The following is a 41,177-nucleotide window of genomic DNA, read 5'->3' as shown; positions in this document are numbered from 1 at the left end:
CCAGCTACAACCTGTCCCTCATCGCCCTTCTGCACGGCCAGATGGAGCGCGGCTGGGAAGGCTATGAAACGCGCTTCACCGCCGGGCCGTCCAGCCGCAGCGGGGCGGCGCGAAGCCGCGCCGGCACGCGGACCAGGGCGATCCCGCCCGGCACGTCGCGCGCCATCACCGTCCCGTCCAGCGCCACGCCGCGGGACAAGGTGACGGCGACCACCGCGTCGAGCCCGGCGTCCAGCGTCAACAGGACGGACTGGCCGTCCAGTTCCCCCAGCACGATTCCCCTGCCCTTCCGCTCCTCCGGCCCGACGCCCACGGTGGCGGCGGCCACACGGGCGGCGGGATCGTCGGCGTAGCCCTGGAGCGGGTCGGCAATGCGCAGGATCAGCGTCGGGCGGCGGGTTTCCTCCAGGAACGGCGCGGTCCCGGCGGAAGCGCCGCCGGGGTCGACCGCGGCACTTGACACTCCTCCCGGCCCACTTGACACATGCGGGACTGCACTTGACACATATGGCGCCGCACTTGACGCTCCCACCGGGGCACTTGACACACCCGGAGCGGCACTTGACGCTACCGCCCCGCCCCGCGACACCACGGCGCGGAAGCCGGGGTCGGCGCCGAGAGCCTCCGCCGCCGTGCCGAACGCCTCCTCGATCAGCAGAACGTCGCCCTGCGGCACGCCGCTGTCCTTGCGGGCCACCCCGCTGGTGGTGACGCGGTGGACGAGCCGCCCGGTCACGGCGTCGTACACCGCCCAGTCCACCCGCAGGCTGCCGATGCCGGACACGCCCTCGCTCCGGCCCGTCAGCCAGCTCCGGCGGCGGCACAGGTCGCTGTTCACCGCGCGCAGGTCGCCCCGCACGACGTAACGGGCGCGTTTCCGGTCGAACTCCGCCTCGTACGCGCTCCCCTGGGTGCCCGCCACGTCGTAGCCGGCGTCGGCCAGCACCTCCCCGAAGCGTTCCTGGATGGTGGAATTCTCGTGCAGACTCCGCCCGCTGGTCCAATAGACGTCCTCGTAGGGCGGCCAGCACTCCAGCGCCCAGACATAGCGCCCGACCACCATGCCCCGCCGCATGGAGCCGAGCGCGAGGCCGTCGAAGCGCACCGGCTCCGTCGAACCGCGGGCGACGGGCGGCGCGGCGCGGGTCTGCGGCAAATCCCCGCCCATGCAGGCGGCCAGCGCCAGCAGGGCCGCAAGGGGCAGGAGAAGGCGTCCGGGCGGCGGCATGTCCGGTGACATATCCCTTTATGCGCGTCAGGCGTGTGCATGGTCATTCACATGCACGCATTATGCGGCAATGGGACCGCGGGTCATAGGCGTTTTCGGAGGCTGCGCCACTGGCGCGCCCGTGCGCTTCCTGATAAAACCCGGACTCATGGACCAGAGCCTTGCCAATGGCGTCCGCCGCGCCTCGATCGAGCGGAACACCACCGAAACCCGGATCCGGGTCGCCGTGAATCTGGACGGCACCGGCGTCTATGACGTCAAGACGGGCGTCGGCTTCCTTGACCACATGCTGGAACAGCTTTCGCGCCACAGCCTGATGGACCTGACGGTGGCGGCGGAGGGCGACCTGCACATCGACGCGCACCACACGACCGAGGACAGCGGCATCGCCATCGGCCAGGCGGTGGCGAAGGCGCTGGGCGACCGCAAGGGCATCCAGCGCTACGGCCATGCCTATGTCCCGATGGACGAGACGCTGACCCGCGTCGCGCTGGACTTTTCCAACCGTCCCTACCTGATCTGGAAGGTGTCCTTCAGCCGCGACAAGATCGGCGACATGGACACGGAGCTGTTCCGCGAGTGGTTCCAGGCCTTCGCCATGGCCGCGGGGGTGACGCTGCACGTCGAATGCCTCTATGGCGAGAACAACCACCACATCGTGGAAAGCTGCTACAAGGCGCTTGCCCGCGCGCTGCGGGCCGGGATCGAGATCGACCCGCGCAAGCGCGACGCCGTGCCCTCCACCAAGGGGACGCTGGGCGGCTCCCTCTAAAAGCCGGCCGCCACGACAGGCCGGGTCTCTGCTGAAGGCTCTCGTTTCATGGAAACCGTTGCGCTGATCGATTACGGCTCCGGCAACCTGCGTTCCGCCGCCAAGGCGCTGGAGCGGGCGGCGGCGGAGTCCCATGCCTCCTTCCGGGTCCTGGTGACCTCCGACGCCGACGCCGTGCGCAAGGCCGACCGCGTGGTCCTGCCGGGCGTCGGCGCCTTCGCCGACTGCAAGCGCGGCCTGTCGGAGGTTCCCGGCATGCTCGACGCGCTGGACGAGGTGGTGCACGGCAAGGGCCGCCCCTTCCTGGGCATCTGCGTCGGCATGCAGCTGATGGCGGAGCGCGGGCGCGAATACGGCGTGACCGAGGGGCTGGGCTGGATCAAGGGCGAGGTGGTGAAGCTGGAGCCCGCCGATCCCACCCTGAAAATCCCCCACATGGGCTGGAACGAGCTGGATCTGCGCCGGGAACACCCGGTGCTGGCCGGGCTGCCGGAGCGGGCGCACGCCTATTTCGTCCACTCCTACCGCTTCGCCGTGGAGCGGCCGGAGGACGTGATCGCCACCGCCGATTATGGCGGCCCCTTCGCCGCGGTGGTCGGGCGCGACAATCTGGTCGGCACCCAGTTCCACCCGGAGAAGAGCCAGGAAACCGGCCTCGCCCTGGTCGCCAATTTCCTGACCTGGCGGGTCTGACCATGGCCGACGTCACGGTCGAACGCATCGACACCCTGAAGACCGGCGACCTGCACGACCTGTGCGACGCCGCCGACGACGCCGTCAAGGCGGGCGGCGGCTTCGGCTGGGTGGCGCCGCCCGCCCGCGAGATCATGGAACGCTATTGGAAGGGCGTTCTGGTGGTGCCGGAGCGCATCCTGTTCGTGGGCCGGCTGGACGGCGTGATCGCCGGCTCCGCCCAGCTCGTGAAGCCCGCCCGCAACAACGAGGCGCAGGCCCACGCCGCCACCCTGACCACCAGCTTCGTCGCCCCCTGGGCGCGCGGCCACGGCCTCGCCCGCCGCCTGACCGTGGCGGTGGAGGAGGAGGCGCGGGCGTCCGGCTTCCGCGTTCTGAACCTGGACGTGCGCGAGACCCAGACCGCGGCCATCGCGCTCTACGAGGACCTGGGCTTCAAGCGCTGGGGCACGCATCCCTTCTATGCGCTGGTGGACGGCAAAAGGCTGGCCGGACACTTCTATGTGAAAGACCTCACCCCCGACACGCTATAGGACGAGACACCGCGATGATCATCTATCCCGCCATCGACCTGAAAGACGGTGCCTGCGTCCGGCTGCTGCGCGGCGAGATGAGCCAGGCGACCGTCTTCAACACCGAACCCGCCGCCCAGGCCCGCCTGTTCGAAAGCCAGGGCTTCGAATGGCTGCATCTGGTCGATCTGAACGGCGCCTTCGAGGGCAAGCCGGTCAACGGCCAGGCGGTCGAGAGCATCCTGGGCGCCGTGACCATCCCGGTGCAGCTCGGCGGCGGCATCCGCGACCTGAAGACCATCGCCCACTGGCTTGAGAAGGGCGTCAGCCGCGTCATCCTGGGCACCGTCGCCCTGCGCGAGCCGGAGCTGGTCCGCGAAGCCTGCAGGGAGTTCCCCGGCAAGGTCGCCGTGGGCATCGACGCCCGCGAAGGCTATGTCGCCGTCGCCGGCTGGGCCGAAACCTCGACCATCAAGGCGCTGGATCTGGCGCTGAAGTTCGAGGACAGCGGCGTCGCCGCGATCATCTACACCGACATCAACCGCGACGGCGCCATGGGCGGCGTGAATGTGGAGGCGACCTCCGACCTCGCCTTCCACCTGACCACGCCGGTGATCGCGTCGGGCGGCGTGTCGTCCATCGACGACCTCGTGGCTCTGAAGAAGGAGGAGCACACGGGCATCCAGGGCGTCATCTGCGGCCGCGCGCTCTACGACGGGCGCATCGAGCCGAAGGCGGCGCTGGACCTGCTCTCCTCCGCTCCCGTCGCTGGAAAGGCCGGCTGATGCTGAAGATGCGCGTCATCCCCTGCCTGGACGTCAAGGACGGGCGGGTCGTCAAGGGGGTCAACTTCGTCGATCTGATCGACGCCGGCGATCCCGTGGAGCAGGCCCGCGTCTATGACCGGGAAGGGGCGGACGAGCTGACCTTCCTGGACATCACGGCCAGCCACGAGAACCGCGACACCATCTACGACGTGGTGCGCCGCACCGCCGAGCAGGTGTTCATGCCGCTGACCGTCGGCGGCGGCGTGCGCACGGTGGACGACATCCGCAAGCTGCTGCTGGCCGGCGCCGACAAGGTGTCGATCAACACCGCGGCCATCCACCGTCCGGAATTCGTGCAGGAGGCGGCGGAAAAGTTCGGCGCCCAATGCATCGTCGTCGCCATCGACGCCAAGCAGGTGGAGCCGGGCCGCTGGGAGATATTCACCCACGGCGGGCGCAAGGCCACCGGCATCGACGCGGTGGAGTGGGCCAAGCGCATGGAGTCCTACGGCGCCGGCGAGATCCTGCTGACCTCCATGGACCGCGACGGCACCAAGAGCGGCTTCGACCTCGCTCTGACCCGCAAGGTGGCGGACGGGCTGCGCATCCCGGTCATCGCCTCGGGCGGCGTCGGCACGCTGGACCATCTGGTGGAAGGCATCCGCGAGGGCCACGCCACGGCGGTTCTGGCGGCCTCCATCTTCCATTTCGGCACCTACACCATCGGGCAGGCCAAGGCGGCGCTGGCCGCCGCCGGCATCCCGGTGCGCCCGGCCCGCGCCTCCGTGACTCCCGGGGCGGAGGCGGCGCATGTCTGAGGACAAGGCGCCGGTGAACGCCGAGGTTCTGGACCGGCTCTACGCCACCGTCCAGGCGCGCAAGGGCGCCGACCCGGAGACCTCCTACACCGCCAAGCTGTTCCACCGTGGCACTGCCAAGATCGCCCAGAAGGTGGGTGAGGAAGCGGTGGAAACCGTCATCGAGGCGGTGCGCGGCGACACGGCGGCCATGGCCTCGGAATCGGCGGACCTGCTCTACCACCTGATGGTGCTGTGGGCGGACGCCGGTCTGGAGCCCGCCGCGGTGTGGGAGAAGCTGGCCCAGCGCGAGGGCACCAGCGGCATCGCCGAGAAGAAGGCGCGCAAGGCTTAAAACGATCAAGGCGGAAGGGGAAACGACGCGATGGCCAAGACCTACGATCCGAACAACGTCTTCGCCCGCATCCTGCGCGGCGAGATCCCGTGCAAGAAGGTCCTGGAGACCGAGCACGCTCTGGCCTTCCACGACATCAACCCGCAGGCCCCGACGCACATCCTGGTGATCCCGAAGGGCGCCTATGTGGACATCGACGACTTCAGCGCCCGCGCGACGGAGACGGAGATCGCCGGCCTGTTCCGCGCGGTCGGCGAGGTCGCCCGCGGCGCCGGCGCGGCGGAACCCGGCTACCGCATCCTGTCCAACTGCGGCGAGGACGCGAACCAGGAGGTTCCGCACCTGCACATCCACGTCTTCGCCGGACGGCGCCTGGGTCCGATGATCGTCAAGGGGTGACAGACAGCGTCCAAAGGACGATCCACGTGAAACAACGAAGGCGCCGGGGGGACCTCCTCCGGCGCCTTTTCTTTTCCCCTCAGCTCGCCGGAGCGACGGTCTTCGGCAGCAGGATGTAATATTCCCCGGCGCTCTTCATCACGCCGGCCTTCTCCTCCGCGTCCGGACCGTGGCCCCAGAAGACGTCGCCGCGGACCGGGCCGCGGATGGCGCCGCCGGTGTCCTGGGCGATCAGCAGGCGGCGCAGCCGCGTCTGCGCGTCCAGAGGGTCTTCCGCGTCCAGCCAGACCGGCACGCCGTAGGGCAGGAACTTGGAGTCCACGGCGAGGCTGCGCCCCGGCGTCAGGGCGACGTTCTGGGCACCGTTCGGCCCCTCCCCCTTCAGCTCCTGGAAGAAGACGTAGGAGGGATTCCTGTTCATCAGGGCCGCCGCCTCGCCGGGGTTGGCCTTGAGCCAGGCGCGGATGGTCTGGAGCGACACTTCCTCCCGCTTCAGGGCGCCGCGGTCGATCAGCTCCCGCCCGATGGCGACGTATTTGTGGCCGTTCTGGGCGGCGTAGCCGACGCGCGTCTCCGTCCCGTCCGGGAAGCTGACGCGGCCCGACCCCTGGATGTGCAGGAAGAAGGTGGCGATGGGATCCTGAAGCCACACCAGCTCCAGCCCCTTCCCGCTCAGCGCCCCGGACTCGATGGCCGCGCGGTCCTCGAAGGGCTTCAGGCGGCCCGCGGTGACGCGCCCGGCGATGCGCTCGCCCCTCCAGCGGTCGGCGAACTCACCCAGATCGACCATCACCAGATCGGCGGGGCGCTTGTAGAGCGGCACCGGGAAGGCCGGGTCCGGCGTCCGGCTGCCCTTCAGCTCCACCTCGTAGTAGCCGGTGAAGAGGCCGCGCCGCTCGGCGTTGTTGGCCGCGGCGTAGGGGGTGAACCACGCCTCGAAATAGGCCCGCGCCGCCGCGTCGTCGCCCGGCGGCAGCTTGGCGAGGTCGGCGCAAGGCGCCTGCCAGTCCGCCGCCTTGCCCCCCACCCCGTCGGGACCGATGGACCGGTCGGCGGCCAGCGCCTTCACCTTCGCGCAGGAGCGCTGGAAAGCCGGCACCGCCTCCGCCACGCGGTCCGCGGACCAGCCGGGAAGTGCGGTGAAGGCGACGGGGGTGAGGACCAGCTTTTCGGGCGGAGGCGGCGGAGGCGGTGCCTTGGCCTCCTCCTCCTTCCGCTCGCAGCCAATGAGAAACGCCGCGGCAAGGACTGCCGCGGCGCTGAGACGAACCACCGGATGAGAGAGCATCAGAACCGATCGGTCATTGAGGGGTGCGGGTTTCGACGAGCGCCCAGTTGGGGTCGCTGGCGCGGGTGTTGCGTGCGAAGGTCCAGACGTCCACGGCCTCCACCACGGCGTTCGGGTCGCCGTCCACCACCGCGCCGGCGCTGTTGCGCACGACGTTCATCTGCTCCGACACGAACTTCACCGTGACCAGGGCGGTGCGCCCGTCCAGGCGGGCTTCCACCACGTCGGCGTCGGTGATGCGCTCGATGCGGGTCTCCAGCGTCTCGCCCGCCGACTGGCGCTCGCGCACGGCGCGGGCGAAGTTGTCGTAGACCTCGTCCGACAGCAGCGGGCGCAGCGCCGCCGTGTCGCCCTTGGCGAAGGCCTCCACGATCATCTGGAAGGCGCCGCGGGCGCCCTGGAGGAAATACTTCTCGTCGAAGCTGGGGTCGGCGGCCTTGATCTGGTCCAGCGCGGTGGCCAGCGACACCGGCTCGTCCGGCGACGGCGCGGCGCTCGGCACAGGCCGTTCGCGGTTCGGCATCGGGACCACGTTGTCGGGCTGGCTGCTGGGACGGGCCGTGAAGGGGTTGGGGCGCTGCCGTTCCTCACCGGTGCGGCGGCCGAGCACGCTGCGCAGCCGGTACACGAGAAACGCCGCGATCATCGCGAAGATCAGGATCTCGACGAACACAAACCCATCTCCCATCATCCATCCTTCCGGGTGACTGAAGGCCGGCCCCGAAATCACCGGCCCCGCATGATCCGCTACTGGACCCTCCGGCGGGTGAGCATTAAGTGTACCGGAACGACGCCGGGACCAGAACCCCGCTCGCCCTCTCCGCCGAGGATTCCACCCGATGACCCGTGCCGGAGCTGTTCTTCCAACCAAAGATCGGGTGACGTACCCTGGTGTAGATAGGCCCTTGGGGTTGAAAGAGCAAGGACGGCCATGAATCCACTGTTGCTGATGTTCCTTCTGCTGCCGATCGCGGAAATCGCGACCTTCATCGAGGTCGGCGACCGGATCGGGGCCGGTCCGACGGTGGGGCTGGTGATCCTGTCCGCCGTTCTCGGGTCCGTTCTGCTCCGCTGGCAGGGCCTGTCCGTGCTGAAGCGCGCGCAGGAGGCGGCGGAGCGGGGGGAAAGCCCGGTCGGCGCGGTGTTCGAGGGCTTCTGCATCGTCGTCGCCGGCCTGCTGCTGATCATCCCCGGCTTCCTGACCGACATCGTCGGGCTTCTGCTGTTCGTCCGTCCGGTGCGCAACGCGCTGGGCCGCTGGCTGTTCGAACGTCTGAAGGGTGCCGGCTCCTTCCAGATGCACGGCCGCATGGGCGGCCAGACCTGGAGCAGCGGCGACGATCCGAACGGCCCGCGCAACCGCCCGCCGCCCGGCGTCATCGACGTCGAATACCAGGAGGTCGATCCGGACGGCAGCCGGCCCGGAACCGCCGGTCCGGCGGACCGGGAGGCCGCGGACGGCACGCCGCGGCTGGGGGATTCCCGCTGGGCCCCGCCCGGTTCGCCCTACCGCAACGACCGCGGGTGAAACGCGCCGGTTTCACTTTGTGGAGCCAGCAGTTCCGTGCTAGCCAGCGGGTCTTGAAGCCCATTCCATCGTGATGCCGCCCCGCGGCCAGGAGTTGTTCATGTCCGATCAGCAGATCAACGGTCAAGATCAGGAAGCCGCCTCGTCGCTGCCGATGCATGTGCTGGCGCAGTATGTGAAGGACCTGTCCTTCGAGAACCCGAACGCCCCGCAGAGCCTGCTGCCCGGCCAGCCGCAGCCGCAGGTCAACATCGGCGTCGACGTCCAGGTTCAGCCGATGGGCGAGGACGTCTATGAGGTCGTGCTGAAGCTGCATTGCGAGGCCAAGCAGGCCGAGGCGACCGCCTTCCTGGTCGAGGTCGCCTACGGCGGTCTGTTCCAGCTTCCGGGCCTGCCGCAGGAGCATCACCGCCCGGTGCTGCTGATCGAGGCGCCGCGGATGCTGTTCCCCTTCGCCCGCGCCATCGTGGCCGGCTGCACCCAGGACGGCGGTTTCCCGCCGCTGATGATCAACCCGATCGACTTCGTGGACCTGTACCGCCGCCAGACCGCCGGCCAGCAGGCCGCGTCGGAAGAGGCGCCGCAGTCGCCCTTCTGATCCGGACAGCAGGTGCGGTAAAACAAAAGGCGGGAGGTTCCGATGGAGCCTCCCGCCTTTTTCATGTCTTTTCCCCGCCCGTTTCCCCGCCCTTGCACCGGGCGGGGAAACGGACCGCAGACTACTGATTCATGGACTCGAAGAATTCCGAGTTCGACTTGGTGTGCTTCAGCTTGTCGACCAGGAAGTCCACCGCGTCGGTCACCCCCATCGGCATCAGGATGCGGCGCAGGATCCACATCTTGGAGATGGTGCCCTTGTCCACCAGCAGCTCCTCCTTGCGGGTGCCCGACTTGGAGATGTCGATGGCCGGGAAGGTGCGCTTGTCGGAGAGCTTGCGGTCCAGCACGATCTCCGAGTTGCCGGTGCCCTTGAACTCTTCGAAGATCACCTCGTCCATGCGGCTGCCGGTGTCGATCAGCGCGGTCGCGATGATGGTCAGCGAACCGCCCTCCTCGATGTTGCGGGCCGCACCGAAGAAGCGCTTCGGGCGCTGCAGCGCGTTGGCGTCCACACCGCCGGTCAGCACCTTGCCCGAGGACGGAACGACGGTGTTGTAGGCGCGGGCCAGACGGGTGATGGAGTCCAGCAGGATCACCACGTCGCGCTTGTGCTCGACCAGCCGCTTGGCCTTCTCGATGACCATCTCGGCGACCTGGACGTGGCGGGTCGCCGGCTCGTCGAAGGTGGAGCTGATGACCTCGCCCCGCACGGAGCGGGCCATGTCGGTCACCTCTTCCGGACGCTCGTCGATCAGCAGGACGATCAGATAGGCTTCCGGGTGGTTGGTCGCGATGGAATGGGCGATGTTCTGCAGCATCACCGTCTTACCCGTGCGCGGCGGGGCGACGATCAGCCCGCGCTGGCCCTTGCCCAGCGGCGCCACGAGGTCGATGATGCGGCCCGTGAAGTTCTTCTTGGTCGGGTCGTCGACTTCCATGCGCAGCCGCTCTTCCGGATAGAGCGGGGTCAGGTTGTCGAAGTTGATGCGGTGGCGGACCTTGTCCGGCGCATCGAAATTGATGGTGTTGACCTTGAGGAGGGCGAAATAGCGCTCGCCGTCCTTGGGCGCGCGGATCTGGCCTTCCACCGTGTCGCCGGTGCGCAGGCCGAAGCGGCGCACCTGGCTGGGGCTGACGTAGATGTCGTCGGGGCCGGGGAGATAGTTGGCCTCCGGCGAGCGCAGGAACCCGAAGCCGTCCTGAAGCACTTCCAGCACGCCATCGCCGTAGATCGGAACGTCGTTTTCCGCCAGCTGCTTCAGGATGGCGAACATCATGTCCTGCTTGCGCAGCGTGCTGGCGTTCTCGATCTGCAGTTCCTCCGCGAACGCCAGCAGTTCGGCGGGGCTCTTGCACTTCAGCTCTTGGAGATGCATGGGGGTGCCTTAGGGAATCGTCATGCGAGGGGGGAGTGCCAGAGGTCCCGGGCCGGCGCAGGGTGCGTCGGTTGAGCGTCGGACGGCGCTGAAGGCGGGGAATGCCTGTCGGACGTCGCGCCCAGATCGTTGGGGAGGGACGGAACGGCGGATGTGGGCGGGGGTTCCCGCGAGGCTTGCCGCCCCGTGGTAAAAAAGATGGTTAGCGGAACGCCGGGCGCAAGTCAAATGAAAGCGAATTCTTGGGCACGGGCGGATTCTTGCGTCTCTCCGTCCGGGTCATGATGCCGCATCCCCTGTTATCCAGGCCAGCGCGGAACGACCTGGACGTTCAGGACAGAAACGGTTTGGTTGAAATCATGAGCCCGCATGACCGTTCCGGACCCGGAACCATCGTTGCTCCCGAAGCCTCCACCGATCCTCTTCCCTGGCACGCCCAACCGCCGGACCGGGCCCTGGCCGCTCTGGACAGCCCCGACGACGGGTTGACGCCCGACGAGGCGGCGGACCGCCTGCGCCGCTACGGACCCAACCGCCTGACCCCGCCGCCCCGGCGGTCGGCGCTGATGCGGTTTCTGGCGCAGTTCGACAACCTGCTGATCTACGTGCTGATCGCCGCCGGCGTCGTGACGGTCCTGCTGGGCGAGTTCGTGGACGCCGCGGTCATCGCGGGCGTGGTGCTGATCAACGCCGCCATCGGCTATGTCCAGGAGGGCAAGGCGGAGCAGGCGCTCGACGCCATCCGCAACATGCTGTCGCCGCACGCCGTGGTGCTGCGCGGCGGGCGGCAGGTGACCGTCCCGGCGGAGGAGCTGGTGCCCGGCGACCGGGTGCTTCTGGCCTCGGGCGACAAGGTGCCGGCGGACCTGCGGCTGGTCCGGGTCAAAGGGCTGCGCGTCCAGGAGGCGGCGCTGACCGGGGAATCCGTGCCGGTCGCCAAGAGCGCCGACGCGGTGGCCCCGGACGCTCCCCTGGCGGAGCGCGGCGGCATGGCCTATTCCGGCACGCTGGTCGCCCAGGGACAGGCCATGGGCGTCGTGGTGGCCACCGGCGACGCGACGGAGCTGGGCCGCATCGGCACGCTGCTGGCGGGGGTGGAGGAGCTGACCACGCCCCTGCTCGCCCAGATGGCCGTCTTCGGGCGCTGGCTGACCATCGGCATCCTCGGGCTGACGGCGCTGACCTTCCTCTACGGCTCTCTCGTGCAGGGGGAGCACTGGGCGGACATGGTGATGGCCGCGGTCGGTCTGGCGGTGGCGGCGATTCCGGAAGGGCTGCCGGCGGTGATGACGATCACGCTGGCCATCGGCGTCACCCGCATGGCCCGGCGCAACGCCATCATCCGCCGCCTGCCGGCGGTGGAGACGCTGGGCTCGGTCGGCATCATCTGTTCCGACAAGACCGGGACGCTGACCCGCAACGAGCTGGTCGTGCAGACCGTGGTCACGGCGGCGGGCGACTGCGCGGTGACCGGCACCGGCTACCGCCCGGAGGGCGAGTTCCGGCGCGGCGGCAAGGCCCTGGATCCCGGCGCCGATCCCGTGCTGACCGAGCTGGCCCACGCCGCCCTGCTGTGCAACGACGCCGAGCTTCAGCACGGCGAGGAGGATGGGGACGGGAGCGGCGGCTGGACCGTGGCCGGCGACCCGACCGACGGCGCGCTGCTGGCGCTGGCCATCAAGGCCGGGCTGGACGCGCGGGAGGAAGCCGCCCGCCGCCCGCGCACCGATGTGATCCCCTTCGAATCCGAACACAAGTTCATGGCGACCCTGCACCACGACCATGAGGGGCACGGCCTGCTGTACGTCAAGGGCGCGCCGGAGCGCGTTCTGTCGATGTGCGCGCACGTACGGGCCGCGGACGGCGGCAGCGGCCCGCTGGACGCCGCCCACTGGCTGACGCGGGTCGAGGAACTGGCGGCGCAGGGCCAGCGCGTCCTGGCGCTCGCCGCCCGCCCCGCCCTGCCCGGCCAGACCGTGCTGAACATGAGCGACGTGCAGGAGGGGCTGGTGCTGCTCGGCCTGTGCGGCTTCATCGACCCGGCGCGGGAAGAGGCGGTCGCGGCGGTCGCCCAGTGCCAGGCGGCGGGCATCCGGGTGAAGATGATCACCGGCGACCACGCCGGCACCGCCCAGGCCATCGGGCGGCAGTTCAACCTGTCGGGCGACGCGGTTTCCGGGAGCGACCTGGACCGGCTGGACGACGAGGCGCTGGTGGCGGTGGCGCGTGACGCCGACGTCTTCGCCCGCACCGCGCCGGAGCACAAGCTGCGCCTCGTCCGCGCGCTCCAAAAGGCCGGGCACACGGTCGCCATGACCGGCGACGGGGTGAACGACGCCCCCGCCCTGAAGCGCGCGGACGTCGGCGTCGCCATGGGCTGCAAGGGCACCGAGGCCGCCAAGGAGGCCGCCAGCATGGTGCTGGCCGACGACAACTTCGCCTCCATCGCCCACGCCGTCGAGGAAGGGCGGACCGTCTACGACAATCTGCGCAAGACGATCCTGTTCATGCTGCCGACCAACGGCGCCCAGGCGCTGGTGATCCTGGTGGCGGTGCTGGCCGGCTACACCCTGCCGATCACCCCGGTCCAGATTCTGTGGGTCAACATGGTGACGGCGGTGACCCTGGGCTTGGCGCTCGCCTTCGAGCCGCCGGAGGCCGCGGTGATGAAGCGCCCGCCCCGCCCCCAGGACGAGCCGATCCTGCCGGGCTTCCTGATCGGGCGCATGGTGCTGGTGATGGCGCTTCTGGTCTCCGCCAGCTTCGGATTCTTCCTGCTGCACGAGGGCCACGACGACCCCACGCCGGTCGCCCGCACCATGGCGGTCAACGCGCTGGTGATGGGCGAAATCTTCTTCCTGCTGAACGCGCGGGCGGTCACCGCCTCGGTGATGAACCGGCAGGGGCTGTTCGGCAGCCGCCCGGTGTGGATCTCCATCGGGCTGATGCTGGTCTTCCAGCTGGCCTTCACCTACGCCCCGCCCTTGCAGGCCCTGTTCGGCACCGCGTCGGTGGACTGGACCCAGTGGGTCGCCATGATGGCGGCGGGTCTGGTGATCTTCCTGGCGGTGGAGGCGGAGAAGGCGGTCACCCGCCGGCTGATCGCGCGGCGCGCTTGCTTCCGTCCACGGTGATCAACGGACAAGACATCAGTCCACTCCTTGGGCCCCCACCCAAACCCTGCCCCCGCTCTCGGCGGACCAAGGTCCGCCTGCCGCGTCAGCGCAAGCCAGGCTTGCGCGAGAGCGACGTGGGGGGAGGCCGGGAGGGGAGCCCAACGCGGCCACTCGGCGCGCAACGCCGGTGGAGAACTCAGAACGGCTTTACGATCACGAAGATCACGATGCCGATCATCAGCAGGGTCGGCGCCTCGTTCCACACGCGGAAGAAGCGCTGCGGGCGGGTGTTGCGGTCCGCCTCGAAGTCCTTGCGCCAGCGCGCCATCATCATGTGGGTGGCGGTCAGCCCCAGCACGAACAGCAGCTTGGCGTGCATCCAGCCCTGCTTCATCCAGGCCGGTTCCATGACGATCATCGCGATGCCGAACACATAGGCGGCGATCATCGCCGGATTCATGATCGCGCGCAGCAGGCGGCGCTCCATGACCTTGAACCGCTCCGAGGATTCGGAACCCGGCGCCGCCTCGCAGTGGTAGACGAACAGCCGCGGCAGATAGAGGAGCCCGGCCATCCAGGCGATGATGCTGATGACGTGCAGAGCCTTGACCCAGAGATAAAGCACTGGAATCCCCTTCCCTTCCCGTTGCGCGTCGCTGTGAGGACCGTCCCGGGCCTCAGCCCCGGTTCGGCCAGTCCTTGATGAGCCGGGCCAGTTCGGCCACATGCTCCGGCGGGGTGGTCTGGATCACGCCGTGGCCCAGGTTGAAGACGAAGGGCTTTCCGGCCAGCGCCTCCAGAATCTCCCAGGCCGCGCTGCGCAGGGCCTCGCCACCGGCGGCGAGCATGATCGGGTCGAGGTTGCCCTGCACCGGCAATCTGGATTGCAGATTCCCGGCCGCCCAAGCCACCGGGACGGTGGTGTCGAGCCCGACCGCATCCACCCCACTGCCCGCCACGTACGCCTCATAGGAGAGGCCCGCACCGCGCGGGAAACCGATGACCGGAATCGAGGGGTGCCGGGCCTTCACGAGATCCACGATGCGCCGCGTCGGCTCGATCACCCAGCGGCGGAATTCGCCCGCCGGCAGGACGCCCGCCCAGCTGTCGAACAGCTGCACCACCTCGGCGCCCGCCTCGATCTGGGTGCACAGGTAATCGGCGGTCACCTCGACCAGCAGATCCATCAGCGCGCCGAATCCCGCCGGGTCGCCGTAGGCCCAGCGCTTCACATGCGCGTACTCCTTGGACCCCGCCCCTTCCACCATGTAGCAGGCGATGGTCCAGGGAGCCCCCGCAAAGCCGATCAGCGTGGTGTGCGCGGGAATCGCGCGGGAGAGCCGCCGGACGGTCTCGTAGACCGGCTCCAGCCGCTCGTGGAAGCGGTCGCGCGACAGGCGCTTCAGGTCTTCCACGTTTCTCACAGGGTCGAGCTTCGGTCCCTCGCCTTCCTGGAAGGCCAGAGGCTGGCCCAGCGCGTGCGGCACCACCAGGATGTCGGAGAACAGAATCGCCGCGTCCATGTCGTAGCGGCGCAGCGGCTGGAGCGTCACCTCCACCGCGTGATCGGGGTTGTAGCACATGTCCAGGAAGCTGCCGGCCTTGGCGCGCAATTCCCGATATTCCGGCAGGTAGCGGCCGGCCTGCCGCATGAGCCAGAAGGGCGGGCGCTGACGCACCTCGCCGGCAAGGGCTGCGAGCATCGGCTTGGCAATTTCGGACACGGCCTCGGACACGGCGGATCGTTCCCCTGTAAGTGAATCGGGTCTGCGGGTTCTCACCCCTACTCAGTATTCTTTTTAAGAAGAGAAAGGAAGAAGGGGTGGTGGAAGCCTGTGGAAAACGGGAATCCCCGCTTTGCCCGGAATCGTCCACAGGGCCGGCGCCCAGCTGTGGACGAAAACGGGATTCTGTGGACGACTCCGGACGCTTCCGCCGGAAATGGCGGAAATGCTATACCGGGAAGCATGGGAATCCCGTGGATAACATGGTCCGCGCGAGTCATTGTTCCCATGTTCCGGACAGGGCGCGCGGATTGTCCCGAAGGGGGCGCCAGCGGGGGCGAGGAGTCCCGGCCCGGGGGACAGAATCCAGGGGATCCCCGTTGTCCACAGAATCGGACCGGGTTCTCCACAACGCATTGGGGACGGATGAGACAGTTCCACCTGCATCTTGTGTCGGACGCCACCGGTGAGACGATCAACAGCGTCGCCCGCGCCTGCGTGATCCAGTTCGACGACGTTCGCCCGGTCGAGCATTTCTGGAATCTCGTGCGGACCGAGCGTCAGCTCGACATGGTTCTGGAAGGCGTCCAGGAGAACCGCGGCCTCGTCATGTTCACTCTGGTGGACGAGAAGCTGCGCCGCCGCCTGCAGGACTTCTGCCGCGAGGTGCAGGTGCCCTGCATTCCGGTGCTCGACCCGCTGATCAACGCGCTGGCCGCCTTCCTGGGCGTGGAATCGCAGCGCCAGCCGGGCCGCCAGCACGCGCTGGACGCCGAGTATTTCGGGCGCATGGACGCGATGGACTTCGCGCTGGCCCACGACGACGGCCAGTCGAGCTGGGACCTGCATGAGGCCGACGTGATCCTGATGGGCGTGTCGCGCACGTCGAAGACGCCGACCTGCATCTATCTGGCCAACCGCGGCATCAAGGCGGCGAACATCCCGATCGTTCCCGGATGCCCGATGCCGCCGGAGATCGAGAAGCTGACCCGCCCCCTGGTCGTCGGCCTGACCAAGGACCCGGACCGGCTGGTGCAGATCCGCCGCAACCGGCTGAAGCTGCTGAACCAGAACGAGTCCTCCACCTACGTCGATCCCGAGGTGGTGCGGGCCGAGGTGACCGACGCGCGGCGCATGTTCACCCGGCGCGGCTGGCCGGTGATCGACGTGTCCCGCCGTTCCATCGAGGAGACGGCGGCGGAAATCATGATGCTGCTCGCCCGCCGGCAGAGCGGCGGCCTGCCCGGCGTCCCGCCCGAAGGCTCCCCCTCCCAAGGCCCGGCGACGTGAGCGGCGGGGTTCCCACGGTCGTCCTCGCCTCCGGTTCCCGCACGCGGGCGGAGATGCTGGAGCGCGCCGGCGTGCGCGTGACGCTCGCCCCCACGGCGGTGGACGAGGAGGAGATCAAGCTGGCCGCCCGCGCCGAGGGCGCCCCGGTCGAGGATGTGGCGGAGGCGCTGGCGGAGCTGAAGGCCCAGCGCGTCACCCGCAAGCATCCCGGCGCCCTGGTGATCGGCGCCGACCAGATGCTGGAGTGCGAGGGCCGCTGGTTCGACAAGCCGGCGGACCGGGCCGCGGCGCGGGCGCAGTTGCAGGAGCTGCGCGGCAGGACGCACCGGCTGGTGAGCTGCGCCGTGGTGATCCGCGACGGCGAACGGCTGTGGCACCATGTGGACCGCGCCCGTCTGACCATGCGCCCTTTCAGCGACGCCTTCCTGGATTCCTACCTCAACGCGGCGGGCGACGACGTGCTGGGGTCGGTCGGCGCCTATCATCTGGAAGGGTTGGGCGCGCAGCTCTTCCACCGGGTTGACGGCGATTTCTTCACGATCCTGGGGCTGCCGCTGCTGCCGCTGCTCGGGTTCCTGCGGGTGCATGGGGTGATTGCGGAATGACGATCAGCGGCAAGGCAAAGCTGGCCGGCGTGATGGGCTGGCCGATCGGGCATTCCCGCTCGCCCCGGCTGCACGGCTATTGGCTGAACCAGTACGGCATCGACGGCGCCTATGTGCCGCTGGCCGTGCCGCCCGACCGTGTCGAGCAGGCCATCCGCGCCCTGCCCGCGCTGGGCTTCCGCGGCTGCAACGTGACGGTGCCGCACAAGGAGGCGGCTTACCGCACGGTGGACCGGCTGGACGCCACGGCGAAGCGGATGGGGGCGGTGAACACCGTCGTGGTGGGCGAGGACGGATCGCTGGAGGGACGCAACACCGACGGCTTCGGCTTCGTCGAGAACCTGCGGAGCGGGGCGCCGGGCTGGAGCGCGGCGGACGGGCCGGCGCTGGTCATCGGGGCCGGCGGCGCGGCGCGGGCCGTCGTCGCCTCCCTCCTCGACGAGGGTGCGCCGCGGGTCTGGCTGGTCAACCGCACGCGGGCGCGGGCGGAGGAGCTGGCCGCGGATATCGGCAATGTTGACGGGGGCGGCGCCATCGAGGTGGCCGATTGGGTTTCACGTGAAACCCTCCTCGAAGGGGCGGCGCTGGTGGTGAACACGACGACCCAGGGCATGGCCGGCCAGCCGCCGCTGGACCTGGACCTGCGCGCCCTGCCCGGCTCCGCCGTCGTCACCGACATCGTCTACACGCCCCTGATGACACCGCTGCTGAGCGCGGCGCAGGCCCGCGGCAACCGTGTGGTGGACGGCATCGGCATGCTCCTCCACCAGGCCCGCCCCGGCTTCGCCGCTTGGTTCGGCCATGAGCCGGAGGTGACCGAGGGGCTGAAGGCCGCGGTTCTCCAGGGCTGAGGTCTCGTCATGATCGTGTTGGGACTGACCGGCTCCATCGGCATGGGCAAGAGCACCGCGGCGCGCATGCTGAAGCGCATGGGCGCTCCGGTCTGCGACAGCGACGCCGTGGTGCATGGGCTGCTGGGGCGCCACGGCGCCGCCGTGCCGGCCATCGCGGCGGCCTTCCCCGGCGTGGTGGTGGACGGGGCGGTGGACCGGCGGGCGCTGGGTGCGGCGGTGTTCGGCAACCCGGCGGCGCTGAAGCGGCTGGAGGCGATCCTCCACCCGGCGGTGCAGGCGGCGCAGCGGCGCTTTCTGAAGCAGGCGGCGCGGCGCGGCGTCCGCGTGGCGGTTCTGGACATCCCCCTGCTGTTCGAGACGGGCGGGGAGCGGCGGGTCGATCGCACGGTGGTGGTCACCGCGCCCTTTCTGGTTCAGAAGTCACGGGTGCTGGCGCGGCCGGGCATGACGGCGGAGAAGTTCGCCGCTATTCTGGCCCGGCAGATGCCCGACGCGGAAAAGCGGCGGCGCGCCGATCACGTCGTCAACACGGGCGACGGGCGGCGGGCCACCCGGCGGGCGCTGCGCAACATCCTCGCCGACGTGAAGCGGCGCCGCGGACGGCAATGGCCGCCGCGGGGATACCAGCCCGGACAGGTGGTTCATGCGTGAGATCGTCCTCGATACGGAAACGACCGGCTTCAAGCCCGAGGAAGGGCACCGGCTGATCGAAATCGGCTGCGTCGAGCTGCACAACCACGTCGCCACCGGCAAGACCTTCCATTGCTACGTCAACCCGGAGCGCGACGTGCCGCCGGACGCCGTGGCGGTGCACGGGCTGACGACCGAGTTCCTGTCCGACAAGCCGCTGTTCAACGACGTGGTGGCGGAGTTCGTGGCCTTCATCGGCGACGCGCCGCTGGTGATCCACAACGCGGCCTTCGACATGCACTTCCTGAACTGGGAATTGCGGATCGCCGGCTACCCGGTGATGCCGAAGGACCGGGCCATCGACACGCTGCTGATGGCGCGGCAGAAGTTCCCCGGCGCGCCGGCGACCCTGGACGCGCTCTGCAAGCGCTTCGGCGTGGACAATTCCAGCCGCACCTACCACGGCGCGCTTCTCGACGCCCAGCTTCTGGCCGAAGTGTATCTGGAGCTGCGCGGCGGGCGTCAGGCCGGTCTGGCGTTGGCCTCCGGCCCGGCGGCGGGTGGTCCCGCGGCGGTCCGCATCGACCGCCCCCACCGCGCCCCGCGCCCCCACGCCCCGAGCGAGGAGGAACTGGCGGCCCATGCGGAACTTCTCAAGAAGCTGAAGAACCCGCTCTGGGCCGCGGAGTAAATCCCCTCTCCTGGGACGGGAAAGGGCTTTCAACCTTACGGCAGCAGCACCGTGGACCCGGTCGTGGCGCGGGATTCCAGCGCCCGGTGGGCGTCCGCCGCGTCGCGCAGCGCGAAGGTCTGGCCGACGTTGATGGTCACACCGCCGGAATGCACCACCTCGAACAGGTCGGCGGCGCTGGCCATCAGGTCGTCGCGCTTGGCGACGTAGCTGAACAGCGTCGGGCGCGTGACGTAGAGCGAGCCCTTGGCCGCTAGAACCTGAAGATCCAGCGGCGGGACCGGGCCGGACGCCGCGCCGAACAGCACCATGAAGCCGCGGGGGCGCAGGCAGTCCAGGCTGTCCATGAAGGTCGTCTTGCCGACGCCGTCATAAACCACCGGCACGCCCTGCCCGTCCGTCAGGTCCTTCACACGGTTCACGAAATTCTCGCGCGTGTAGACGATGGGATGGTCGCAGCCGGCGGCGCGGGCCAGCTCCGCCTTCTCGTCGCTGCTGACCGTGCCGATCACGGTGGCGCCGAGATGCTTCGCCCACTGGCAGAGGATCTGACCCACACCGCCCGCGGCGGCCTGGACCAGGATGGTGTCGCCCGGCTGCACCGCGTAGGTGGAGCGCAGAAGGAACTGGGCGGTCATGCCCTGAAGCAGCATGGCGGCGGCCTGCCGGTCCTCGATCCAACTCGGCAGCGGGATCAGGCGGTCGGCGGGGGCGAGGCGGGATTCGGCGTAGGCGCCGATCAGCGGCGCGTAGCCCACCCGGTCGCCGGGCTTCAGGGTCGTCACGTCCGGCCCCACGGCCTCGACCACGCCGGCGCCCTCGGTGCCGATGATGGCGGGAAGCTGCGGCAGCTTGTAGGCGCCGGAACGGTGGTAGGTGTCGATGTAGTTCAGCCCGACGGCGGTCTGGCGCAGGCGCACCTGACCGGGGCCGGGTTCACCCACCTCGACCTCGTCCCAGCGCAACGCCTCGGGTCCGCCATATTCGTGGATGCGGATCGCGTGAACCATGGTGGTTGGTCCCTTCCCTTATTTATAGAAGCTGCAGCTCCAGCGTATCGCCCGCCTTCCCCGCTGTCACCCGCCCGTCCGCCGCCCGGTGCCGCCGCTCGTGACGGAGCAGCCAGTCCTTGGTCCGCAAGCCGCCCAGGCCGGAATAGCCGCCGGGCGACCCGCCGCCCCCGACGATGCGGTGGCACGGGATGATGACCGGGATCGGGTTGGCGCCGCAGGCCCCGCCCACGGCTCGCGGCGCGCTCTCCAGCATCCGCGCGACGTCGCCGTAGGTCAGGACTCCGCCATAGGGGATGGCCAGCATCGCCGCCCAGACCTTTTGCCGGAAAGCGGTCCCGCGGGGCGCCAGCGGCAGGTCGAAATCCAACCGCGTCCCGGCGAAATAATCGCGGAGCTGGCGCGCCGCCTCCTCCAGCACGGGGTCCGGCCTGTCCTCCCCCAGCCGGCCCCAGTCGAGCGCGACGATGGCGCCGCCCGCGCTGGTGACGGTCAGGAGGCCCAGCGGGCTGTCGATGGTCAGGCTGAAGGCGGTCAGTTTGAAGGTGGTCGGGCTGCCGGTCGGCGGTGCCATGGGGTCATCTCCGGTGCAGGGCGGCGGACAGCGCCTCGGGCGCGGTCACCGGGGGGGAGCAGGTCATGCCGGTGCAGACATAGGCGGTCGCCACCCCATTCTGCATGCCCTTCCCGTGCGCCGGGTGTCCGGCGGGCAGATCCGTTCCCGGCGGAACGATGCTGAGGATGCGGTTGGGAAGCGAGTGGTCCAGCACCGCCCGGCGCAGCGCCGCGGTGTCGGGCGCCCGCGGGTCGCCGGCGATGACGATCTGCTGGGCCTTCTCCAGAAGCTCCGCCGCGTTCAGATAGGTCGGCAGCGGGAAGAAGTTGCGGCTCAGCTCGCCGGAGAAGGCGGCGGCCAGCGCGTCCGCCCGGTCGCGGTAGGCGGTCTCCCCCGTGCGGTGGTGCAGGGTCGCCAGCACGGCCAGCATGGTGCCGTTGCCGCTTGGGGTCGCGGCGTCGCCGGCCGACTTGGTGCGGACGATCAGGTCGTCCGCGTCGTCCGCCGTGTAGAAATAGCCGCCGGCCTTCGCGTCCCAGAAGTGCGCATCGAGCACCCGCACCCAGGCCCGCGCCTGCTCCAGCGCCTCCGCGTCGCCGGTCGCCTCGTGCAGGGCGAGCGCGCCGCGCGCCATGTGGGCGTAGTCGTCCAGCGTCGCCCGGTGCTTGAGCTGCCCGGCCCGCCAGCTGTGCAGCAGACGCCCGTCCCGGGTCATGCGGTCGCGGACGAAGGCGTAGGCCCGCCGGGCGGCGTCGATCCATTCCGGCTCGTCGAAGACCATGCCGGCGTGGGCGAGTGCGGCGATCATCAGCCCGTTCCAGTCGGCCAGCACCTTGTCGTCCCAGCCGGGCTTGATCCGCTTCTCCCGCTCCCGCCAGAGGATCGCGCGCTGTTCGGCCAGCGTCGCCTCGGTCGCGGCGTCCAGCGCCTCGATGCGGTGCAACCGGTTGAGGATGGTTGCCCCCTCCCAGTTGCCCTGCGGCGTGACGGCGTAGGCGCGCTTGAAGACCTCCGCGCCGGGGCCGAGGAGGCGGTCGATCTCCTCCTCGTTCCAGACGTAGAAGAGGCCCTCCTCGCCTTCGCTGTCGGCGTCCTGGGTCGCGGCGAAGCCGCCGCCTTCGGCGATCATCTCGCGCAGCACCCAGCCCGCCGTTTCACGGATGCGGGCCTCGAACAGCGGCTCCCGCTCCTCCTGCCAGACCAGCGTCAGCAGGTCGAGAAGCTGGGCGTTGTCGTAGAGCATCTTCTCGAAATGCGGGACCAGCCACATCTCGTCCACCGAATAGCGGGCGAAGCCGCCGCCCAGATGGTCATAGATGCCGCCCTGGCTCATATGGGCCAGCGTGTTGGTGACCGCCGCGCGGAACGGCTCCTTCCCCGTGCGCTGCCACGCCCGCCACAGAAGCTCGAAGATCGGGACCTGGGGGAATTTCGGGGCGTGGCCGATGCCGCCGTGGAACGGGTCCACCTCCCGCACCAGCCGGTCGGCCACCTGGTCCAGCACGGCGAGGTCGATCTCCCCCGCCGCGTGGTTGTCGGCGAGTTGGGCCAGGGCGTCCTTCAGGGCGGTGACGTTGCGCGTCACGTTCTCCGGCTTGCTGCGGTAGGTCTCCGCGACGCCGCGCAGTACGTCGGGGAAGCCGGGCCGCCCATAGCGGGAGGCCGGCGGGAAATAGGTGCCGCCCCAGAAGGGTTCGGCGTCCGGCGTCAGGAACATGGTCAGCGGCCACCCGCCCTGCTGCCCCAGCATGGACAGGGCCGACTGGTAGATCTGGTCCACGTCGGGCCGCTCCTCCCGGTCCACCTTGATGTTGACGAACAGCTCGTTCATCAGCCCGGCGATCTCCGGGTTCTCGAAGCTCTCGTGCGCCATGACGTGGCACCAGTGACAGGCGGCGTAGCCGACCGACAGCAGCACCGGCTTGTTCTCGCTCTTGGCCCGTTCGAAGGCTTCGGGACCCCAGGCCATCCAATGGACGGGGTTGTCCTTGTGCTGAAGCAGGTAGGGGCTGGTCTCCCGGCCAAGCAGGTTCGCGGGCATAGGGGCGTTTCCGGTCGGTGGCGTGGTTTGGGAATAAACTGGCGCGGCGGTGCCGTTGCACCAGGGCTTCCTATCTGTATAGTGGGTCATGAGCCGAAGCGGCGCTCAACCCTTAATTTCCTGCGTACCGCGCGCTTTCCAAGGGGATGGGGCCATGAAGATCACCATCGACATCGACTGCACACCCGAAGAGGCGCGCCACTTCCTGGGCCTTCCCGACGTGAAGCCCATGCAGGACGCCATGATGCAGGACATCCAGGAACGGATGCGGGCCTCCCTGCTGGCCATGGATCCGGAAACGATGCTGAAGACGTGGCTGCCGGCGGGAATGCAGGGGATGGAGCAGCTTCAGAAAATGTTTTGGTCCCAGATGGCCGCCGCCATGGGACAGGATGGACGCAAGTGACCGATCCGAAGCCTTACTTCGAAGCCCATGTTTTCTCCTGCACCAACCGCCGCCCCGACGGACACAAGCGGGGCTCCTGCGCCGCCCGGGGTTCCGAAAAGCTCCGCGACTATATGAAGGCCCGCGCCCGCGAACTGGGGCTGGATGGCCGGGTGCGGGTCAACGCCGCCGGCTGCCTGGACCGCTGCGAGCTGGGGCCGGTGCTGGTCGTCTACCCGGAAGGCGTCTGGTACACCTACAACTCTCCCGCCGACGTGGACGCCATCCTGGAGACCCATCTGATTGGCGGAGGCCGTGTGGAGCGGCTCATGCTGACACCGGAACAAAAGGAATTGCTGCCGGAACAGGTCGTTTGATCGTTCCGGACCCGGCACGATGATCCCGACCATCTTCGCTCTCGCCACCGCCCCCGGCCGCGCCGGTGTGGCGGTGGTTCGCGTTTCGGGGCCAGCCTCCGGCGATGCCCTGGTGGCACTGACCGGCAAAGCCCTGCCCGCTCCCCGCATGGCCAAGCTCGTCCGGCTGCGCGATCCCACGTCCGGGGAGGCGCTGGACGACGCCCTGGTCCTGCGCTTCACCGCCCCCCGCAGCTTCACCGGAGAGGACGTGGTGGAGCTGCACCTTCATGGCGGGCGCGCCGTGGTGGCCGGCGTGGTCGAGGCCCTGTCCGCCCTGCCCGGCCTGCGCGTGGCCGAACCCGGCGAGTTCACCCGCCGCGCCTTCGAGAACGGCAAGCTCGACCTGACCGAGGCCGAGGCGGTGGCCGACCTCGTGGACGCGGAAACCTCCGCCCAGCGCCGTCAGGCCCTGCGCCAGATGGAAGGCGCGCTCGGCCAGCTCTACGACGGCTGGCGGGAGCGGCTGACCCGGTCGCTGGCCCACATCGAAGCCGACATCGACTTCCCCGACGAGGATCTGCCCTCCGGCGTGTCGGACGCCGCCCGCCCTGTGCTGTCTGCCCTGGCCACCGAGATCGACGCCCATCTGGACGACCGGGGCCGGGGAGAGCGGCTGCGCGAGGGTCTGCACATCGCCATTGTCGGTGCGCCCAACGCCGGCAAGTCGAGCCTGTTGAACGCCCTGGCCCGGCGGGAGGCCGCCATCGTCTCGGCCCGCGCCGGCACCACCCGAGACGTGATCGAGGTGCATCTGGACCTCGGCGGTTACCCGGTGGTTCTGGCCGACACCGCCGGCCTGCGCGAGGCCGCCGCGGACGAGGTTGAGGAGGAAGGCATCCGCCGCGCCCTCGATCGCGCCGCCCGTGCCGATGTGAAGGTTGCGGTGTTCGACGCCACTGCTCTGCCCGTGCTCGACCCGGCCACGGTCGCCCTGGTCGACAAGGACACGGTGGTCGTCCTGAACAAGACGGACCTTGCCGATGCTGCGGTTGCGAAGGTTGGAGAATGGGAAGCAGTCGCCGTCTCCGCCCGGACCGGCAGCGGCCTTCCCGCGCTGGAGCGGCGTTTGACGGCGTTTAGCGCCGACCGGCTGGCCGGCAGCGGCGCTCCTGCCCTGACCCGCGCCCGTCACCGCTCCGCCCTGGAGGAATGCCGCGACGCCCTGCGCCGTGCCCTGACCGCTCCGTTGCCGGAGTTGATGGCCGAGGATGTGCGGTTGGCGAGCCGTGCCCTTGGCCGCATCACCGGGCGGGTCGATGTGGAAGACCTGCTGGATGTGATCTTCCGGGATTTCTGCATCGGCAAGTGAGCTGGCGGCGGCGTGACAAACGCGCCGTGGAGCCCGTGTTTCACGTGAAACAGAGCTTTGCGGCGTCGCAGCGCTTGGCGTCCGGCGCTGACTCGGCTATGGTCCGGCCATGCGAACGTTCGACGTCATTGTTGTCGGCGGAGGCCACGCCGGTTGCGAGGCTGCCGCCGCCGCGGCGCGCATGGGGGCGCGCACCCTGCTCCTCACACACAGGCTGGACACCATCGGTGAGATGTCCTGCAACCCGGCCATCGGCGGGTTGGCGAAAGGGCATCTGGTGCGCGAGATCGACGCGCTGGACGGTGTCATGGCGCGCGCCATCGACCGTGGCGGCATCCAGTTCCGCATCCTGAACCGCAGCAAAGGTCCCGCCGTCCGCGGCCCGCGCGCCCAGGCCGACCGCAAGCTCTACCGGCAGGCGGTGCAGACGATCCTGGCGGAACAGCCGAACCTGTCCATCGAAGCCGGCGGCGCCGAGGATCTGACCATCGGCGACGATGGGCGCGTGACGGGCGTGGTGACCGGCTCCGGCGAAGCCATCGCCGCGGGCACCGTGGTGCTGACCACCGGCACCTTCCTGCGCGGGCTGATCCACATCGGCGAGGAAACCACCCCGGCGGGCCGGGTCGGGGAAGCGCCGTCCATCGGCCTGTCCGACACGCTGGCGCGGCTGGGCTTCCCGCTGGGTCGCCTGAAGACCGGCACACCGCCGCGGTTGGATGGCAAGACCATCGACTGGGACGCGCTGGAGAAGCAGCCCGGCGACACCCCGCCCCCGCCCTTTTCCTATCTGACGGACCGGATCGAGACGCCGCAGATCGACTGCGCGATCACCTGGACGACGCCGGAGATGCACGCGCTGATCCGCGGCAACCTCCACCGCGCGCCGATGTATTCCGGCCAGATCCAAAGCACCGGTCCGCGCTATTGCCCGTCCATCGAGGACAAGGTGGTCCGCTTCGCCGACAAGGAGCGTCACCAGATCTTCCTGGAGCCGGAGGGGCTGGACGACGCCACGGTCTATCCGAACGGCATCTCCACCTCCCTGCCCCGTGATGTCCAGCTCGGCTTCCTGAAGACGATGCCGGGGCTGGAGCGGGCGGTGATGATCCGTCCCGGCTATGCCATCGAATATGATTTCGTGGACCCGCGGGAGCTGAAGCCGACCCTGGAAACCCGCCGGGTGTCCGGCCTGTTCTTCGCCGGCCAGATCAACGGCACCACCGGATACGAAGAAGCGGCGGCGCAGGGCCTGATGGCCGGCATCAATGCCGCTCTGGTGGCCGGCGGCTCGGCGGAGGGCTTCGTGCTCGATCGCGCGGACGCCTACATCGGGGTGCTGGTCGATGACCTGATCACGCGCGGCACCAACGAGCCCTACCGGATGTTCACCTCGCGCGCCGAGTATCGGCTGATCCTGCGGGCGGACAACGCGGACCAGCGCCTGACTCCCAAGGGTCTTGCCATCGGCTGCGTCGGGTCGGCGCGGCGTGACGCCTTCACGGCGAAGGCGGAGGCGCTGACCGTCGGCCGGACCCTGGTGCGTGCCCTGCAAGCCACCCCGGCGGAGCTTCAGCGGCAGGGCATCGCGGTCAATCAGGACGGCGTGCGCCGCTCCGCCGCCGACCTGCTGCGCTATCCGGACCTCGACCTCGCGGCCCTCGCCCGGCTGTGGCCGGAGCTGTCGGCGATCCCGGCGGACGTCGCCGAGCAGTTGGAGATCGACGGTAAGTATGCCGGCTACCTCGACCGGCAGGAGGCCGACATCCGCGCCTTCCGCAAGGACGAGGCGCTGGAGCTTCCCGACGATCTCGACCCCGACGCCATCGGCAGCCTGTCGGCGGAAATCCGCCAGAAGCTGCGGCAGGCCCGCCCGGCGACCCTGGGCGCCGCCGCCCGCATTCCCGGCATGACCCCGGCGGCGCTGGTCGCCCTGCTCCGCCATGTGAAACGGCGCGACGTGAAGGTGGCCGTCTGATGAGCCTGTTCGATGCCGCGGCCTTCCAGGCGGAAACCGGTGTTTCACGTGAAACGCTGGACCGCCTCGCCGCCTATGAGGCCACGCTGCGCAAGTGGCAGCCGAAAATCAATCTGGTCGGCCCCTCCACCCTGCCCGACGCTTGGCGCCGGCACTTCCTCGATTCGGCGCAGCTTCACCCGCTCCTGCCGGAAGGCGCGCGGGTGCTGGTCGATCTGGGCAGCGGCGCCGGCTTCCCCGGCCTCGTCCTCGCCATCATGGGCGTGCCGGAGGTGCATTTGGTGGAGAGCGACTCCCGCAAATGCGCCTTCCTGCGCGAGGCCGCCCGCGCCGCCGGGACGCAGGTCACGGTGCACAACAAGCGGATCGAGGCGGTGGCCCCCATCGCCGCTGATGTGGTGACCGCCCGTGCCCTGGCGCCCCTGAACGATCTGCTGGGCTGGGCCTATCCCTTCATCCAAGAACGTGGTGCGGCGCTCTTCCCCAAAGGTCAAAATGTGGCGGAAGAATTGACCGATACCACCAAATGTTGGAAGATGCGGACCGAGCGCTTCGACAGCCGCACCGACCCCACCGGAACCATCCTGCGTGTGAGTGGTATCGCCCGTGTCTAAGACCGCGACCTTGATGCATTCCCGCTCCGAGGCTTCCCGAGAGGCTGCCATGCCCTCCGCTCCCCCTTCCGCCCGCGTCATCGCGATTGCCAATCAGAAAGGCGGCGTGGGCAAGACCACGACCACCATCAATCTGGCAACCGCCCTGGCCGCCATCGGCAAGCGCGTTCTGGTGATCGACCTCGATCCCCAGGGCAACGCCTCAACCGGCCTCGGCATCCCGCGTGCCGACCGGCGCGTCGGCATCTACGACGTGCTGTTCGACGGCATGCCGCTGGAGGACGCCGCAACGGTGTCGACGGTGCCGAACCTGTCGATCATCACCTCCTCCGTCGATCTGTCGGGCGCGGAGGTCGAACTCGTCACCTCCGACCGGCGCGAGTTCCGGCTGCGCGAGGCGGTGGACAAAAGCGCGCTGGAATACGACTACGTCCTGATCGACTGCCCGCCGGCGCTCGGCCTGCTGACGCTGAACGCGCTGGTCGCCTCCCACGCCGTGATGGTGCCGTTGCAGTGCGAGTTCTACGCGCTGGAGGGTCTCAGCCATCTCGTGCGCACCATCGAGCGGGTGAAGCGCGCCTTCAACCCCGACCTCGACATCCACGGCGTCGTGCTGACGATGTTCGACAAGCGCAACAACCTGTCCGACATGGTGGCCGCCGATGTCCGCGGTTTCTTCGGGGAGAAGGTCTATGACACCGTCATCCCGCGGAACGTGAAGGTGTCGGAGGCGCCGTCCCACGGCAAACCGGTGCTGATCTACGACATGCGCTGCCCCGGGTCGCAGGCATACATCCATCTGGCCGGCGAAGTGCTGCGCCGTGAGAAGAGGCTGAGCGCATGATGGAGGATACCAAACGTTCGGACGGCGGTGCCCGCCGCGCCAGCCTGGGCCGCGGCCTGTCCGCCCTGTTCGGCGAGGCGGCGGAGGATTATTCCGCCCTGGACAAGGTGCGCCAGTCCAAGCAGGTGCCCATCGAGTTCATCCATCCCGGCAAGTACCAGCCGCGGCGGACCTTCGACGACGAGGCGCTTCAAGGGCTGGTCGAATCGATCCGCGACAAGGGCATCCTCCAGCCCCTGCTCGTCCGCCGGGATTCCGAGACGACGAACTCCTACGAGCTGATCGCCGGCGAGCGCCGCTGGCGGGCCGCGCAGATTGCCGGCCTGCACGAGGTGCCGGTCGTCATCCGCGAGCTGTCGGACCGCGAAGCGCTGGAAATCGCGCTGATCGAGAACATTCAGCGCCAGGACCTGACGCCGCTCGAAGAGGCGGAAGGCTACAAGCGCCTGATGGAAGAGTTCGAGCACACGCAGGAGGATCTGGCGCGCTCGGTCGGCAAGAGCCGCAGCCACGTCGCCAACATGATGCGCCTGCTCGCCCTGCCCGACCCGGTCAAGGGCATGGTGCAGGACGGGGCGCTCAGCGCCGGCCACGCCCGCGCTCTGCTCACCTCCTCCGATCCGGTGTCGGTGGCGCGCGAGGTGGTCAAGCGGGGGTTGAACGTCCGCCAGACCGAAGACCTGATGCGCGGCGGTGCCCCGACCAAGCCGAAAAAGGCGGCGGGCGGACGCGGCGGCGGCGCCACCGATCCGACACTGAAGGACGTCGATCTGGTGAACCTGGAGGAGGAGATCTCCGCCCGCATCGGGTTGAAGGTCGCCATCACGCCCCAGGGCAAGGGGGGGTCCATCACCATCCATTATCAGACGCTGGATCAGCTCGACGACGTGCTGCGGCGCCTTGGTGGTGAATAGGCTGTCGCGGAACCAAACTGTCACTTTAGTGTAACGGCACCACCATGAACTCCCCCTAAACAGGGTCGTCCGGCCGCATCGGCGTGGCCGGAGCCGACACAGAGGGGGAGACTCATGAAGCCCATTCACGGCCTGTGCCTGGCCGGACTGACCGCGGCCCTGCTGGCCGGTCCGGCTCTCGCGGACCAGAAATTCCCGGCGGAGCTGGCCGGGCACGGGATCATCGACGCCGCGACCTTCATCGCGCCGCCGGCGGACGCGCCGGACCTGTTCCGCACCTCCGGCAAGTTCACCGCCGCCGACCGCAAGCGCGTTGACCAGCCCCGCAGCCTCGACGGCACCTCCTTCCTGTCGGCGTCCGGCGCGCCGCGCGGCACCGGCATGGCGCTGCCCTTCGACGGCCAACCGGTCCAGGGCTTCTCCGGGATCAAGGCGCTGGGCGACGGGACCTTCATGGTGCTGACCGACAACGGTTTCGGCAGCAAGGGCAACTCCGCCGACGCCATGCTGACGGTGCACAGGCTGGCCATCGACTGGAAGACCGGCAAGGCCGCGGTGTCCGAAACGCTGTTCCTGCGCGATCCCGACCGCAAGGTGCCCTTCCCCATCGTCACCGAGGCGACCAGGGAACGCTACCTGACCGGCGCCGACTTCGATGTGGAAAGCCTGCAGATCGTCGGCGACCGGATGTATTTCGGCGACGAGTTCGGCCCCTACATCCTGGTCACCGATCGGACCGGCAAGGTGCTGGCGATGCACGAGAGTACGGTGGACGGCAAGCCGGTGCGCTCCCCCGACCATTACGCGCTGTCCACCCCGGCGGTGCCCGGCGCGGTCGGCTTCGAGGTGCGCCGGTCGCGCGGCTTCGAGGGGATGGCCGCGTCGAAGGACGGCAAGTTCCTCTACCCGTTGTTCGAAGGACCGCTCTGGACGGGGGGTGCCTGGGAAACCAAAGACGGGCGCGAGTATCTGCGCATCGCCGAGTTCGACGTCGCCAAGGGCGCGTTCACGGGCCGCAGCTTCAAGTACCTTCTTGAGGCGAACGGCAACAACATCGGCGACTTCAACATGATCGACGCCACCAGCGGCCTGATCATCGAGCGCGACAACGGCGAGGGCAACCCGGCCAAGGGCTGCACCGGCCAGCCCACCCCGGACTGCTTCAACATCCCGGCCCGGTTCAAGCGCGTCTACAAGATCGACTTCGCCCAGGCCGACGCGGAAGGCTTCGTGAAGAAGGTCGGGTACATCGACCTGATGGACATCGACGACCCGAAGGGCGTCGCCCGCATCGGCGGCGACAAGGGCACGTTCACCTTTCCCTTCGTCACCATCGAGAATGTGGACGTGGTGGACGCCGAGCACATCGTCGTCGGCAACGACAACAACCTCCCCTACTCGTCGGGCCGCGAACTGGGCAAACAGGACCACAACGAGCTGATCCTGCTGCGCGTGCCGCAGTTCCTGTCGGCGAAGTAAGGAGAAAAGGTCAGCGCCGCGCCAGCGAGGCGAGCTGGAAGAGAACGCGGGCGCACAGCGTCTGGTCGGGCATGTTGGTGCGCTTGCAGTCCGCCTCGGCCTCGACCAGACGCTCCAGCGCCTGCCGCACCAGCGGCGCCGGCCAGCGGCGGGCCTGGCCGGTCAGCCGCGGCTTCATCTTGAAGAACACCGGCGGGCGCAGCGCTTCCACCGCGGCGTCCGCCGACTTGCCCACCGCCACCTGCCCGGCCACCAGCTGCAGGCGCTGGAAATGGCGCTGGGCGGCGCGCAGGATCGCCACCGGGGCCATCCCCTCCGCGAACAGGCGGGCCAGCGAGCGGTCGAGCGTGGCGAAATCGCCCTCCGCCGCCGCCCAGATCGGTTCGTCAAGCGACAGGGCCGCGCTGTCGCCCACGCAGGCCTGGGCGTCTTCCAGCCGGACGCGGGTCTCCGTTCCCATGTAGAGCGCCAGCTTTTCCATCTCGCCGCGCGCCACCATGCGGTCGCCGACGAGGTTGCCGGCGAGGAAGGACAGGGCGTCGGGATCGGCGGTCAGGCCATGGCCGTGCAGGATGTCGGCGATGACCCGGCCAAGCGCCGCCTCCTCCTCCACATAGCAGGGAATGGCGACGGCACCGACCGCCCCTTCGAACAGGGTTCGCAGCTTCGACCGGTTGCCGAGGTCGCCCGCTTCCACGATGACCAGGCTGTCACCCGGCGGCATGTCGGCCAGGAAGGCGGTGAAGGCGGCGGTGACGTTGTCCTCCGCCTCGCGCACGCGGATCAGGCGGCGGCCCCCGGTGAAGGACAGGGCGGCAGCCTCGTCGGCCAGACGCGCCGGGTCGTCGGCGACGGCGCGGCCCAGCATCTCCGTCACCCGGAAGGGATCGGACAGGTCGGCGACCACGGTGCGGCCCAGCCCCATGGCGCGGTCGCGCACCAGACCGGTGTCCGGACCGTAGAGCAGGACCGCGCGGATCTTGGGATCGGGGCTGCGCAGGAAGCCGTCGATCGCCCGGGCTTGCAGCTTCACGAAGACACCGTCGGTGGCTGGGGACCGCAGCCCCCGCTATGCTGTGCGGATCAGGGCTTGCGGCCGAGCTGGGCGGACACCCGGGTGGTGATCTCGTTGGCGATTTCCAGCAGCGCGCGGTCGTAGGCGTTCTCGACCGTGGCGAGGGCGCCGTACTGCTGTTCGAGGACGTTGTAGCTGATGAAGGAGCGCGCGTTGGCCTGGAACAGGATCGCGCCCGTCGCCGCGTCGGTGAGCTGGTAGGGGGCGTTCACGACGAGCTGGGCGCGGGTGGCGGTCGCGTCCTTCTGCAGCGCCAGCTTCTGCTCCGACGCGGTCAACGTCGTCTCCAGCCGGTAGCGGGGAGCGGAAGGCCGGCCGTCGGCGTAGAAGCGGTCGATCAGGTGGTTGCGCAGCTTCTGGCCATAGCGGTTCTTGATGACCCCGATGTCCACCTGCTGGAGCTCGGCGGCGCCGATGCTGTTCGCCCCAAGGTTTCCATACATGGGCTGGAAACCGCAGGCCGACGTGGCGAGCACCGCCGGGCCCAGCAGGGCGAGGGCCAGAAGCCCCCGCCGCCGGACGCCGGCCTTGCCGTGATGGCGGTCAGACGACGACATTGATCACCCGGTTCGGGACGACGATGACCTTGCGCACGGGCTTGCCCTCCAGGGCGCGCTGGACGTTCGCGTCGGCCAGTGCGGCCTGCTCCGCGGCGTCCTTCGCCATGTCGCGCGGCAGCTCCAGCGTGGCGCGCAGCTTGCCGTTGACCTGCACCGCCATGGTGACCGAATCCTCGACCACCAGGGCCGCGTCGGCCTGCGGCCAGGGCTGGTCCACGAGCAAGGTGGCGTGGCCGAGCTGCGCCCACAGCTCCTCGGCCAGATGGGGCATCATCGGAGCGATCAGGCGGGCCGTGGCCTCGAACCCTTCGCGCAGGACCCAGCCTTCGCCCTCGCCCTTCCCGTCCAGCTCGGCCAGGGCGTTGGACAGTTCGCGCACGCGGGCCACGGCCTTGTTGAAGCGGAACTTCTCCAGATCCTCCGAGATGCCGGCGATGGCCTTGTGGACCAGACGGCGGGTCGCCTCGGCCTTGGCGCCGAGGGCGTCCGGCTTCGGCGCCCCGGGGGGCGGCAGCTCCACCGGCGATTCCGTCACCATGCGCCACAGGCGGTTGATGTAGCGCCAAGCGCCGTCGATGCCGGCCTCCGTCCATTCCAGATCGCGCTCCGGCGGGCTGTCGGACAGCATGAACAGGCGGGCGGCGTCGGCGCCGTAGGTGCCGATGATGTGCGCCGGGTCCACCACGTTCTTCTTGGACTTCGACATCTTCTCGACGCGGCCGACCGTCACCGGGCCGTCGTTGTCGTTGCGGATGTAGTCGCCGAGATCGTTCTTGCGGATGTCGGTGGGGGCCAGCCAGGCGCCGGTGCCGGCGTCCTTGTAGGTTTCGTGGTTCACCATGCCCTGGGTGAAGAGGCCGGCGAAGGGCTCCTCCACGTTCAGGTAGCCGCACTGCTTCATCGCCCGCGTCCAGAAGCGGGAATAGAGCAGGTGCAGCACGGCATGCTCGATACCGCCGATGTACTGGTCCACGGCCAGCCAGTAGTCCACCGCCTCGCGCGTGAAGGCGACATCCTCGGCCTTGGGCGAGCAGAAGCGGGCGAAATACCAGCTCGACTCGATGAAGGTGTCGAAGGTGTCCGTCTCGCGCACCGCCGCCTTGCCGCAGGCCGGGCAGTTCGTGTGCTTCCAGGTCGGGTGGTGGTCCAGCGGGTTGCCGGGCTTGTCGAAGGTCACGTCCTCCGGCAGAACGACCGGCAGATCCTGTTCCGGAACCGGAACGATGCCGCAGCTTTCGCAATGGATGACCGGGATCGGGCAGCCCCAGTAACGCTGGCGGGAGACGCCCCAGTCGCGCAGGCGGTACTGGGTGGTGCGTTCGCCCTGCCCCTTGTCCTCCAGCCGCTTGCCCACTTCCTGCTTGGCGGCCTCGACCTCCAGCCCGTCGAGGAAGGTGGAATTGCGCAGCAGGCCGGGGCCGGTGTAAGCCTCGTCCCCCACCGCGAAGCTGGCGGGGTCGGCGTCCGCCGGCACGACCACCGGATTGACCGGCAGGCCGTACTTGCGGGCGAAATCCAGGTCGCGCTGGTCATGGGCCGGGCAGCCGAAAATGGCGCCCGTGCCGTATTCCATCAGCACGAAGTTGGCGACATAGACCGGCAGTTCCCAGGACGGGTCGAAGGGATGCACGACCTTCAGGCCGGTGTCGAAGCCCCGCTTCTCGGCGGTCTCGATCGCCTCCTCGCTGGTGCCCATGCGGTTGCACTCGGCGATGAAGTCGGCCAGCGCGGGATTTCCGGCGGCCAGCTCGGCGGCGAGCGGATGGTTGGCGGAGATCGCGGCGAAGGAGGCGCCGAACAGCGTGTCGGGCCGGGTCGTGAAGACCTCCAGCCGATCCGCGCGCCCGACGATGTCGAAGCGGAAGCGCACGCCGGTGGACTTGCCGATCCAGTTCTCCTGCATCAGGCGCACGCGTTCCGGCCAGCGGTCCAGCGTGTCCAGCCCCTTCAGCAGCTCGTCGGCGTAGGCGGTGATCTTCAGGAACCACTGGGACAGCTTGCGCTTCTCGACCAGCGCGCCGGTGCGCCAGCCGCGGCCGTCGATCACCTGCTCGTTGGCGAGGACCGTGTTGTCCACCGGGTCCCAGTTGACCCAGGACTCCTTGCGGTAGGCCAGACCTTCCTTCAGGAAATCCAGGAACATCTTCTGCTCGTGGCGGTAATACTCCACGTCGCAGGTGGCGATCTCGCGGTCCCAGTCGATGGACAGGCCCATCGTCTTCAACTGGGCGCGCATGGCCGCGATGTTCTCGCGCGTCCATTTGGCCGGATGGGTCTTCTTCTCCAGCGCGGCGTTCTCCGCCGGCAGGCCGAAGGCGTCCCAGCCCATCGGGTGCAGCACGTTGAAGCCGCGCGCCCGCTTGTAGCGCGCGATCACGTCGCCGATGGTGTAGTTGCGGACATGCCCCATGTGGATGCGCCCCGACGGGTAGGGGAACATCTCCAGCACGTAATATTTCTCGCGGGAAGCGTCCTCGCGGGCGGTGAAGCAGCCGTGCCGCTCCCACTCGCCCTGCCACTTCGCTTCGGTTTCCTTGACATTGTAACGCGACATGACCGCAGACGCCGTTTGGTGGATTTCGAGGGTCTTATAAGTAAGGCGCCGCCGGCGGAACGACAGGCGGCGGAGCGACGCTCCCGCCCTGTCCCGCCCGGACGGCGCCCGCGCTCAGCGCGCCGCGGCCTGCTGGGCCACGCGGAGCTGGCGGGCGCGGGTGAGCACCGCGTCCTCCAGCGTCGTCGACGTCTCCGGTCCGACCGTGCTGTCGCGCCAGTCCGCCCCGGCGCGCTGCTGCTTGAACACCGACACCCGCACGCCGTCGGCGCGGAGCTGGCGGTCCATGATGTACAGGTTGACCTTGAAGCGCTCGTTCGGCGCGTCGGGCGGCGAATACCAGTCGGTCAGGATCACGCCGCCGAACGGGTCGGCGGACACGATCGGCATGAAGGACAGCGTGTCCAGCGAGGCGCGCCACAGGAAGCTGTTGACGCCGATGCCGTTGGGGTCGCCCTGGTCGGCGCCGTTGCGCTTGTTCTTGCCGAACAGGTTGAAACCGCCGTCGGTGCCGAGAAGGCTGCCGAACTTGTATTCCTTCTTGATCTGCTCATCGACGGTTTCCGTCTGGCCGCCCCAGCTGGAGCAACCGGCCACGGCGAGCGACGCCGCGAGCACGACGGGGGCAAGGCGAACGACACGGGAACGGCGCATGATCGGAACCTGGATCAATAAATTCGGGGTACCGCACACGAGTCCGCGGCGGATGCGGGTGAAAAGACCATAAAAGCACGCCCGCGGCAACAGGCGATGCGGGGCGCGGACTGTGCCTTTGCTGTGTCCGGCGGTGGCGCGCCGGCCCTTCGGAGGGGGCCGCCCGCACCGCGGAATCGCGCCGGCGGCCCGCGATCCGGGTGTGCTCCGTCGGACACACTGTTCCTTCATTGCTGCAACTTTGCGATTTCCGGCTTGCTGGCGTCCGCCCATCTGCGTAGGACATTCACAGCCAGGACGTTAAACCGGGCTGAAAATTCTGCTGCCAGGATGGAGGCAACAATCATGAACCGTTATCTGCTCGCGGGCTGCGCCGCTGCCGCTCTGGCTCTGGGTGCCGGCGCTGCCAACGCTCAGGCCAAGTTTGAAGTGAAGGTCGGCGGCGACGCCTACTTCGAAGGCGGCTACGTCTCCGAGGACCGCGATCAGGGCGCCCGTTCGGTTGACTTCCGCAACCGCTTCCGCGTGATCGTCACCCCGACTGCCAAGGCCGACAACGGTCTGGAGTACGGCGGCCGCATCCGTATGCGTGCCAACTCCGGCGCCGGCAACACCCGCACGATGGACGCCGACCGCGGCTACATCTTCGCGCAGGGCGCCTTCGGTCAGGTCCAGATGGGCGTGACCAACTCCTTCAACGACGCCACCTACATCACCGCGCCGCAGGATTACCTGCAGCTCGGCATCTATGACGGCGTCACCGCCTGGATCGGCCAGACCTCCGACATCGGCGGCGGCCTCGCCGGCCTGAACGGCTCGCTGCTGAGCCAGTCGCTGGTCGTCGAGAACAACGCGACCAAGATCGTGTACTTCTCGCCGCGCTTCGCCGGCCTGCAGGTGGGTGCCAGCTACACCCCGCGCAACGACGACTCGCACGCCAGCGTCAACCGCCTCGACCTGCCGGCGGTTACCGCCACCGGCCGCGGCTTCTCGACCACCTTCGAGGATCTGGTCGAAGTCGGCGCCAACTACAGCAACACCTTCGGTGGTGTCGCTCTGAAGGCCAGCGCCGGCTACTACTGGGGCAACGCCGCCGGCACGACCACGGTCGGCGCCAGCGTCGAGGACCTGAACGCCTGGCAGGTCGGCGCCCAGATCGGCTACGCCGGCTTCACGCTCGGCGGTTCGTACACCGACTTCGGTGAGTCGGGCCAGATCCAGACCGCGACCTCGGACAACGAGAAGAGCCGCCTCTGGGTTGTCGGCGCTCAGTACACCGCCGGCCCGATCGTCGTCGGCGCCAACTACAAGAACGGCAAGGACGCCGGCAGCCTCTACACCGCTGGCGACCGCACCCTGGAAGTCTACGAAGTGGGCGCCGGCTACACCGTCGCTCCGGGCCTGACCCTGCAGGCTCAGTACGACTACTTCCAGGCCGACAGCGATCTGAGCACGGCCGCCGCCAACCTGGACAACGAGGGCCACGTCGTCCTCCTGCGCACGGTCCTGGCGTTCTAATCTGCGGTCATCCGTGGATGAAGGGGGCGGTGGCTTCGGCCACCGCCCTTTTTCTTTGTCTGCCTTCTTTGTCTGCCGGTCTGCGCCTTTTCCTTGCGCTTCCGTATGGCTTTTTCCCTGCTCAAAGTTTGTTCATCGCGCCTAAAAGCTGAACAGAGCATGTGCCATATTTGCGGCATCGCGAAAAAACAGTTTGTTTTCAAGTACTTGTAACTGTGTCTGAATGGCAACTGTGTTACAGTCGCACACCGTTCGTTGTAGAATCGCCCTTGCCCGATCGGCGATCGAATGGCTTAGTGGTTGATGGGAAGCACAACCGCACGGCCCTGGTCTTTTGTGGGGCCTGCCAGAAGGATGGACCATCAATGAAGCGTTCTCTTGTTACGGGCTGCGCAGCCATCGCGATCACTGCCTTCAGCGGCATGGCTTCCGCCCAGACCAAGTTCGAGGTCAAGATCGGTGGCGACGCCCTCTTCCAGGGCGCCTATGTCGAGCAGGACCGTGACGAAGGCACCCGTTCCACGGAGTTCGTCAACCGCTTCCGCGTGACCGTCACGCCGGTTGCCACGATGGACAACGGCCTGGAGTACGGCGGCCGCGTCCGCATGCGCGCCGCCAACGGCGCCAGCAACGTCCGCACCATGGACGCCGACCGCGCCTTCATCTTCGTGAACAGCGGCTTCGGCACCGTGCAGGCCGGCACGATCAACGGCCTGTCGGACGAGTTCGGCATCATCGGCCCGAACGTCGAAGGCGTCGCCGGCGGCCCGGACAACAACACGGTGGAGTTCCTGGCCGGTTCGCAGACCTATTCGCTGCTGCCGACCACCACCAACAACTTCCGCGCCATCGCGTCGGGCGACGTCGGCACCAAGATCATCTACCTGACCCCGACCTTCGCGGGCCTCCAGGGCGGCGTCTCCTACATGCCGCGTTCGGGCGACTCGAACACTTCGGTCAACCGTCGCCAGGACAACGGCGGCTATCAGGACGTCGTCGAGGTCGGCGGCACCTACACCAACGAGTTCGGCGGCTTCACCGTCGGCGCCAGCGCCTTCTACCAGTTCGGCGACTCGGTCAACGACTCGACCGGCGCCCGTTTTGAAAAGCTCAGCTCCGTCCATGCCGGCCTGAACGTCGGCTACGGCGACTTCAAGATCGGCGGCAGCTACGCCTACAGCGGCGACAGCGGCTACGACAAGTCGCTGACCGTGAAGGAGAAGCAGGACATCTGGATCGTCGGCGCCCAGTACGCCGCGGGCCCGTTCATCCTGGCGGCCAACTACTCGCAGTCGCGCTCGAACGGCACCAGCCCGAACACCGGCCTCGTGGCTCCGGTCAAGGCCGAGCTGTATCAGGCCGGCGTGACCTACACCATCGCGCCCGGCCTGACCACGGGCCTGGAGTACAGCTACCTCGACCTCGACTCGAAGCTGACCACGGTGGACAACGGCGGCATCAACCCCGACGACCGCGCGCACATCATCATGATCGACACCCGCCTGGCCTTCTGATCGGCCCTGCGGCACGTCTGACGGAAACGGCGGCGGATACCCATCCGCCGCCGTTTTCCTTTGGGTGACCAGCCGGTTGGCAGTTCCTACTTCTTGGTCGCCTGCGCCGCTTCGGTCTCGCAGAGCAGCAGGATCGCGGCGTCCTCCATCGGGGTCCAGATGGCCAGCAGGCGCTGCTTGGCCTTTTCCGCCGTGTAGGCGGTGGTTCCCGGATCGCGGATGGTGCGCACCTTCACCTCGCCCATCTTCCAGCCGGCCTTGCGGAATCCGCCCAGGGTGGAGTCCAGGATCTGGTCCCGGCGCGCGTCGTCGCCCTTCTTGAACTCCCAGCCGTAGCTTTCCAGCTTGGTGCAGCGCCGGTTGATGTCGGCGGCGGCGGCTCCCATGAACTCCTTGTAGGTGCCGTCGTCCTGCAACGGGAAAGGCTGGTCGGCGAAGGGGGCCTGGGCGATGGCCGATCCCACCACCGTCTTCGGACCCTCCTTCCCGGCGGGCTTGCCGGTGTTCTGGCCGGCAGGGCTTTGGGCGAGGGCGCCGCCGGCCACGAACGGCGCGGCCCCCAGAATCAGCGCCGACAGGATCAGGGGACGCATCCAACCACGCATGCCGTGTTCTCCTCGGGGTGCTTGCGTTTCGTCGGCCCGTCCGTTACCACGCCCTCCGGTCCCTGTACAGGCAGGCGCCGCAGAAGGCGCCCCACGAGGGGCCGTACGAGGGGCCGCAAGGGGGGAGGACCGGCATGTCCGCTTCGCACACAGATACATCGTCCGGCACGCCGCCCGACACCGTCACGGCCCGGCTGGAGGCGGTGCGCCGCTCCATCCTGGAAAGCTGCGCCGCCGGCGGGCGCGATCCCGGCGCGGTGACGCTGGTCGCGGTCTCCAAGACCCATCCCGCCGAAGCGGTGGAGGAGGCCCTGGCCGCCGGCCAGCGCGTCTTCGGCGAGAACCGCGTGCAGGAAGCCAAGGCGAAGTTCCCCGCCCTGCGCGAGCGCTTTCCCGACCTGGAACTGCACCTGATCGGCCCGCTCCAGACCAACAAGGTCAAGGACGCGGTGGCCCTGTTCGACGTGATCCAGACGGTGGACCGGCCCAGGCTGGCCGAGGCCCTGGCCGACGAGATGGCGCGCAGCGGGCGCCGCCCGCGCTGCCTGATCGAGGTGAACACGGGCGAGGAGCCGCAGAAGGCGGGCATTCCCCCGGCGGAACTGGATGCCTTCCTGGCCGCCTGCCGCGGCACCTGGAACCTGCCGGTGGCCGGGCTGATGTGCATCCCGCCGGTGGACGAGGAGCCGGCGATGCATTTCGCCCTGCTGGCCGACATGGCCCGCCGCGCCGGCCTGCCCGAGGTCAGCATGGGGATGAGCGGCGATTACGAGACGGCGATCCGTTTCGGCGCCACCCATGTGCGGGTCGGCACGGCCATCTTCGGGGCCCGCCCCTACCCTGCCGCCGGCCCTGCCGCCGGCCCCACCGCCGGCCCCACCGCCGGATAGCGGCGCCTACCTCGCCGGGTCCGGCACGGTCAGCACGGTGCCCGGCGCGCAATCCTTCAGCAGGCGCAGCAGGTCCGGCAGGGGCAGCGCGACGCAGCCCGCCGTGGGCGCCCGGTCGGGCCGCGCCACATGCATGAACACGGCGCTGCCCAGGCCCGGCACCACCGGGTCGTCGTTGTGCCCCATCACCACGATGACGTCGTAGACATGGTCCTCGCGCCACAGTTCCTCGTGGCTGGCGGCGTAGGGACGCTTCACCGGTCGGTTGTAGGCGGGGTCCGCGGGGTCGTCGCACCAGCCGTCGTCGGGCGCGATGGGCGTCGCGGGCAGGCCGGTCTCGGGCTGCGGAAGCCGGTCGGGGCGCCACAGCACGCGGCGCAGCACGAAACGTCCGACCGGGGTGGCGCCGTCGCCCTCCCGCTTGTCGGTGCGGATGCCGCCGCGGCCCAGGACGCAACGGAAAGACCCGCCGGGCCAGTCCAGCCGGCCCTCCGGGTGAACGGTGATCTCCATAACCCCTTCCCTACCCGTTTCCGGGGATCATCGCGCTCAGCCCGACACCCGCAGGCTGGGCGCCGGGGCATGAGCGGCCCTCCGGCCCTGCTCGTACTTGGCCAGATTGCGCATCATCGTCTCAGACAGCATGTCCGGTGTCACGGGCGCGAAGGCGTTGCCGTTGGCAGCGGTCCCGCCGGCAGCGGGGGTGGCGGCCGGGGTGGTGGCCGGGGCAGTGGTTGCCGTGTCCGTGTTCGCAGCCCCGGACGCGGCGTCCGGCTGGGCCGCAGGTGCCGGTGGGACCGCCGCCTTGCGGAATCCGGACGGGGCCGCCGTCGCGGCGAAGCCGATGGTGGAGGGCTGCTGCTTGGGAGTGGTGTGTTTGGCCATCATGCTGCTCGCCAGCGGGGTGTCGCGCGCCGGCATGCGGGAGGGGTGCGGCGAGCCGGAAGCGGCCATGGCGTCGCGCCCGGCCCCGTTCGCCGCCGTTCCGACGCCATGCGGTGCCACGGCGGACCGCGCGGCCTCCGGCGTCTCC

At 69.0% G+C, this 41,177-nt stretch carries 41 protein-coding genes and 1 pseudogene; 26 read left to right on the top strand and 16 right to left on the bottom strand.

Annotated elements, in window-relative coordinates:
* Positions 1-61: 61 nt before the first annotated feature.
* Positions 62-1,228, bottom strand: a complete 1,167-nt coding sequence (locus tag QSG27_RS09715; RefSeq protein ID WP_306705558.1) for a hypothetical protein — start codon at positions 1,226-1,228, stop codon at positions 62-64.
* Positions 1,229-1,376: 148 nt separating this feature from the next.
* Between QSG27_RS09715 and hisB the strand changes: the two genes are divergently transcribed.
* Genes hisB through QSG27_RS09680 form a run of 7 tightly spaced genes read left to right on the top strand, consistent with a single transcriptional unit; the run spans position 1,377 to position 5,523 of the window.
* Entirely contained in the window at positions 1,377-2,000 is a 624-nt protein-coding gene (gene hisB / locus QSG27_RS09710; RefSeq protein WP_149467899.1) for an imidazoleglycerol-phosphate dehydratase HisB, read from the top strand.
* Between the two features lie 48 nt (positions 2,001-2,048).
* The gene (gene hisH / locus QSG27_RS09705; RefSeq protein ID WP_306705555.1) at positions 2,049-2,693 is read left to right on the top strand and encodes an imidazole glycerol phosphate synthase subunit HisH; all 645 of its coding nucleotides are present in this window, start codon (positions 2,049-2,051) and stop codon (positions 2,691-2,693) included.
* Between the two features lie 2 nt (positions 2,694-2,695).
* Positions 2,696-3,226: a GNAT family N-acetyltransferase gene (locus QSG27_RS09700; protein WP_306705553.1), complete on the top strand. Its 531-nt coding sequence runs from the start codon at positions 2,696-2,698 to the stop codon at positions 3,224-3,226.
* A 14-nt stretch (positions 3,227-3,240) separates the two neighbouring features.
* Complete coding sequence (gene hisA, locus QSG27_RS09695) at positions 3,241-3,990, top strand: 1-(5-phosphoribosyl)-5-[(5-phosphoribosylamino)methylideneamino]imidazole-4-carboxamide isomerase (RefSeq protein ID WP_306705551.1); 750 nt, start codon at positions 3,241-3,243, stop codon at positions 3,988-3,990.
* Positions 3,990-4,790, top strand: a complete 801-nt coding sequence (hisF, locus tag QSG27_RS09690) for an imidazole glycerol phosphate synthase subunit HisF (protein ID WP_306705549.1) — start codon at positions 3,990-3,992, stop codon at positions 4,788-4,790. Before hisA ends, hisF begins: the two co-directional genes overlap by 1 nt.
* Entirely contained in the window at positions 4,783-5,124 is a 342-nt protein-coding gene (locus QSG27_RS09685; protein WP_306705547.1) for a phosphoribosyl-ATP diphosphatase, read from the top strand. The genes hisF and QSG27_RS09685 overlap by 8 nt, the downstream gene beginning before the upstream one ends.
* Positions 5,125-5,154: 30 nt before the next feature.
* On the top strand, positions 5,155-5,523 hold the full coding sequence (locus QSG27_RS09680; RefSeq protein WP_306705545.1) for a histidine triad nucleotide-binding protein: 369 nt from the start codon (positions 5,155-5,157) through the stop codon (positions 5,521-5,523).
* A 79-nt stretch (positions 5,524-5,602) separates the two neighbouring features.
* On the opposite strand, the gene mltA is transcribed toward QSG27_RS09680, so the two are convergent.
* Together mltA and QSG27_RS09670 are read right to left on the bottom strand one after the other, a co-directional pair.
* Positions 5,603-6,811: a murein transglycosylase A gene (gene mltA / locus QSG27_RS09675; protein ID WP_306705543.1), complete on the bottom strand. Its 1,209-nt coding sequence runs from the start codon at positions 6,809-6,811 to the stop codon at positions 5,603-5,605.
* Between the two features lie 13 nt (positions 6,812-6,824).
* Positions 6,825-7,499: a Tim44/TimA family putative adaptor protein gene (locus QSG27_RS09670; RefSeq protein WP_306705541.1), complete on the bottom strand. Its 675-nt coding sequence runs from the start codon at positions 7,497-7,499 to the stop codon at positions 6,825-6,827.
* Between the two features lie 243 nt (positions 7,500-7,742).
* On the opposite strand from QSG27_RS09670, the gene QSG27_RS09665 reads away from it, so the two are divergent.
* Together QSG27_RS09665 and secB are read left to right on the top strand one after the other, a co-directional pair.
* Positions 7,743-8,339 carry an FxsA family protein gene (locus QSG27_RS09665; protein WP_306705538.1) on the top strand — a complete coding sequence of 199 codons (597 nt, stop codon included), beginning with the start codon at positions 7,743-7,745 and terminating at the stop codon, positions 8,337-8,339.
* A gap of 100 nt (positions 8,340-8,439) precedes the next feature.
* Positions 8,440-8,937 carry a protein-export chaperone SecB gene (gene secB / locus QSG27_RS09660; RefSeq protein WP_306705535.1) on the top strand — a complete coding sequence of 166 codons (498 nt, stop codon included), beginning with the start codon at positions 8,440-8,442 and terminating at the stop codon, positions 8,935-8,937.
* Between the two features lie 121 nt (positions 8,938-9,058).
* Here secB and rho read toward each other — a convergent pair whose 3' ends face one another.
* Entirely contained in the window at positions 9,059-10,315 is a 1,257-nt protein-coding gene (gene rho, locus QSG27_RS09655; protein ID WP_094301393.1) for a transcription termination factor Rho, read from the bottom strand.
* A 359-nt stretch (positions 10,316-10,674) separates the two neighbouring features.
* Here rho and QSG27_RS09650 point away from each other — a divergent pair, with 359 nt between their 5' ends.
* Positions 10,675-13,449: a cation-transporting P-type ATPase gene (locus QSG27_RS09650; RefSeq protein WP_306705532.1), complete on the top strand. Its 2,775-nt coding sequence runs from the start codon at positions 10,675-10,677 to the stop codon at positions 13,447-13,449.
* Between the two features lie 178 nt (positions 13,450-13,627).
* Here the strand turns inward: QSG27_RS09650 and hemJ are convergent, their stop codons facing one another.
* Positions 13,628-14,056, bottom strand: coding sequence for a protoporphyrinogen oxidase HemJ (gene hemJ / locus QSG27_RS09645; RefSeq protein ID WP_306705530.1), 429 nt, complete (start codon positions 14,054-14,056; stop codon positions 13,628-13,630).
* A 52-nt stretch (positions 14,057-14,108) separates the two neighbouring features.
* Positions 14,109-15,134: a uroporphyrinogen decarboxylase gene (gene hemE / locus QSG27_RS09640; protein WP_306705560.1), complete on the bottom strand. Its 1,026-nt coding sequence runs from the start codon at positions 15,132-15,134 to the stop codon at positions 14,109-14,111.
* Positions 15,135-15,581: 447 nt separating this feature from the next.
* Between hemE and QSG27_RS09635 the strand changes: the two genes are divergently transcribed.
* The 5 genes from QSG27_RS09635 to dnaQ are packed head-to-tail and all read left to right on the top strand — an operon-like array spanning position 15,582 to position 19,225.
* Complete coding sequence (locus tag QSG27_RS09635; protein WP_306705528.1) at positions 15,582-16,445, top strand: pyruvate, water dikinase regulatory protein; 864 nt, start codon at positions 15,582-15,584, stop codon at positions 16,443-16,445.
* Positions 16,442-17,050: a Maf family protein gene (locus QSG27_RS09630; protein WP_306705526.1), complete on the top strand. Its 609-nt coding sequence runs from the start codon at positions 16,442-16,444 to the stop codon at positions 17,048-17,050. Before QSG27_RS09635 ends, QSG27_RS09630 begins: the two co-directional genes overlap by 4 nt.
* Complete coding sequence (locus tag QSG27_RS09625) at positions 17,047-17,901, top strand: shikimate dehydrogenase (RefSeq protein ID WP_306705524.1); 855 nt, start codon at positions 17,047-17,049, stop codon at positions 17,899-17,901. Before QSG27_RS09630 ends, QSG27_RS09625 begins: the two co-directional genes overlap by 4 nt.
* Positions 17,902-17,910: 9 nt before the next feature.
* A complete protein-coding gene (coaE, locus tag QSG27_RS09620) occupies positions 17,911-18,555 on the top strand; it encodes a dephospho-CoA kinase (RefSeq protein WP_306705523.1) in 645 nt (214 codons plus the stop codon).
* Complete coding sequence (dnaQ, locus tag QSG27_RS09615; RefSeq protein WP_306705521.1) at positions 18,548-19,225, top strand: DNA polymerase III subunit epsilon; 678 nt, start codon at positions 18,548-18,550, stop codon at positions 19,223-19,225. Before coaE ends, dnaQ begins: the two co-directional genes overlap by 8 nt.
* A 35-nt stretch (positions 19,226-19,260) precedes the next feature.
* Here the strand turns inward: dnaQ and QSG27_RS09610 are convergent, their stop codons facing one another.
* The 3 genes from QSG27_RS09610 to QSG27_RS09600 are packed head-to-tail and all read right to left on the bottom strand — an operon-like array spanning position 19,261 to position 22,832.
* Complete coding sequence (locus QSG27_RS09610) at positions 19,261-20,235, bottom strand: quinone oxidoreductase family protein (protein WP_306705519.1); 975 nt, start codon at positions 20,233-20,235, stop codon at positions 19,261-19,263.
* Positions 20,236-20,257: 22 nt separating this feature from the next.
* Complete coding sequence (locus QSG27_RS09605) at positions 20,258-20,809, bottom strand: methylated-DNA--[protein]-cysteine S-methyltransferase (protein ID WP_306705517.1); 552 nt, start codon at positions 20,807-20,809, stop codon at positions 20,258-20,260.
* Between the two features lie 4 nt (positions 20,810-20,813).
* Positions 20,814-22,832 carry a thioredoxin domain-containing protein gene (locus tag QSG27_RS09600; RefSeq protein WP_306705515.1) on the bottom strand — a complete coding sequence of 673 codons (2,019 nt, stop codon included), beginning with the start codon at positions 22,830-22,832 and terminating at the stop codon, positions 20,814-20,816.
* A 154-nt stretch (positions 22,833-22,986) separates the two neighbouring features.
* Between QSG27_RS09600 and QSG27_RS09595 the strand changes: the two genes are divergently transcribed.
* The 8 genes from QSG27_RS09595 (at position 22,987) to QSG27_RS09560 (ending at position 30,774) form a co-directional block, all read left to right on the top strand.
* The gene (locus QSG27_RS09595) at positions 22,987-23,238 is read left to right on the top strand and encodes a DUF6489 family protein (RefSeq protein ID WP_306705513.1); all 252 of its coding nucleotides are present in this window, start codon (positions 22,987-22,989) and stop codon (positions 23,236-23,238) included.
* Complete coding sequence (locus tag QSG27_RS09590) at positions 23,235-23,594, top strand: (2Fe-2S) ferredoxin domain-containing protein (RefSeq protein WP_306705511.1); 360 nt, start codon at positions 23,235-23,237, stop codon at positions 23,592-23,594. The genes QSG27_RS09595 and QSG27_RS09590 overlap by 4 nt, the downstream gene beginning before the upstream one ends.
* Before the next feature lie 19 nt (positions 23,595-23,613).
* The gene (mnmE, locus tag QSG27_RS09585) at positions 23,614-24,945 is read left to right on the top strand and encodes a tRNA uridine-5-carboxymethylaminomethyl(34) synthesis GTPase MnmE (protein WP_306705509.1); all 1,332 of its coding nucleotides are present in this window, start codon (positions 23,614-23,616) and stop codon (positions 24,943-24,945) included.
* A gap of 109 nt (positions 24,946-25,054) precedes the next feature.
* Positions 25,055-26,923 (top strand): tRNA uridine-5-carboxymethylaminomethyl(34) synthesis enzyme MnmG, encoded by a 1,869-nt coding sequence (gene mnmG / locus QSG27_RS09580; protein WP_306705507.1) that lies wholly within the window; start codon positions 25,055-25,057, stop codon positions 26,921-26,923.
* Positions 26,923-27,537, top strand: coding sequence for a 16S rRNA (guanine(527)-N(7))-methyltransferase RsmG (gene rsmG, locus QSG27_RS09575; protein ID WP_306705505.1), 615 nt, complete (start codon positions 26,923-26,925; stop codon positions 27,535-27,537). The genes mnmG and rsmG overlap by 1 nt, the downstream gene beginning before the upstream one ends.
* A 49-nt stretch (positions 27,538-27,586) precedes the next feature.
* Complete coding sequence (locus QSG27_RS09570; protein WP_306705504.1) at positions 27,587-28,381, top strand: ParA family protein; 795 nt, start codon at positions 27,587-27,589, stop codon at positions 28,379-28,381.
* Positions 28,378-29,295 (top strand): ParB/RepB/Spo0J family partition protein, encoded by a 918-nt coding sequence (locus QSG27_RS09565; RefSeq protein WP_306705502.1) that lies wholly within the window; start codon positions 28,378-28,380, stop codon positions 29,293-29,295. The genes QSG27_RS09570 and QSG27_RS09565 overlap by 4 nt, the downstream gene beginning before the upstream one ends.
* A 114-nt stretch (positions 29,296-29,409) precedes the next feature.
* Positions 29,410-30,774: an esterase-like activity of phytase family protein gene (locus QSG27_RS09560; RefSeq protein ID WP_306705500.1), complete on the top strand. Its 1,365-nt coding sequence runs from the start codon at positions 29,410-29,412 to the stop codon at positions 30,772-30,774.
* Positions 30,775-30,784: 10 nt separating this feature from the next.
* Here QSG27_RS09560 and holA read toward each other — a convergent pair whose 3' ends face one another.
* The 4 genes from holA to QSG27_RS09540 form a co-directional block, all read right to left on the bottom strand.
* Complete coding sequence (holA, locus tag QSG27_RS09555) at positions 30,785-31,807, bottom strand: DNA polymerase III subunit delta (RefSeq protein WP_306705498.1); 1,023 nt, start codon at positions 31,805-31,807, stop codon at positions 30,785-30,787.
* A 50-nt stretch (positions 31,808-31,857) separates the two neighbouring features.
* Positions 31,858-32,406, bottom strand: a complete 549-nt coding sequence (lptE, locus tag QSG27_RS09550; protein ID WP_306705496.1) for an LPS assembly lipoprotein LptE — start codon at positions 32,404-32,406, stop codon at positions 31,858-31,860.
* A complete protein-coding gene (gene leuS, locus QSG27_RS09545; RefSeq protein WP_306705494.1) occupies positions 32,393-34,963 on the bottom strand; it encodes a leucine--tRNA ligase in 2,571 nt (856 codons plus the stop codon). Before leuS ends, lptE begins: the two co-directional genes overlap by 14 nt.
* Positions 34,964-35,077: 114 nt before the next feature.
* A complete protein-coding gene (locus tag QSG27_RS09540; RefSeq protein ID WP_306705492.1) occupies positions 35,078-35,617 on the bottom strand; it encodes a DUF3576 domain-containing protein in 540 nt (179 codons plus the stop codon).
* A 345-nt stretch (positions 35,618-35,962) separates the two neighbouring features.
* Here QSG27_RS09540 and QSG27_RS09535 point away from each other — a divergent pair, with 345 nt between their 5' ends.
* Together QSG27_RS09535 and QSG27_RS09530 are read left to right on the top strand one after the other, a co-directional pair.
* A complete protein-coding gene (locus QSG27_RS09535; protein WP_306705490.1) occupies positions 35,963-37,135 on the top strand; it encodes a porin in 1,173 nt (390 codons plus the stop codon).
* Positions 37,136-37,500: 365 nt separating this feature from the next.
* Positions 37,501-38,649, top strand: a complete 1,149-nt coding sequence (locus QSG27_RS09530; RefSeq protein ID WP_306705488.1) for a porin — start codon at positions 37,501-37,503, stop codon at positions 38,647-38,649.
* An 86-nt stretch (positions 38,650-38,735) separates the two neighbouring features.
* Here QSG27_RS09530 and QSG27_RS09525 read toward each other — a convergent pair whose 3' ends face one another.
* Positions 38,736-39,254 (bottom strand): hypothetical protein, encoded by a 519-nt coding sequence (locus tag QSG27_RS09525; protein ID WP_306705486.1) that lies wholly within the window; start codon positions 39,252-39,254, stop codon positions 38,736-38,738.
* A 134-nt stretch (positions 39,255-39,388) separates the two neighbouring features.
* On the opposite strand from QSG27_RS09525, the gene QSG27_RS09520 reads away from it, so the two are divergent.
* Complete coding sequence (locus tag QSG27_RS09520; protein ID WP_306705484.1) at positions 39,389-40,144, top strand: YggS family pyridoxal phosphate-dependent enzyme; 756 nt, start codon at positions 39,389-39,391, stop codon at positions 40,142-40,144.
* Positions 40,145-40,150: 6 nt separating this feature from the next.
* Here the strand turns inward: QSG27_RS09520 and QSG27_RS09515 are convergent, their stop codons facing one another.
* On the bottom strand, positions 40,151-40,657 hold the full coding sequence (locus QSG27_RS09515; protein WP_306705482.1) for a L,D-transpeptidase family protein: 507 nt from the start codon (positions 40,655-40,657) through the stop codon (positions 40,151-40,153).
* 36 nt (positions 40,658-40,693) lie between these two features.
* Positions 40,694-41,177: pseudogene (locus QSG27_RS09510) on the bottom strand (hypothetical protein); the annotation flags it as partial.

Origin of the sequence: Azospirillum isscasi (assembly GCF_030849505.1) — a bacterium.
Classification (GTDB): domain Bacteria; phylum Pseudomonadota; class Alphaproteobacteria; order Azospirillales; family Azospirillaceae; genus Azospirillum; species Azospirillum isscasi.
This window is presented reverse-complemented; position numbering and strand designations above follow the sequence as displayed.

Coding starts and splice junctions, on each gene's coding strand:
- QSG27_RS09525 (WP_306705486.1), bottom strand. CDS start 39,254: ATGCGTGGTTGGATGCGTCCCCTGATCCTGTCGGCGCTGATTCTGGGG.
- QSG27_RS09520 (WP_306705484.1), top strand. CDS start 39,389: ATGTCCGCTTCGCACACAGATACATCGTCCGGCACGCCGCCCGACACC.
- QSG27_RS09635 (WP_306705528.1), top strand. CDS start 15,582: ATGAGACAGTTCCACCTGCATCTTGTGTCGGACGCCACCGGTGAGACG.
- mltA (WP_306705543.1), bottom strand. CDS start 6,811: ATGCTCTCTCATCCGGTGGTTCGTCTCAGCGCCGCGGCAGTCCTTGCC.
- secB (WP_306705535.1), top strand. CDS start 8,440: ATGTCCGATCAGCAGATCAACGGTCAAGATCAGGAAGCCGCCTCGTCG.
- hisB (WP_149467899.1), top strand. CDS start 1,377: ATGGACCAGAGCCTTGCCAATGGCGTCCGCCGCGCCTCGATCGAGCGG.
- QSG27_RS09515 (WP_306705482.1), bottom strand. CDS start 40,657: ATGGAGATCACCGTTCACCCGGAGGGCCGGCTGGACTGGCCCGGCGGG.
- lptE (WP_306705496.1), bottom strand. CDS start 32,406: ATGTCGTCGTCTGACCGCCATCACGGCAAGGCCGGCGTCCGGCGGCGG.
- mnmG (WP_306705507.1), top strand. CDS start 25,055: ATGCGAACGTTCGACGTCATTGTTGTCGGCGGAGGCCACGCCGGTTGC.
- QSG27_RS09535 (WP_306705490.1), top strand. CDS start 35,963: ATGAACCGTTATCTGCTCGCGGGCTGCGCCGCTGCCGCTCTGGCTCTG.
- QSG27_RS09600 (WP_306705515.1), bottom strand. CDS start 22,832: ATGCCCGCGAACCTGCTTGGCCGGGAGACCAGCCCCTACCTGCTTCAG.
- leuS (WP_306705494.1), bottom strand. CDS start 34,963: ATGTCGCGTTACAATGTCAAGGAAACCGAAGCGAAGTGGCAGGGCGAG.
- QSG27_RS09670 (WP_306705541.1), bottom strand. CDS start 7,499: ATGGGAGATGGGTTTGTGTTCGTCGAGATCCTGATCTTCGCGATGATC.
- QSG27_RS09560 (WP_306705500.1), top strand. CDS start 29,410: ATGAAGCCCATTCACGGCCTGTGCCTGGCCGGACTGACCGCGGCCCTG.
- mnmE (WP_306705509.1), top strand. CDS start 23,614: ATGATCCCGACCATCTTCGCTCTCGCCACCGCCCCCGGCCGCGCCGGT.
- QSG27_RS09605 (WP_306705517.1), bottom strand. CDS start 20,809: ATGGCACCGCCGACCGGCAGCCCGACCACCTTCAAACTGACCGCCTTC.
- QSG27_RS09565 (WP_306705502.1), top strand. CDS start 28,378: ATGATGGAGGATACCAAACGTTCGGACGGCGGTGCCCGCCGCGCCAGC.
- QSG27_RS09595 (WP_306705513.1), top strand. CDS start 22,987: ATGAAGATCACCATCGACATCGACTGCACACCCGAAGAGGCGCGCCAC.
- QSG27_RS09530 (WP_306705488.1), top strand. CDS start 37,501: ATGAAGCGTTCTCTTGTTACGGGCTGCGCAGCCATCGCGATCACTGCC.
- QSG27_RS09650 (WP_306705532.1), top strand. CDS start 10,675: ATGAGCCCGCATGACCGTTCCGGACCCGGAACCATCGTTGCTCCCGAA.
- hemE (WP_306705560.1), bottom strand. CDS start 15,134: ATGCTCGCAGCCCTTGCCGGCGAGGTGCGTCAGCGCCCGCCCTTCTGG.
- QSG27_RS09570 (WP_306705504.1), top strand. CDS start 27,587: ATGCCCTCCGCTCCCCCTTCCGCCCGCGTCATCGCGATTGCCAATCAG.
- QSG27_RS09665 (WP_306705538.1), top strand. CDS start 7,743: ATGAATCCACTGTTGCTGATGTTCCTTCTGCTGCCGATCGCGGAAATC.
- hisF (WP_306705549.1), top strand. CDS start 3,990: ATGCTGAAGATGCGCGTCATCCCCTGCCTGGACGTCAAGGACGGGCGG.
- rsmG (WP_306705505.1), top strand. CDS start 26,923: ATGAGCCTGTTCGATGCCGCGGCCTTCCAGGCGGAAACCGGTGTTTCA.
- hisA (WP_306705551.1), top strand. CDS start 3,241: ATGATCATCTATCCCGCCATCGACCTGAAAGACGGTGCCTGCGTCCGG.
- hisH (WP_306705555.1), top strand. CDS start 2,049: ATGGAAACCGTTGCGCTGATCGATTACGGCTCCGGCAACCTGCGTTCC.
- QSG27_RS09685 (WP_306705547.1), top strand. CDS start 4,783: ATGTCTGAGGACAAGGCGCCGGTGAACGCCGAGGTTCTGGACCGGCTC.
- rho (WP_094301393.1), bottom strand. CDS start 10,315: ATGCATCTCCAAGAGCTGAAGTGCAAGAGCCCCGCCGAACTGCTGGCG.
- QSG27_RS09715 (WP_306705558.1), bottom strand. CDS start 1,228: ATGCCGCCGCCCGGACGCCTTCTCCTGCCCCTTGCGGCCCTGCTGGCG.
- QSG27_RS09625 (WP_306705524.1), top strand. CDS start 17,047: ATGACGATCAGCGGCAAGGCAAAGCTGGCCGGCGTGATGGGCTGGCCG.
- coaE (WP_306705523.1), top strand. CDS start 17,911: ATGATCGTGTTGGGACTGACCGGCTCCATCGGCATGGGCAAGAGCACC.
- dnaQ (WP_306705521.1), top strand. CDS start 18,548: ATGCGTGAGATCGTCCTCGATACGGAAACGACCGGCTTCAAGCCCGAG.
- QSG27_RS09610 (WP_306705519.1), bottom strand. CDS start 20,235: ATGGTTCACGCGATCCGCATCCACGAATATGGCGGACCCGAGGCGTTG.
- QSG27_RS09700 (WP_306705553.1), top strand. CDS start 2,696: ATGGCCGACGTCACGGTCGAACGCATCGACACCCTGAAGACCGGCGAC.
- QSG27_RS09680 (WP_306705545.1), top strand. CDS start 5,155: ATGGCCAAGACCTACGATCCGAACAACGTCTTCGCCCGCATCCTGCGC.
- QSG27_RS09540 (WP_306705492.1), bottom strand. CDS start 35,617: ATGCGCCGTTCCCGTGTCGTTCGCCTTGCCCCCGTCGTGCTCGCGGCG.